The sequence below is a fragment of the Azospirillum sp. B506 genome (assembly GCF_000333595.1).
GTDB lineage: Bacteria > Pseudomonadota > Alphaproteobacteria > Azospirillales > Azospirillaceae > Azospirillum.
The window spans coordinates 1-40,875 of record NZ_BADK01000616.1; the positions used below are offsets into that span (position 1 = coordinate 1).

35 protein-coding genes, 3 tRNA genes, 1 rRNA gene, 1 pseudogene and 1 other annotated feature are annotated in these 40,875 nt (G+C 66.9%); of the genes and pseudogenes, 24 read left to right on the forward strand and 16 right to left on the reverse strand.

Annotated elements, in window-relative coordinates; genetic code table 11:
* Positions 1-946, forward strand: a pseudogene (locus I71_RS40860) (methyl-accepting chemotaxis protein); the annotation flags it as partial.
* 104 nt (positions 947-1,050) lie between these two features.
* Here the strand turns inward: I71_RS40860 and mgtE are convergent.
* Positions 1,051-2,502, reverse strand: coding sequence for a magnesium transporter (mgtE, locus tag I71_RS18265; protein ID WP_042696270.1), 1,452 nt, complete (start codon positions 2,500-2,502; stop codon positions 1,051-1,053).
* Positions 2,503-2,860: 358 nt separating this feature from the next.
* Between mgtE and I71_RS18270 the strand changes: the two genes are divergently transcribed.
* Positions 2,861-3,163, forward strand: coding sequence for an STAS domain-containing protein (locus I71_RS18270; protein ID WP_042696271.1), 303 nt, complete (start codon positions 2,861-2,863; stop codon positions 3,161-3,163).
* 80 nt (positions 3,164-3,243) lie between these two features.
* Here I71_RS18270 and I71_RS18275 read toward each other — a convergent pair whose 3' ends face one another.
* Together I71_RS18275 and I71_RS18280 are read right to left on the reverse strand one after the other, a co-directional pair.
* Positions 3,244-3,564, reverse strand: coding sequence for a hypothetical protein (locus I71_RS18275; RefSeq protein WP_042696272.1), 321 nt, complete (start codon positions 3,562-3,564; stop codon positions 3,244-3,246).
* Positions 3,565-4,013: 449 nt separating this feature from the next.
* Positions 4,014-4,098: transfer RNA gene (locus I71_RS18280), tRNA-Leu, on the reverse strand.
* Positions 4,099-4,271: 173 nt separating this feature from the next.
* Here I71_RS18280 and lipB point away from each other — a divergent pair.
* Positions 4,272-4,982, forward strand: a complete 711-nt coding sequence (gene lipB / locus I71_RS18285) for a lipoyl(octanoyl) transferase LipB (protein WP_042696273.1) — start codon at positions 4,272-4,274, stop codon at positions 4,980-4,982.
* Here lipB and I71_RS18290 read toward each other — a convergent pair.
* From I71_RS18290 to I71_RS18310, 5 genes are all read right to left on the reverse strand, one after another.
* The gene (locus I71_RS18290; RefSeq protein ID WP_042696274.1) at positions 4,979-5,491 is read right to left on the reverse strand and encodes a hypothetical protein; all 513 of its coding nucleotides are present in this window, start codon (positions 5,489-5,491) and stop codon (positions 4,979-4,981) included. The genes lipB and I71_RS18290 overlap by 4 nt on opposite strands.
* Entirely contained in the window at positions 5,478-6,353 is an 876-nt protein-coding gene (locus tag I71_RS18295; protein WP_042696275.1) for a hypothetical protein, read from the reverse strand. The genes I71_RS18290 and I71_RS18295 overlap by 14 nt, the downstream gene beginning before the upstream one ends.
* A 74-nt stretch (positions 6,354-6,427) precedes the next feature.
* Positions 6,428-6,718: an acylphosphatase gene (locus I71_RS18300; protein WP_042696276.1), complete on the reverse strand. Its 291-nt coding sequence runs from the start codon at positions 6,716-6,718 to the stop codon at positions 6,428-6,430.
* Complete coding sequence (locus tag I71_RS18305) at positions 6,715-8,484, reverse strand: long-chain fatty acid--CoA ligase (protein ID WP_042696277.1); 1,770 nt, start codon at positions 8,482-8,484, stop codon at positions 6,715-6,717. The genes I71_RS18300 and I71_RS18305 overlap by 4 nt, the downstream gene beginning before the upstream one ends.
* A 178-nt stretch (positions 8,485-8,662) precedes the next feature.
* Positions 8,663-9,772, reverse strand: coding sequence for a serine hydrolase (locus I71_RS18310; protein ID WP_049976185.1), 1,110 nt, complete (start codon positions 9,770-9,772; stop codon positions 8,663-8,665).
* A gap of 183 nt (positions 9,773-9,955) precedes the next feature.
* On the opposite strand from I71_RS18310, the gene I71_RS18315 reads away from it, so the two are divergent.
* A complete protein-coding gene (locus I71_RS18315) occupies positions 9,956-10,807 on the forward strand; it encodes a hypothetical protein (RefSeq protein ID WP_042696278.1) in 852 nt (283 codons plus the stop codon).
* A 33-nt stretch (positions 10,808-10,840) separates the two neighbouring features.
* Here the strand turns inward: I71_RS18315 and I71_RS18320 are convergent, their stop codons facing one another.
* The 5 genes from I71_RS18320 to I71_RS18340 form a co-directional block, all read right to left on the reverse strand.
* Entirely contained in the window at positions 10,841-11,728 is an 888-nt protein-coding gene (locus I71_RS18320; RefSeq protein WP_042696279.1) for an FkbM family methyltransferase, read from the reverse strand.
* Positions 11,729-11,782: 54 nt separating this feature from the next.
* A complete protein-coding gene (locus I71_RS18325; protein WP_042696280.1) occupies positions 11,783-13,336 on the reverse strand; it encodes a SpoVR family protein in 1,554 nt (517 codons plus the stop codon).
* 50 nt (positions 13,337-13,386) lie between these two features.
* Complete coding sequence (locus I71_RS18330; protein ID WP_042696281.1) at positions 13,387-14,679, reverse strand: YeaH/YhbH family protein; 1,293 nt, start codon at positions 14,677-14,679, stop codon at positions 13,387-13,389.
* A gap of 127 nt (positions 14,680-14,806) precedes the next feature.
* Positions 14,807-16,753 (reverse strand): PrkA family serine protein kinase, encoded by a 1,947-nt coding sequence (locus I71_RS18335; protein ID WP_042696282.1) that lies wholly within the window; start codon positions 16,751-16,753, stop codon positions 14,807-14,809.
* Positions 16,754-17,627: 874 nt separating this feature from the next.
* A complete protein-coding gene (locus tag I71_RS18340) occupies positions 17,628-18,026 on the reverse strand; it encodes a response regulator (RefSeq protein WP_042696283.1) in 399 nt (132 codons plus the stop codon).
* 256 nt (positions 18,027-18,282) lie between these two features.
* On the opposite strand from I71_RS18340, the gene I71_RS18345 reads away from it, so the two are divergent.
* A complete protein-coding gene (locus I71_RS18345; RefSeq protein WP_042696300.1) occupies positions 18,283-19,134 on the forward strand; it encodes a DUF4743 domain-containing protein in 852 nt (283 codons plus the stop codon).
* 114 nt (positions 19,135-19,248) lie between these two features.
* Here I71_RS18345 and I71_RS18350 read toward each other — a convergent pair whose 3' ends face one another.
* Entirely contained in the window at positions 19,249-19,788 is a 540-nt protein-coding gene (locus I71_RS18350) for a cytochrome c family protein (RefSeq protein ID WP_042696284.1), read from the reverse strand.
* A 345-nt stretch (positions 19,789-20,133) separates the two neighbouring features.
* On the opposite strand from I71_RS18350, the gene I71_RS18355 reads away from it, so the two are divergent.
* From I71_RS18355 to I71_RS18365, 3 genes are all read left to right on the forward strand, one after another.
* Positions 20,134-20,943 carry a 3-deoxy-manno-octulosonate cytidylyltransferase gene (locus I71_RS18355; protein ID WP_083897239.1) on the forward strand — a complete coding sequence of 270 codons (810 nt, stop codon included), beginning with the start codon at positions 20,134-20,136 and terminating at the stop codon, positions 20,941-20,943.
* Positions 20,944-20,993: 50 nt separating this feature from the next.
* Positions 20,994-21,860, forward strand: coding sequence for a prephenate dehydratase (locus I71_RS18360; RefSeq protein ID WP_042696285.1), 867 nt, complete (start codon positions 20,994-20,996; stop codon positions 21,858-21,860).
* A gap of 238 nt (positions 21,861-22,098) precedes the next feature.
* Positions 22,099-22,407, forward strand: coding sequence for a hypothetical protein (locus I71_RS18365; RefSeq protein ID WP_042696286.1), 309 nt, complete (start codon positions 22,099-22,101; stop codon positions 22,405-22,407).
* A 30-nt stretch (positions 22,408-22,437) separates the two neighbouring features.
* Here the strand turns inward: I71_RS18365 and nudC are convergent, their stop codons facing one another.
* The gene (gene nudC / locus I71_RS18370) at positions 22,438-23,343 is read right to left on the reverse strand and encodes an NAD(+) diphosphatase (RefSeq protein ID WP_042696302.1); all 906 of its coding nucleotides are present in this window, start codon (positions 23,341-23,343) and stop codon (positions 22,438-22,440) included.
* A 176-nt stretch (positions 23,344-23,519) separates the two neighbouring features.
* Between nudC and hisN the strand changes: the two genes are divergently transcribed.
* The 10 genes from hisN (at position 23,520) to rpmB (ending at position 35,145) form a co-directional block, all read left to right on the forward strand.
* Complete coding sequence (gene hisN / locus I71_RS18375) at positions 23,520-24,302, forward strand: histidinol-phosphatase (protein WP_042696287.1); 783 nt, start codon at positions 23,520-23,522, stop codon at positions 24,300-24,302.
* A gap of 10 nt (positions 24,303-24,312) precedes the next feature.
* The gene (locus I71_RS18380) at positions 24,313-24,825 is read left to right on the forward strand and encodes a hypothetical protein (protein WP_042696288.1); all 513 of its coding nucleotides are present in this window, start codon (positions 24,313-24,315) and stop codon (positions 24,823-24,825) included.
* Positions 24,826-24,917: 92 nt separating this feature from the next.
* Entirely contained in the window at positions 24,918-26,780 is a 1,863-nt protein-coding gene (locus I71_RS18385; protein ID WP_042696289.1) for an extracellular solute-binding protein, read from the forward strand.
* 74 nt (positions 26,781-26,854) lie between these two features.
* A complete protein-coding gene (locus I71_RS18390) occupies positions 26,855-28,723 on the forward strand; it encodes an extracellular solute-binding protein (RefSeq protein ID WP_042696290.1) in 1,869 nt (622 codons plus the stop codon).
* A 58-nt stretch (positions 28,724-28,781) separates the two neighbouring features.
* Positions 28,782-29,894: a microcin C ABC transporter permease YejB gene (locus tag I71_RS18395; protein WP_042696291.1), complete on the forward strand. Its 1,113-nt coding sequence runs from the start codon at positions 28,782-28,784 to the stop codon at positions 29,892-29,894.
* On the forward strand, positions 29,894-30,976 hold the full coding sequence (locus tag I71_RS18400) for an ABC transporter permease (RefSeq protein ID WP_042696292.1): 1,083 nt from the start codon (positions 29,894-29,896) through the stop codon (positions 30,974-30,976). The genes I71_RS18395 and I71_RS18400 overlap by 1 nt, the downstream gene beginning before the upstream one ends.
* Positions 30,977-31,001: 25 nt before the next feature.
* Positions 31,002-32,642, forward strand: coding sequence for an ABC transporter ATP-binding protein (locus tag I71_RS18405; RefSeq protein ID WP_085940749.1), 1,641 nt, complete (start codon positions 31,002-31,004; stop codon positions 32,640-32,642).
* Between the two features lie 68 nt (positions 32,643-32,710).
* The gene (gene meaB / locus I71_RS18410; protein WP_042696293.1) at positions 32,711-33,721 is read left to right on the forward strand and encodes a methylmalonyl Co-A mutase-associated GTPase MeaB; all 1,011 of its coding nucleotides are present in this window, start codon (positions 32,711-32,713) and stop codon (positions 33,719-33,721) included.
* A gap of 213 nt (positions 33,722-33,934) precedes the next feature.
* Complete coding sequence (locus I71_RS18415; protein ID WP_042696294.1) at positions 33,935-34,615, forward strand: hypothetical protein; 681 nt, start codon at positions 33,935-33,937, stop codon at positions 34,613-34,615.
* Between the two features lie 230 nt (positions 34,616-34,845).
* A complete protein-coding gene (rpmB, locus tag I71_RS18420) occupies positions 34,846-35,145 on the forward strand; it encodes a 50S ribosomal protein L28 (protein ID WP_042696295.1) in 300 nt (99 codons plus the stop codon).
* Positions 35,146-35,387: 242 nt separating this feature from the next.
* Here the strand turns inward: rpmB and I71_RS18425 are convergent, their stop codons facing one another.
* Positions 35,388-35,978: a regulatory protein RecX gene (locus tag I71_RS18425; RefSeq protein WP_042696296.1), complete on the reverse strand. Its 591-nt coding sequence runs from the start codon at positions 35,976-35,978 to the stop codon at positions 35,388-35,390.
* 122 nt (positions 35,979-36,100) lie between these two features.
* Between I71_RS18425 and I71_RS18430 the strand changes: the two genes are divergently transcribed.
* The 6 genes from I71_RS18430 to I71_RS18455 all read left to right on the forward strand — a co-directional run.
* Positions 36,101-36,904 carry an ABC transporter permease gene (locus I71_RS18430; protein ID WP_042696297.1) on the forward strand — a complete coding sequence of 268 codons (804 nt, stop codon included), beginning with the start codon at positions 36,101-36,103 and terminating at the stop codon, positions 36,902-36,904.
* A 123-nt stretch (positions 36,905-37,027) separates the two neighbouring features.
* On the forward strand, positions 37,028-38,200 hold the full coding sequence (locus I71_RS18435) for an aspartate aminotransferase family protein (RefSeq protein ID WP_042696304.1): 1,173 nt from the start codon (positions 37,028-37,030) through the stop codon (positions 38,198-38,200).
* Entirely contained in the window at positions 38,197-39,138 is a 942-nt protein-coding gene (gene argF / locus I71_RS18440) for an ornithine carbamoyltransferase (RefSeq protein WP_042696298.1), read from the forward strand. The genes I71_RS18435 and argF overlap by 4 nt, the downstream gene beginning before the upstream one ends.
* A gap of 174 nt (positions 39,139-39,312) precedes the next feature.
* Positions 39,313-39,962 (forward strand) — a sequence feature (16S ribosomal RNA rRNA prediction is too short).
* Between the two features lie 126 nt (positions 39,963-40,088).
* Positions 40,089-40,165, forward strand: a tRNA-Ile gene (locus I71_RS18445).
* A gap of 27 nt (positions 40,166-40,192) precedes the next feature.
* Positions 40,193-40,268: transfer RNA gene (locus tag I71_RS18450), tRNA-Ala, on the forward strand.
* 291 nt (positions 40,269-40,559) lie between these two features.
* Positions 40,560-40,875, forward strand: a 23S ribosomal RNA gene (locus I71_RS18455); the annotation flags it as partial.

The window sequence follows — 40,875 nt, forward strand, 5'->3', positions numbered from 1 at the left end:
CGACGTCAATCCCGGCGATTCGCTGTGCCTTGTCGAGGCGACCGACTTCGTCCGCCAGACGGAGGAGGATCTCGCCGCCTATCTGCGCGGCAAGCCGCGCCCCCTCGGCGTCATCCTGAACGACTGCATCCTGCGCCGGCTGAACAACCCGGACCAGCTGTCGCGGGTCCATGCCTTCGACGGTCTGGCCGCCGCCGGCTTTTCCACCTTCGGCGAGCTGCTGGGCATCAGCATCAACCAGACCCTGTCGGCGCTGATGTTCTTCGAGGTTCCGCCCGGTACCGCCTTCTCCGACGACATGGTCGACCGCTTCCCGGTGCATTACGCCCGGTTCCAGAGCTATTTCATCGCCACCCGCTACAACCGACTGGATCTGCTCAGCCGCATCCGCAACAGCGTGATCGAGCGGATGCACAGCTATCTCGACGCGCTGGTGACGCTGACCGGCAGCGTGCAGGAGACCGCCAGCTATGCCGCGCGAATCGGCGGCTCGATGTCGGCGATCGAAGCGACGCTGAACCGCCACGCCGGCCTGTTCGACGGCCATGCCGACCGCAAGGAGGCGCTGGTGCGCGAGTTCAACCAGCTTTCCACCGTGGTGAAGAGCATCGAGAAGGTGCTGTCGGTGATCGACGGCATCGCCAGCCAGACCAATCTGCTGGCGCTGAACGCGACCATCGAGGCAGCCCGCGCCGGCGAAGCGGGCAAGGGCTTCGCCGTGGTGGCGTCGGAAGTGCGCAAGCTGGCCAACGACACCAAGCAGACGCTGGGCGACACCCGCCACGCCATCGACCGGGTGGTGGCCTCGGTCCGCTCGGTCGGCGACCAGCTCGACGACACCAGCGCCCGCATGGACGAGGCCGCCACCGCCTCGCAGGAGCTGCGGGCCGACATCCACGCGGTGATCGACGAGGTGGAGGGCGCGCAAAAGGCCATCGAAGGCCGCCTGTCCGACATGAACGGGCATGCCCGGCGGATGGAGGACATCAACCGCTACATCGCCTTCCTGAAGCAGCTCGATCGCGCCGGGTGAGGGAGTTCGCCCCCTCCCTACAGCAGAAACACCGACGCCAGCCCGAGAAAGGCCAGGAACCCGACGACGTCGGTCACCGTCGTCAGGAAGACGGCGCTCGACACCGCCGGATCGACCCCCAGCTTTTCCAGGCCAAGCGGGATCAGCGCTCCGCTCAGCCCCGCCACCACCAGATTGATGATCATGGCGAGCCCGATGACGACGCCGATCAGCGGGCCGTACCAGACCAGCGCGATCAGCCCGACCATCACGGCGAAGATGCCGCCGTTGATCAGCCCGACCAGCAGTTCCTTCCCCACCACGCGCAGGGCGTTGGCCGACGACAGGTCATGCGTCGCCAGCGCGCGCACCACCACGGCCAGCGTCTGGGTGCCGGCATTGCCGCCCATCGAGGCGACGATCGGCATCAGCACCGCCAGCGCCACGATCTGCTCGATGGTGCCCTCGAACAGCGAGATCACCCCCGACGCCAGGAAGGCGGTGCCGAGGTTGACGGTCAGCCAGCCGACCCGGCTGCGGGCAATGTCGGCGATGCCGCTGAACACGCCGCTGTCGCCCGACCCGCTCAGCTTGCGCAGGTCGTCGTCGGCCTCCTCGTCGATGATGCGGACGACGTCGTCGACGGTGATGACGCCGATCAGCCGGCCGGCGGCGTCGATGACGGGGGCGGAGACCAGGGCATATTGCCGGAACAGGTTCGCCACCTCCTCGCGCTCCATGGTGGCGGGGATGGCGTCGACCTCGCCGGTCACCAGATCGGCGATGCGCACGGCCCGGCGCTGGCGCAGCAGGCGCGACAGCGGCACCGCGCCCACCACCCGGTGCATCGGGTCGACGATGAAGAGGTCGTAGAAATCCTCCGGCAGCGTGTCGGTCGCCGCGCGGATGAAGTCGATGGTCTTGCCGACCGTCCAGAATTCCGGCACCGCGACCAGCTCGCGCTGCATCATGCGGCCGGCGCTGTCCTCGTCGTAGGTCAGGTTCTCCTGCACCAGCGCGCGTTCGGCGTCGGGAAGCTTCGCCAGGATCTGCGCCCGCGTTTCCGCATCCAGATCCTCGATCAGTTCCACCGCGTCGTCGGTGTCGAGGTCGGCGACGGCGTCGGCCAGCTCCTGCGGCTCGAACCGCCCGATCAGCGATTCGCGCAGGTCCGGGTTCAGGTAGGACAGCACCTCGCCGTCCAGTTCGGCGGGAAGCAGGTCGATCAGGTCGGCGCGCTCGGCCGGCTCCGCCTGTTCGATCAGGTCGGCGATGTCGGCGGCATGCAGTCCATCCAGCCGCGCCAGCACGGCATCGCGTTCGCGGGCGCGCAGCAGGGCGACGATCTCTTCGACGAACTCCGGCTCGACGCCGTAGGGGCGTTCGTCCTCCGCCTCGTGACCCGGATGGGCCGGATTGCCGCGGACGCTGCCGGGGGCATGGGCGACGCTGTCCGGCTGCAGATCCGGCGTACGGGGATCGGTGTGCATCCCGGCACCCTCCCTTCGACGATGCAGTCCCCGATTGCCGAACCGGACCTGATGTCCGCCGGAGCGCCGGCGGCATGGGACGGGCGGAACGGCTCCGCGAGATCGGGCGGTGGCCGGCGGCGTTCGGGGTTGCGGGTTGTGGAAAGCTTCCGGCCGATTCAGGCGCACGGGACCGGTGCAGGCGGAGGCGTCCCCGACATAGAGGCGCCGTTGCGGTTTGTCCAGTCCGGTTCGGCACCGACCCCCGGAACCGGCCGCATTGGCCACCGGAACCTTGCACCGCCGCGACCCTTCATGGTCCCATGGAGCCGCGCGGAATCGCTGGCGCACATCGAGGGGAGAGGGGCCGGACGCATCGATGGACTATGCCTTCACCACCGTCGGCGGTTGCGACGGCATCCTGCTGTCCGGGCGCTGCACCTACGAGGATGGCGACCGCTTCCATGCCATGCTGCGCGGCTGGGACTTCGCGGCCAGCCCGGTGGTTCCGCTCGACCTGCGGTTCGTCACCTTCATCGATTCCGCCGCCATCGGGATGCTGTTCATGCTGGCCAACCGCTGCCGGGAGTCCGGCGGCCATGTCGTGGCCAGCGGTGCCACCGCCCATATCGTCCGCGCGCTGCGCCGCGCCACGCTGGACCGCTACATCGAGTTCCGCTGAAGACGCCAACGCCACGGAAAAGACGGCGGGCGGTGCCACACCCTTGCACCGCCCGCCGTCACGACTGCCCTGGAAACCGATCAGGTCGGGTTCGGAACCGCGGAAGCCCCATCGACGCCGAGCTTGGCGCGGGCCAGGCTGTTCAGCGCCTCGGTATCGGCGAAGACATAGCCCTTCTCGATCAGCTTCGACGTGTAGTGCTTGTTGTAGAGAAATGCGGCGATGATGCCGGAAATGCCGCCGGTGAAGAAGGCCAGCACCGTCAGAAGAAGGCCCATCCCCCAATCGCCGCGGAACAGGGCGGGAAAGCCGCCGAAGAACAGGGTGGTCCAGCTGAACCCGACCAGCCCCTTCTTGGTAAGGCCCGTCTGCGGGTGCTTCATCATCACGACAGTTGCCATCAAATCCCCCATGAAATCAGTGGCAGGAATGGTTTGTCACGACACCACCAACCCCGCCATTCTCAGCGCAGGATATTACCCCTTTCGACAGGCGGCAAGAGCAGGCCTTTAGAAATCCGACGCGATTGTTCTCCCGCCGCATCACTCAAGCCCCGATATCTTTCTTATATTATCGAAGGCGATAGCAAATACTGAAGCATCCCAAGAACGCCCCATATCGGCGCCCGCATCCGGCATTCGATGTCCAGGTTCCAAAGCGGCGCCTTCCAGGCGATCCACGAAAGACGATGCCGGCCGAAAATCGCCGCCCCGTCGCAGGGGCCTTCCGGATGCGGCACGCCAAGATGCGGATACCTGAGCCCGGATACGAAAAAGCCCGCTCGGTCTTGCGACCTGCGGGCCTTTCGTCTTTCCCGTATCCCCGGGATGGTCCCATCTGCATGGGAGAGTGGTGCGGTCGAGAAGACTCGAACTTCCACGGGTTGCCCCACAGCGACCTCAACGCTGCGCGTCTACCAATTCCGCCACGACCGCATCAGGCTGGTAGTTCCCGACGTCCGCTTGCGCGCCTCATCGGGTGGAGCGGGTAGATATCAGCTTCCCGACGGGCGATCAAGCGCTACAATCATCATCTGCGAAGAAAAATTCGGATCGGCCCTCCGGCCGCTCCGCCGCACCGTTGCCGACACCCTTAGAGACCCCATCGAATGACCCTTCCGACCAGCCTCTCAGCCAGTCAGCCAGTCAGCCAGTCCATCGAGTGGCGCATCTCCGACGAGCCGGTGCCCTACCCCGACGCCATCGCCGAGATGGAGGCGCGCGTCGAGGCGATCCGCGCCGGCACCGCGCCGGAGATGGTCTGGCTGCTGGAACATCCACCGCTCTACACCGCCGGCACCAGCGCGCACGACGAAGACCTGCTGGACGCCGACCGCTTCCCGGTCTACCGCAGCGGGCGCGGCGGCCAGTACACCTATCATGGGCCGGGCCAGCGCGTTGCCTACGTCATGCTGGACCTGAAGGCGCGCGGCGCCGACATCCGCGGCTTTGTCCGCGACCTGGAGGAGTGGATCATCCGCACGCTCGCCTCCTTCAACATCAAGGGCGAGCGGCGCGAGGGCCGCGTCGGCATCTGGGTCGACAAGCAGCCCTATGGCGGCCTGAAGGGGCAGGAGGACAAGATCGCCGCCATCGGCGTGCGGGTGCGCCGCTGGGTCAGCTTCCACGGCATCGCCCTGAATGTCGAGCCGGACCTGTCCCATTTCGGCGGCATCGTCCCCTGCGGCATCGCCGAACATGGCGTCACCTCCATCGTGGCGCTCGGCCAGCTGGTGACGATGGAGGACGTCGATTCCGCGCTGATCGCGGCATGGCCTGAGGTGTTCGGCGGCCCGATGCGGGGCGGGGAGGACGTCTAATATTTCTTGAAGCCGCCGGCGGCCGGGGTGTTGGCCTGACTGCCGGCCGGGTTCACGCGCGGATCCTGGTTGTCCACCGACTGCACGGTGCAATTGGTCGAATCGCCGTTGCGGAACAGGTAGATCTTCTTGCGGTCCGCCTTCTTGCCGGGATCGTGCAGATTCAGCCCATGACCGAAGGCAACGCCCAGCACCTCGCCCTTGTAGAAGGCGCGGAACCGCATCGGCTCGATCTCGTTGAAGCGCAGGGCGGCGCAGTCCTTGCTCAATTCCTTCTCGAAACTGCCGGCCTTGCGCCAGTCCTCCTTGGAATGGATGGTCATCCATTGCGAGGGCAGCGCATACTGCACAATGGGCGGCGCGACGGGCAGACTGCTCCCCGGCTGCGGCGGCGCCTGATGGCCTGGCTCCGTCCGCTCCAGGGCACCGGCCAGCGCCGGTGCGGCCCCCAACAGCATCAGCCCGCACAGCCAGGCGGCAGCCGGACGGCGCAGGTCAAATCCGCACATCGAACCCACCGTCCTTATGATCGCCAACCGGCTTCTCCGCCACCGGCACAGGTTTGGCGGCTGGCGGCGCCCCAACAGCCGTCTCCGCCAGCCGGCATCCGAGCGACAGCGACAGGTCCATCCTCCCGCCATCGGCCGGTGCCGCCAGAGGCGTGAGAGTCACCGTCCCTTCCACTCCCTGCGGCGGCGCGGTCATCGCCGCGGCCAGCGCGTCCATGACCCGGCCCAGATCGTCGATGGCGACCCGGTCGGTTTCAACCGTCACCCCCCTGCCCGGCCGGATCGCCGAGCGAAGGACGCCGAGCATGGCGGCGAGACCCTCGCCCGTCTCCTCCGCCGGCACACGCGACAGCAGCAAAACCGCGTCGTCCAGCCGCACCTCCACCCCTCCGCCGGCATGGGCGAGAGCGAGGCCGATCCCGTTCAGCTCGACCGCTGCATCCTGCCGGGCGTCCCCCGCCAGCGGCCGCAGCTCGCCGGCCAACCCATCCAGCGCTGCGACAGCGGCCCGGCGCTCCTTGTCGCCGAAGCGGGTGACCAGCGCAGACTCCACCGTTGCGGCATCGCCCCCGTCCATCCCGAAGGCGACCAGCAGCCGGCCCAGATCGCGCGCCAATGCGTGGATCGCCGGTTCGAGCCGGTCGGCAAGATCGGGGTCGCACGGCCTGGCCGGCGCATCCTCCGCCGCATCCGGCCCCAGGCTCAGGCGGACCGCCGGATCGCGCTTCGGGACAGCCGGAGCCTTCCCCGCCGGGGCAGCCCCCGGTGGGCGCGCAGATTTGCCCTTCGCCTCCGCCGCCTTGGCGAAGACACCGGCGAGCATGGCCTTCATTCCGGCCACATCCGACTTGCTGGCGGTCATCCCGGCTGTCGTCCCTTAACCGCATCCACCACAAGCATGCCGCCGTCATGGTTAGCGGATGGCTAACGCGGCACTCACACCGTCGGCCGCTGCCCGAACCCCGCCAGGCCCGGATCCTGCTCCGGTTCGGACACCAATTCGCGGACGATGGCCGAGGGCGGGCCGCGGCGGCAGGCCGCCACCATACGGTCGACCGCATCGGCCGGGCCGGCGAACAGGGCCTCCACCGTGCCGTCCGTTCGGTTGCGCACCCAGCCGGTCAGGCCGAGCGCGCCTGCCGTCTCCACGGTCCAGCCGCGATACCACACCCCCTGCACCTTGCCCTGGATGCGGACACGCACCGCCTTGCGGTCGACCGCGCTCATGCGGCGCCGCCTTTCGCGGCGGCATCCTGCGCGCTCCGGGCGCGCTTGCCCTGCTCCTCGTCCATCAGCGCCTTGCGCGACAGTTTCCCGATCATGGTCTTGGGCAGCTCCTGGCGGAATTCCACGAATTTCGGCATCTCGATGGGCGACAGCTTGTCCTTCAGGAAGGCGACCAGCTCCTCGGCGCTCAGGTCCTGGCCGTCGTCCAGCCGGACATAGGCCTTCACCGTCTGGCCGCGATACTCGTCCGGCACGCCGGCCACCACGCATTCGGCGACGGCGGGGTGCAGATAGATCGCCTCCTCCACATTGCGGGGATAGACGTTGAAGCCGCTGCACAGGATCATGTCCTTGATGCGGTCGACGATGGTGGTGTAGCCGTCCCCGTCCATCACCCCGACATCGCCGGTGTGCAGCCGGCCCTCGACCAGCGTCTGCGCCGTCTCGGCCGGGCGGCGCCAATAGCCCTTCATCACCTGCGGCCCGCGGATGCAGACCTCGCCCTTTTCGCCGGGCGGCAGCACGCGGCGCGGCTCCTCCAGGCTGACGATCTCGACGATTGTGCCGGGCAGTGGCAGGCCGATGGACCCCTTCCTGTCCGACTGCAGCACCGCCGGGTTCACCGTGGCGACCGGCGAGCATTCCGACAGGCCGTATCCCTCCACCAGCGTGCAGCCGGTGGTGCGCTCGAATGCCTCCTTCACCTCCAGCGGCAGCGGCGCCCCGCCCGACATGCAGAAGCGGATGGAGGACAGATCGTAGTCCTTCAGATGTTTATGGTGGTTGATCGCCGTGTAGATGGTCGGCACGGCGGGGAACAGGGTGATGCGTTCCTTCTGCAAGGTGCGCATCACCTGCTCCAGCTCGAAGCGCGGCAGCAGGACGATCTCCGCCCCCAGATGCAGGCCGAAATTCATCACCGCGGTCATGGCGAAGACATGGAACAGCGGCAGCACGCCCAGCATGCGTTCCTGGCCGTCGCTCCCGTCTGCGCCGCCCTCTCCCGGCTTGCGCTCCTTCGCCGCATACCAGGTCGCGCACTGGATGGTGTTGGCGTAGAGGTTGGCGTGGGTCAGCATCGCGCCCTTCGGCACGCCGGTGGTGCCGCCGGTGTATTGCAGGACCGCGACATCCTCGCGCGCGTCGAGGACGACCGGGGTCGGTCGGCCGTCGTTGGCAATGAGCCGCGCGAAGGGGATATGGCGGTCGTCGCGCGGGATCGCCGCGATCTCCGCCTTCTTGGCGATGGGGAACAGCCAGTTTTTCGGAAAAGGCAGGATGTCGGCCATGCGGCAGATCACCAGCCGCTTCAGCCCGGACTCATCCAGCATCCGCGCCATCTTGCCGTACAGCAGCGTCAGGTCCAGCGTGACCATCAGCTCGATGTCGCTGTCACCGATCTGGTGGGCCAGTTCGCGTTCGGCATAGAGCGGGTTGAAGTTCACCACCGTACCGCCGGCCTTCAGGATGGCGAAGAAGGCGATGACGTAATAGGGCGTGTTGGGCAGGAACAGCCCGACCCGCGTCCCCTTCCCCACCCCGATGGCCTGGAAGCCGCGGGCAGCGCGGTCGACCAGCCGCCCCAGCTCGCGGTAGCTGGTGCGCTTGCCAAGGAAATTCAGGCAGGGCCGGTCGCCATGGCGGGCGACCGCCCCCTCCAGCAGGTCGGTCAACGGCCGGACCGGGATCGGCATCGCCCAGTCCACCGTCGGCGGGTACGAGGCAAGCCATGGATAATCGGGCAGCTTGCGGGCGGCGTCTCCCATCGCGCGGTTCCTCCCCTGACTTTTGTTCCCGGATGCCGGTTGCGCCCGGCACCGATTCCCCCGAGCCTATGCGAAGAAGCCGGGAGCCGGGGAGCGGTGATTTGCCCCCTGGAGAGGAGATGGGATCGCCGCCATCCTGAACAAGCAGGAGCTGTGGGGAACGCTGTCCGGTGCCGTCCTATCGCCCGCCACGCAGGCGGTGCAGCACCTCCACCGCCATCCATTCGGCGAGGTTGCCGTCCTCGCCATCGAGGAAGACGGCGACCGAAACGGGGACCGGCCCCGGCGCGTGATAGGCGGCCGGCGTCACCCCCGGACCGCCGCCGGTGTGGCCCCAATAGGGGCCGGCCGCCGGGTCCAGCTCCACCATCAGGCCCAGCCCATAGGAGGGCTCGACCCAAGGCCGCCCGCCCATCGGCCCGCCGACCGGCAGGCCGTCCCGCATCCGCCGCAGCAGCGCGCCCGGCAGATACGCCTCGGTCAGCCCATGGATGAACCGGCAGGCATCGGCGACCGTCATCGCCACCACCCCGTGCGACACCCAGCCGGGGTGATAGGCGGTATGCACCGGCGCCGCGCCGAAGGTCGGGCTCGACCCGAAGAACAACCCGTCCAAGTCGGCGCGGTCGCGCAGAAGCGAGGCACTGGACAGGCCGAGCGGTCCGAACACCTCGCGCTCCAGAACCTCCGCCAGCGGGGCGCCGCCCGCCCGCTCCAGCAGCCGGCCGACCAGCAGATAGCCGATGTTGGAATAGGCGAAGCTGCCGACCGGCGATCCAAGGCCCTCGGCGACGCCGCAACGGGCCAGATACTCGTCGCCACTCCAGGGATCCGCTCCGGCGGAGACCGCGGCATGGTAATCGGGCCGACCGCCATAGTCGGGCAGCCCGGCGCGGTGGGTGAGGATCTGCGCCACGGTGACCGATCCCGGCCGTCCGGCCAGTTCCGGCAGCCAGCGCTCCGCCGGACCGTCCAGTTCGACCAGTCCGCGCGCGGCAAGCCGCAGCAAAGCCGCGGCAAGGATCGTCTTGGTCAGGCTGTAGACCAGGGCGCGCCGATCGGCGGGATCGGCCGTCGCCCCGTTGCGCGCAGGCCGGCGCGGCAGCACCAGCGTGCGCACCGGCTCCGCATCGGCCCCCTGGCCGCGGATGAAGGCGACGAGGGCGGTCCTGGCCGGGGCGGGGCCCGTGCTGTCCTCGGCCAGCAGGCCGGCCAGCGCGGCGGTCAGCAGATCCAATCCGGTTTCCGTACCCGCCTTCCTGTCATCGTGCTTGTCCTTGCCCGTCATCCGCCCACTCCCGCGACCCGCCCTGTTTGCCAGCACAGATAAGAAGGCAGTCACAAGGCAAAGGGAATTCGGGTCCGCTCCTACTGGGGCGCTCCGCAGGTCCGCCGTTAACCACAGCTGGCGGCTGTTGCAGGCTCGCGACCTGCGCTATCATTGGCGAACCGCCCCCTGGAGGGACGCGCCATGGCCGTGATGGATGCCGACCAGCGCCGGAAACTGGAAGACCAGCTGCTCCGCAAGGCGGAAGAGGCGCTGAGGGCGTTGCGCCGGGAGGCGGAAACCGGCGATCCGGCCCACGTCGATTCACTGGCGGAAGGGTTGGCAGGGCTGCTGAAGACCCGTGAATTCCCCAGCCTGCGCGCCGCCGAGTTCCGCGAACTGACCCGCATCATCCAGCGCGGCGCCTACCAGCGCAGCGTCGATTCGCTGCTGGTCCAGGCCGAACGCCGGGGCCATCGCGGCGACGAAAAGGGCCGAAACGCCCTGCTGACCCAGGCCAAGGACCATTTCGCCAAGGCCCTGCGCTTCGGTGCCGACGACGAATTCCGCCACGGGGTCGAGCGGCGCGTGCAGGCGACGCTGATGACCAGCAAGGACGGGGTGGACGACCGCACCAAGCAGGCGGCGAAACGAAAGCTCGACCAGCACGATGTCGGCGCCAAGCCGCCGAACGGGATCGAGCACCGCCGTGCCATCCGCTACATCGATCCGGCCCTGGCGGTGGAGGTGGAGGGCCGGCGCTGCACGACGATCAACTGGTCGACCCGCGGCCTGCTGGTCGATCTGCCGCCGGAGGAGTTCGCCCATGCCGTCGGCGGCAAGCTGCGGCTGGAGTTGCATTGCCCGGAATTGGCCGCAATGACCGGCCCGGGCAAAGCCGGCCATCGCGTCGGCGGCCGGCAGACCGCCCATGTCGTGCGCCTCGACAGGGAGCGCCGCGGAGTGGCCCTGTCCTTTCCCGACATCAGCACCGTGATGCTGGACCTGATCCATGCCATGAAGGAGGCCGGCATCAAGCCCGAACCGGAGCGCTGACCGCAGCGACGCCCTCATCCCTGCCTGGCGCCGTCAGCCGGCGAGGAAGCGGCCGTTATGGCCGCGACGCAGCGGATGCTCGTCCGGATCGGCGACCGGCAGCAGGCCGTTGATCCGCGCACCGGCCTCCGCCGGCAGGCAGAACAGGTTGATCCCCAGCCCCAGCCCCCGGATCTCCGTTCCGTCATCGACGAAGCCATGGCCGAAGATCGGTTCCGACCGGCCGGCGAAGTTCGCCGGATTGTGGAAGGCCGGCAGATACCAGTAGCAGGCATAGCCCAGCTCGCCGAGCAGGCGGATCAGCGCGGCCGATTTGTCGGGGCGGTCGTTTTCCACATAGAGGACCGGACGGTCGCGGGCGATCAGGCCACGGGCACCCTCCAGCACCTCCGACTCCATCCCCTCGACATCGATCTTGATCAGGCGGATTCGGCCCGCTCCGTCGCGGGCCAGCCCATCCAGGCGGCGAACCGGCACCGGCCGGTCACCTGGCAGCGCATCGAGCGACAACGCACCGTAATTGCCATCCTCGTCCATCGGCACGGCGGCCAGATGCAGCAGCCCGTCGGCCGCCCCGGCGGCGGCCAGCTGCCCCTCGGCCCAATCCAGCCCGTTCAGCGCAAGATTTCCGCAGAGCAGCCGGTGGTTGGCGTCGATCGGCTCCAACGCCAGCACCCGACCGGTGGGGCCGACCAGCCGGGCCAGCGCCACCGTGTGGGCACCGATGTTGGCGCCGACATCGATCACCCGGTCGCCCGTCCGCACGCATTGGCGGAACAGCGCGACCTCCTGCTCGAAATATTCACCGTAATAGCCGAGCGAACGGCCGACGACATTGTCGGTCCGCCGGTACATCATCAGGCCGTGCCGTGCTTTCACCAGCCCGACCGGCCCGGCTCCGCCCAACAGATCCTCCGCCATCGTCCCCCTCCCGCATTGCCACGGGCGGAAGTGTAGCGGAGCCGGTCCCGTCCGTCACACCACGCCGATCCCGCTGGGGGCGGTGACGGCGTGTTCCTTCAGGATGGCTTCGGAAATCGCCGACACCTCGATCAGCTGCACCTCGTAGCCCCACAGGTTGGCGATGTGGCGCAGCACCGCCTTGGCGTCGCTTTCGTCCAGCAGCACGCCGTTGGTGACGCGGTGCTGCAGGATCAGCTTGCGGTCGCCGGCAAGATCGACGTCGACGATCTGGATGTCCGGTTCCAGATAGCCCAGGTCGTACTGGCGGGCCAGCTTCTTGCGGATGTCGCGGTAGCCGCGCTCGTTGTGGATGTGATCCACCAGCAGATAGGGGTCCTCGGCGTCGTCGCGCACGCTGAACAGCTTCAGCTTCCGCATCAGATGCGGGCTGAGATACTGGAGGATGAAGCTCTCGTCGCGGAAGTTGGCCCAGGCCTCGCGCACCGCCGCCATGCCGTCGCCGCGGCCGGCGAGGTCGGGGAACCACTGACGGTCCTCATCGGTCGGCTTTTCGGCGATGCGGGCGATGTCCTGCATCATCGCGAAGCCGACCGCATAGGGGTTCAGGCCGGAGTAGCGCTTGTCGTCGAATTCCGGCTGGAACACGACGGAGGTGTGAGAATGCAGGAACTCCAGGAAGGCGCCTTCGCTGATCTGGCCGGTCTCGTGCAGGCGGCTCATGATCTGGTAATGGACGTAGGTGGCGCAGCCCTCGTTCATCACCTTGGTCTGCTTCTGCGGATAGAAATACTGCGAGATGTGGCGGACGATGCGCAGAAGCTCGCGCTGCCAATGCTCCAGCCGCGGCGCCTTCTTCTCCAGGAAATAGAGAATGTTCTCTTCCGGCAGGCCAAGCAGCTTCTTGCGTTCGGACACCGACTTGGCCGGGCGCGGGCCGGCCGCGGTCTTGGGCACGGTGCGCCACAGGTCGTTGAAGGTCTGGTCCTGATATTCCTGCCGCTCGCGCTCGCGCCGCTGCTCGGTCCGCAGATCGGAGCGTTTCTTCGGGTACTTGTGGACGCCCTGGCTCATCAGCGCATGGGCGGCGTCCAGCACCCGCTCCACCGCGGCATGGCCGTAGCGTTCCTCGCAATGGGCGATGTAGGTCTTGGCGAATTCCAGATAGTCCAGGATGCCCTGGGCATCGGTCCATTGCTGGAACAGCTGGTTGTTCTTGAAGAAATGGTTGTGGCCGAAGGCGGCGTGGGCGATCACCAGCGTCTGCATCGTCATGGTGTTCTCTTCCATGATGTAGCTGATGCAGGGGCTGGAGTTGATGACGATCTCGTAGGCAAGGCCACGATAGCCCTTGCGGTACATCATTTCGTCGCGGGCGAAATGCTTGCCGAAGGACCAGTGCTTGTACATCAGCGGCATGCCGATGGACGAATAGGCGTCGAGCATCTGCTCGGCGGTGATGACCTCGATCTGGTTGGGATAGACGTCGAGGCCCATCTCCTTCAGCGCGATGTGTTCGACGGCGTCATAGACGCGCTTGATCTTGTCGTAATCCCATTCGACGCCGTCATACAGCAGCGCGTCGGGCTTGGTGATCACAGCGGTCATTCCGATCTCCCCCTGCCGCCCCCAAGGGGCGGTGTTTATCGCCTTGCCCCTTACGCCCCCGCCTTCTCGCGGGCGAACAGCTCGCGGAAGACCGGGAAGATCTCCCGGCGGGAGCGGACGCGGCGCATCGCCAGCGGCCGTTCCGGGCTCTGCACCTGCTTGTAGGTGCGCCACAGCTCGGTCTCGCGGCCCAGCGCCGACAGGCCCATATTGTGCTCCGCCGCCACCTCGATGTAGGCGAAATACTGGCACATCGGCAGGATGACGTCGCGCAGCAGGGTCGCCGACTTGGCATTGTCCGACGACATGTTGTCGCCGTCCGACGCCTGGGCGGCGTAGATGTTCCATTCGCTGTCGGGATAGCGCTCCTGCACGACCTTCTGCATCTCCTCCAGAGCGGTGGACACCACGGTGCCGCCGGTCTCGGTGGAGTAGAAGAAGGTTTCCTCATCCACCTCCTTGGCCTCGTGGGTGTGGCGGATGAAGACGATGTCGACCGAGCGGTAGCGCCGCCGCAGGAACAGGTACAGCAGCATGAAGAAGCGCTTGGCCAGATCCTTCATGTGCTCGGTCATCGAGCCGGAGACGTCCATCAGGCAGAACATCACCGCCTGGGCGATCGGCTTCGGCACCGATTCGAATCGGTTGTAACGGACGTCGATCGGGTCGATGAACGGGATCCGGCGGGAGCGCAGGACGATGTGTTCCAGCTGTTCGCGCAGCGCCTGGATCTGTGTCGCGTCCTCGCCGGCCTCCTCGGCCTCGCGCAGCATCTCCTCCAGTTCGCGGATCTCGTCGCGCTTCGGGCGTTTCAGCGCGATGCGGCGCGACAGGCTGTTCCGCATGGTGCGGACGAGGTTGAGGTTGGCGGGCGATCCCGACACCGAATAGCCGGCCCGCGTCAGCGTGTGCGATTCCGACTGCTTGACCTTCTGCTTCACCAGATCGGGAAGCTCCAGATCCTCCAGGAAGATGTCGAGGAACTCGTCGCGCGACAGGACGAAGCGGAACTCGTCCTCGCCCTCGCCATCGGCGCTCCCCTCGCTGCCGCGGCCGCCACCGCCGCCGTCCGGGCGCTGGATGGTGTCGCCTTCCACATATTCCTTGTTGCCGGGCACGACATAGTCGCGCACCCCGCCCTGGGACGCGCGATGGAAGGACGGTTCGCGCACGCCACCTGCGGCGATCGTCACCTTCTCGCCATTCTCGATATCCTGGATGCCCCGTTTGCCGGAAGCGTCGCGGACCGCCTTGACCACCTGTTCCTTGGCACGGCGCAGGAAGCGCTGGCGGTTGGCCAGGCTCTTGCCCTGCGGGTTCAGGCGACGGTCGATGATGTTCATCAAGGGGCTGGCCCTCCCACCCGTTTCGTCACGCGGCCTTCACACTCTGACAGCTTTCTATGACAGTGGGGTTGCCGCGGGACGTTGCAACGCCCCGCCCCGCGGCAATTCCGCGCCTGTCAGCGCATCAGCCCGCCTGCTTCACCCGCATGTACCACTCGACCAGCCGACGGACCTGCCGCTCGGTGTAGCCACGGGTCATCATGCGCGAGACGAACTCGGTGTGCTTCTTCTCGGTCTCGCCGTCCTTCTTCGAGCCGAAGCTGATCACCGGCAGCAGATCCTCGACCTGGCTGAACATCCGCTTCTCGATGACCTCGCGGATCTTCTCGTAGGAGGTCCAGGACGGGTTGCGGCCGGCATTTGCCGCCCGCGCCCGCAGGGCGAACTTGACCACCTCGTTGCGGAAGTCCTTCGGGTTGGCGATGCCCGCCGGCTTCTCGATCTTGGTCAGCTCCTGGTTCAGCAGCTCGCGGTTCATCAGCTGGCCGGTGTCGGGATCCTTGAAGTCCTGATCCTCGATCCAGGCATCGGCATAATCGACATAGCGGTCGAACAGGTTCTGGCCATAGTCGGAGTAGGATTCCAGATAGGCCTTCTGGATCTCGTTGCCGATGAACTCGGCATAGCGCGGGGCGAGTTCGGCCTTGATGAACTCGACGTATTTCTTCTCCGTCTCCTCCGGGAATTGTTCGCGCTTGATCGCCTGTTCCAGCACATACATCAGATGCACGGGGTCAGCCGAGATCTCGGTCGAATCGTAGTTGAAGGTCGAGGCGAGCACCTTGAAGGCGAAGCGGGTGGAGATGCCGCCCATGCCCTCGTCGACGCCGGCCTGGTCCTTGTACTCCTGCATCGACTTGGCCTTGGGATCGGTCTCCTTGACGCTCTCGCCGTCATAGACCCGCATCTTGCTGTAGAAGCTGCTGTTGGGATGCTCGCGCAGGCGCGACAGCACCGAGAAGCGGGCCAGCATCTCCAGCGTCGCCGGGGCGCAGGGCGCGGTCGCCAGATCGGAGCCGTTGACCAGCTTCTCGTAGATCTTCTGCTCCTCCGCCACCCGCAGGCAGTAGGGGACCTTGATCACGCAGATGCGGTCGATGAAGGCCTCGTTGTTCTTGTTGTTCTTGAAGGTCTGCCACTCCGCCTCGTTGGAGTGGGCCAGGATCACGCCCTGGAAGGGGATGGCGCCGATATTCTCGGACCCGACATAGTTGCCCTCCTGCGTCGCGGTCAGCAGCGGGTGCAGCATCTTGATCGGCGCCTTGAACATCTCGACGAATTCGAGCATGCCCTGGGTCGCCCGGTTCAGGCCGCCGGAGAAGCTGTAGGCGTCGGGGTCGTTCTGGCTGTAGATCTCCAGCTTGCGGATGTCGACCTTGCCGACCAGCGAGGAGATGTCCTGGTTGTTCTCGTCGCCCGGCTCGGTCTTGGTGACGCCGATCTGGCGCAGCTTGCTGGGGTGCAGCTTCACCACCTTGAAGCGGTTGATGTCGCCGCCGAACTCGTCGAGGCGCTTGACCGCCCAGGGGCTCATCAGCCCGGTCAGGCGGCGCTTCGGGATGCCGAAGCGCTCCTCAAGCTCGTCGCCGATCTCGTCCGGGTTGAACAGGCCGAGCGGACTTTCGAAGGTCGGGCTGATCTCCTTGCCGGCCTTCAGGACATAGATCGGGCATTTCTCCACCAGCGACTTCAACCGTTCGGCCAGCGACGACTTGCCGCCGCCGACCGGACCCAGCAGGTAGAGGATCTGCTTGCGCTCTTCCAAGCCCTGCGCGGCGTGGCGGAAGAAGCCGACGATCCGTTCGATCGTCTCCTCCATGCCGTAGAATTCGGAAAAGGCGGGATAGACCTTGATGGTCCGGTTCATGAAGATGCGGCCCAGCCGCGGGTCGCGGGCCGTGTCGACCACCTCCGGTTCGCCGATGGCGGCCAGGATGCGTTCGGAGGCCGAGGCGTAGGCCATCGGGTCGTCGCGGCACAGCTGGAGATAGTCCATCAGGGACATCTCGGTCTCGCGGCGGGTCTCGTAATTCTGCGTGTAGCGCGTGAACAGTTCGTCGGCCGGGAACATTCGTCGCTCCGTCTTATCTGGTCCGATGCGCCGGGGCGCCGCCGGTGGCTGCGGCGGCAGGCCGCGGCGCATGCCGCGATCCAAGGGGCACTCCAGGGAAGGCGCGGCCCTCAAGGGGTGCGCAGCCTTCCCGCTCAGCGGTAGAAGCCAGCGGTCTGGTGTAAGGAACGGTCCTGTGAAGGCCGGGAGCCGTCCGTCCTGCGACGCGGCAACCCCCGAACGAGTCATTTTTGTATGTAATGCTCCACCTGGAGCTTTCCAGGCACTCAGGCTCCATAGCCGGAAAGCCCGCCATGGAGCCGGCCTTGAAGCCGGTATCGGCCTTAGGACCTAGGTCCCATGGCTGGTATGGGTGCGGCGAGCGCACCGGCGCAACCCGCGCGCGTAATGACCGCGCGTCCGGAAGGTTCGGCGAAATGCGTTTGACGGTTTCGGCGGAAGACGGCGTGGAACCGGCGGCAGTCGTCGTTGCCCGTCCAGTCGGGGAGAATTGCCCAGTGCGATGCGACCCATCCGGGTTCGATCGGGCGCTCCTTGTCACGCCATCGGCCTCCTCAAGCAGACGCGCCGCCTCGACCAAGCACGGCGCAGGGATTTACCGTCGATGCTGAACTCCAAACCTTAACAATATCCGACAAGAGGCGTTGCGGTCTGCCGCAGTGTCGGCCATAGGGCCACAACACCTCCTCCAAGACTTCCTCCACATCATGTTGCGTCCCAATGGACCCGCTCAACAAGGCGGAAATTGGGTGAGGATGCGGCGCCGACGCGGCACGGTGGAGGGTTACCGCTCGATTGCCGAATTGTTTCAATGGCTTGGCAAGCTTGCCACGGGGGTGGAAATTTTAAGCCCGGGGCCGCGGCCGACGCTTCCTCAGGCCGGCTGTCCGGCTCTCGCCCCGATGACCAGGGCCTCGCGCAGGCTGGCGGGGGTCACCGGCTTGACCAGGACGGCGTCGGCGCCGCTGTCGTGCGCGCGGGCTTCGCGGTCGCCATCGACGCGGCCGCTCATGAACACGACCGGCAGAGCGCGCTGACGCGAGTCGCCGCTGCCACGCAACGCCTGGACGAAACCGAAACCGTCCATCGGCTGCATTTCCACATCGCACAGGACGAGGTCGGGGGAATGGGCGGCGACGGCGGCGAGGCCCGACTCGCCGTCGGCCGCCTGATGCACCGCCTTGACGCCCAGGGTGCCGAGCATCTTTGCCAGCACCATGCGGGTGAAGGACTCGTCCTCCACCACCAGGACAGACAGGTCGCCGAACGGCATCTCCCTCTCGCTTGCCGCAGCGCCCTCAACCGACCGGTCAGCCACCACGCCCCGCCCTTTCGCTTGAGCGACCCCAGGCGGACTGGCGCCTCAGGTCATTTCGTGACCCGACCTGTGTACGATGGCAACCAAAGCCGCGCAAGATGTCCAAAAACATGAGGGTGCGCACTGCCCTGGCCCGTGCCCCGGCCCGTGCCCTGGCCATGCCCTGGATGAGCGGTTGCACCCGCTCCCCACACCCGCTTAGATGGCCGGCATGAGCTTCCTCGATCATATCCGCGCGTGCAACGCGCACGACCTGTCCGGCTTCCGCCCGTTCGAGCTGGACGGCCACACCGTGGGCTGGGTGCGCCATGCCCTGGCCGAGGCGCTGCCCGGCGTCGATCCCGGCTTCGTCGTCAGCGCCGACCGGCTGACCATCGCGCCCGAGATCCGGGATTTCGAAGCGCGCTCCACCCTGCTCGACCATGCCGCCGCCTATCTGGTGGAACAGGGCACGGTCAAGGCGCTGCGCGGCGAATATTACCCGATCCTGCCGCGCTGGGGGGCGGAGCCGCTGGCCCGGCTGGACCGCGCCGCGGTGGGCGCCTTCGGGATCGAGGCCTATGGCCTGCACATCAACGGCTTCGTCCGCGATGAGGCCGGCGGACTTCTGCTGTGGATCGGCCGCCGCGCCCACGACCGCGAGGTCGCGCCGGGCCAGCTCGACAACCTGATCGCCGGCGGCCAGCCCATCGGCCTGACGCTGGCCGAGAATCTGGAGAAGGAAGCCGCGGAAGAGGCCGGGTTCGACGCCGCGACCGCAAGGCGGGCCGTGCCGGTCGGTGCCATCAGCTATACGATGGAGACCCCGGCCGGTCTGAAGCGCGACCGGTTGTTCGTCTACGACCTGGAGCTTCCGCCCGGCGTCACCCCGGTGAACACCGACGGCGAGGTGGAGTCCTTTGAACTCTGGCCGCTGGACAAGGTGGCGGAGTCGGTGCGCGGCACCGGCGACTGGAAGTTCAACGTGACCCTCGTGGTGACCGATTTCCTGATCCGCCACGGCTGGCTGACCCCGGAAAACGACCCCGACTATCTGGAGATCGCCCGCGGCCTGCGGCGATAAGCCCGGCCCTCAGGCAAACAAGGACTCCGGCCAAACAAAAGGCCCCGCCCTCTTGCGAGAGCGGGGCCGTTTTCTTCCGGCCGCGGCGGCGCCCGGTACCTTCTGGCCTCAGCGTTACTGCGGCAGCGGCTGCGGGCTGTCGGCCAGCGAGCGCAGATAGGCGATGACGGCTGCGCGGTCGTCGTCCTTCTTCAGGCCGGCGAAGGTCATCTTGGTGCCCGGAGCATAGGCCTTCGGGTCGTAGAGGAACTTGTTCAGCTCGTCATAGGTCCAGCTGCCGCCGGTCTTGACCAGCGCGTCGGAATAACCGAAGCCCTGCATGTGGCCCTTCGGACCGCCGACGACGCCGTAGAGGTTCGGGCCGACCTTGGCGGCAGCGCCCTTGTCGAAGCTGTGGCAGGCGGCACAGGCCTTGGCGACCTTCTGGCCGGCGTCCGGGCTGGCGGCGGCGAGCAGCGGCGCGATCGGCGCCGGACCGGTGGGAGCGGCCCCCTTGTCGGCGGGCGCGCTGGCCCCCTCGGGCGTCGCGACGACATAGACACTCTTTTCGAGCGGCTTCGAATGAACCAGCACCTTGGACGCGAATCCCGCCAGCATCGCGATCAGCCCGGCCAGCAGCACGGCGCCGAAAATCTTGTTCCACTCCATGCTCATTGATGAGCCCCTTTGTTCCCTGATTTCAGTACACTCGGCGTTTCTCCCGCCCGCGGCTGAACGCGCCGCGGCTACCATAGCCCGCGGTCCGAAGCTTGTCATAGTCCGGCGGACCGCGAAAAAAGGTCGCATACAAATTTGTCGCAGTCACCAACCACTTAATTTGCTTGCGCATTACGCTGCATCGCAAAACAGCCTGCATCCCGCCATGCCGGCCCCACGCATGCCCACCACACGGCCCGCCATGCAGCCACTTGACGCCGCCCCGGCGTCCGTGGTTCACCCGCGCCAGTTCAGCGCCCCGAAGCTGTGATCTACCGGACCCTCCACGGGAGTTTTCGAGCCATGCCGACCGCCGCCCCCGCCAGCCCGTCCACCGCTTCCCTTGGCAAGCACCTTGGCGGCCGCCCCGCCAATCCGGTCGTGGTGATCCCGGCGCGCATGGCCTCCGTCCGGCTGCCCGGCAAGCCGCTGGCCGACATCCTCGGTGCGCCGATGATCGTCCATGTGCTGCGCCGCGCCATGGAGGCGGAGATCGGCCCGGTGGTGGTGGCCTGCGCCGAGCCGGAGATCGCCCGCGCGGTCGAGGCGGCCGGCGGCACCGCCGTGCTGACACGGCCCGACCATCCCTCGGGCTCCGACCGCATCTTCGAGGCTCTGCAGCTGATCGACCCGGAGGGACGCCACGACGCGGTGGTGAATGTCCAGGGCGACCTGCCGACCATCGAGCCGGAGAGCGTGCGCGCCGCCTTCGCCCCGCTGACCGATCCGGAGGTCGACATCGCCACGCTGGTGGCCGAGATCACGCGGGAAGAGGAGCGGACCAACCCGAACGTGGTGAAGGCGGTGCTGGAGCTGCCCGCCGGCGCCAGCCAGGGCCGCGCGCTCTATTTCACCCGCGCCACCGCGCCGACCGGCGACGGACCGCTCTATCACCACATCGGCCTCTATGCCTACCGCCGGGCGGCGCTGGAGCGCTTCGTGTCGCTGCCGCCCTCGGTGCTGGAGCAGCGGGAGCGGCTGGAACAGCTTCGCGCCCTGTCCAACGGCATGCGCATCGACGCGGCGGTCGTTGACGCGGTTCCTCTGGGTGTCGATACTCCCGCCGACCTGGAGCGCGCCTGCGCCCTTCTCGCCGGCCGCAAGGCCGGCTGAAACCCGCCATATCAGCTTCTTATTCGAGATCCGCCGGGGGAACACCGCTCATGGGCACGTCCAACATCATCGCCTTCCAGGGCTTCCCCGGCGCCTATTCGGATCTGGCCTGCCGCAACGCGCGGCCGACCATGACGACGATGCCCTGCGCCACCTTCGAGGATGCCTTCTCCGCCGTGCGCGAAGGCCGGGCCTCGCTGGCGATGATCCCGGTGGAGAACTCCATCGCCGGCCGCGTCGCCGACAACCACAATCTGCTGCCCGAAGGCGGCCTCCACATCATCGGCGAGCATTTCCAGCGGGTGAACCACCAGCTGCTGGCACCGAAGGGCGCCACGCTGGACAGCATCCAGACCGTGCGCAGCCACATCCAGGCCCTGTCGCAGTGCCAGACCGCCATCCGCAGCCTTGGCCTGCAGGCGATCAACCATGCCGACACGGCGGGGGCCGCGAAGGAGATCGCGGCGATGAACGACCCGCGCCATGCCGCCATCGCCTCTTCTCTCGCCGCCGAGATCTACGGCCTCGACATCCTGAAGAGCGGGATCGAGGATGCCAGCCACAACACCACCCGCTTCCTGATCCTGGCGCGCGAGCCGAAGCTGCCGGCGGTGGGGTCCTGCAAGACGATCACCACCTTCGTCTTCCGCGTCCGCAGCGTGCCGGCCGCGCTCTACAAGGCGCTGGGCGGCTTCGCCACCAACGGCATCAACATGACCAAGTTGGAAAGCTACATGGTCGGCGGCCACTTCACCCAGACGCAGTTCTATGCCGACGTCGAAGGCCATCCGGACGAACGCCCGCTGCGCCTCGCCCTGGAAGAACTGGACTTCTTCGCCCGCGAGGTGAAGATCCTGGGCGTCTATCCGGCCAACCCCTTCCGCTATCAGGAAAGCCAGCGCATCGGCGAGGACTGATCTGCTCCCGCAACGCCGCAAGTCTTTTCGCAGCCGCCGCAAGTCGCGCGTCATTCCGCCGCAGTGACGCGACTTAGCCTTGGCCGCGACCGGCCGGCGCTGGGCAAGATTAGGGAAAATTGTTATACAGAAAAGGCCGGCAAAGACCGGCTCCACAACTTTTCAACAATGACAAATACCACGGCGGCTGACGGGTGAGACCCCGCCGACGGCCATGGCGCCACGGATGGAGGTTGCCATGCTCACGATGGAAGATTGCTTGGGATTGGCCAATCTGGAGGCGGAGGAGGTGGCGCAGATCGCCGCCCATGAACATCTGCCCTTCATGACCGCGCTGGAAAAGGGCGCCTCGCTTCTGCAGGAGCCGTGGGGCGATGCCGCCGTCCGCCAGATGGTGTGGGACAATCTGTGCCGCGCCAGTTGCCACCGTCCGGACGAGGCGGCCTGCCTGATGGCGCTCTACAACGACACCTGCACCCGCCACCCCAACCCCTTCGACCGCCGCCGCTCGCCCACGCGCATGGCGGGACCGCAGCGTCGGCATTGAGGGAGGACGTTCAGGACAGCAGCCGCCCCCTCACCCCTCCGCCATCCATTCCCGGATCAGGCGGTGGGCGATCGAATCGGAACGGGCGAGGCGGAAGGTCTCGTCCGGCGTGTGGCTGCGCAGGAACGCACGGTCGAACCAGCCGGCGCTTTCCAGTTCGTCGTTGCCGGTATCGATGTCGAAGCTGGTGGCCTGCGCAGTGAAACCCAGCATCAGGGAGGACGGGAAGGGCCAGGGCTGCGACGAGCGGTAGCGGATGTCGGTCACCGTCAGCCCGACCTCCTCGAACACCTCGCGGGCGACGGTATCCTCCAGGCTCTCGCCCGGCTCGACGAAGCCGGCCAGCACCGAATGCATGCCGGGCGGAAAGCGGCTCTGCCGGCCGAGGACCGCCCGGTCGCCGCCGTCATGGACGAGCATGATGACGGCCGGATCGGTGCGCGGGAAATGGTGGGTGGCGCAGGCGGGATTGGTGCAAATCCGCACATGCCCGGCTTCCGCCGCCGCCGCCGGGGAACCGCAGACGCCGCAGAAACGATGGCGGGCGTTCCACCACACCATGCCGCGGGCATAGGCGCACAGCGCCGCCTCGCCTTCCGGCATCAGCGGACCGGTGGCGCGCAGATCCTCGAACCGGCCCTGGCCGCGCAGGGCGGGCAGCGCGTCCGGATCCTCCACCATCGACAGGTCGACGGTGAAGACCGGCGTTCCGTCCATCAGACCGAGAAAGATCGGCACCGCGTCCAACCCCTCCGTCGGCAGCAGGACGGCACGCGGCGCGTCCTCCGGTCCGGCGACGAAGCTCTTGGTCTGCCAGACCGGCAGGACGCGGGACGCGGGGGCGAGCCAGGCCTCCGTCAGCCAATCCTCGTCCTTGCGGCGGAGGGAGGCGCGGTCGAGCGGCGTGGCGGCGTAGATGTTGGGTCGGTTCGTCATGGCCAAACGAGGCTGCCACAGGACGCGCCGGGCGGAAAGCCCTCCCGGCGGATGGGCTGCCCGGCGCAAACCGGGACCTCTCTTCAAGCGGCAGCGGGTGCCTTTCGGGTTTTCGCAACGGGCGGGCACCGTTAGGATGCGGCACCCGATTTCGACAGAAGCCTCAAGGAGCGACCATGACCGAACCCTGCCCCGCCCCGATGGTGGCGCTCGCCCAGCGGTTGGCCGACTCCAGCGGCAGCGTGGTCCGCCGCTATTTCCGCACCCCCGTCGCCATCGACGACAAGGCCGACGCCTCGCCGGTCACCGTCGCCGACCGCGAGGCGGAGCACGTCATCCGCACCATCATCGAAAGCCAGCGCCCCGACGACGGCATCTACGGCGAGGAGCATGGCACCAAGAATCTCGACGCCGAATGGGTGTGGGTGATCGACCCCATCGACGGCACCAAGTCCTTCATCACCGGCCGGCCGATCTTCGGCACGCTGATCGCCCTGCTGCACCATGGCCGCCCGGTGCTGGGCATCATCGACCAGCCCATCGTCGGCGACCGCTGGATCGGCGTCGAAGGGCGGCCGACCACCCATAACGGCCAGCCGGTGCGCGTCCGCCCCTGCCCCGGCGGTCTGCCTGCCGCCATGTTCGGCACCACCTCGCCCGACCTGTTCCCCGGCAGCGACTACGAGGCCTATCGCCGCGTCGCCGCCAAGGTGAAGACGGCGTCCTATGGCGGCGACTGCTACAGCTACGGCCTGCTGGCGTCCGGCTATTATGACCTCGTCGTCGAGTCGGGGCTGAAGCTGTACGATTTCGCCGCCCTGGTGCCGGTGGTGACCGGCGCCGGCGGTCTGATGACGGATTGGGAGGGCAAGCCGCTCGACGCCAACTCCACCGGCCGGGTGATCGCCGCCGGCGACCCGCAGACCCACCGGGACGCCATGACAGTGCTGGCCGGCTGAGGGACCCGACATGACCGCCATCCCCCCTCCCGCCCGTTCCGTTTTCGAAACCTCCCCTGAAAAGCTGCGGCCCTTCCTGGAGGGGCTGGCGGCGCGGGTGTCGGGCGGGTCGAACTGGATGGTGCGCAAGAAGACCGTCTGCGACCTGTTGCTGGGGCTCGACGCCTTCTTCGCCCTGCCGGCGGCCGAACGCAGCGCCCTGATGGCCGACGGCGGCGCCTCCCCCGACCTCGCCGAGGCCGAGGGCAAGGCCGAAGGCGGGCCGGAGGATTTCCGCAAGGTTTTGCCGCTCTATGTCGGCGCCATCCTGGAGGGGATGCGGGAGACGGTCATTGCGTCCCCGGAACAGGCGGCCATCTATCTGCTGTCGATCCATCCCGAGCATCAGGCGGCGGCGGAGGCCTGGATGCTGGCCGACCCACGCAACGGAAAGTCGGTGCGCAAGCTGATGCGGACCGACCGCCGCTATCGCCAGTTGATGGACCGCATGGCCGACCATTGGCGCACAGCGCGAAGCGCCTGACCCCGAACCCGAATTGCGCCCGGAATTGCGCTTGACCGGGGCGCGGGCGTGGCAATCTAACCAGAACGTCCGCTCCCCACACAGGACCGCCGATGCGTCGCTTTCTCGCCGTTGCCGCCACGATCCTGACCCTGTCCACGCCAGCGTGCCTTGCGCAGGCCCAGGTGGCGAACCAGGCGGCCACCCGGACCGTCACCGCGCTGAAACAGTTCGGGGAGCCGCAGTTCAAGCCCGGCTTCACCCATTTCCCCCACGTCAATCCCGATGCACCGAAGGGTGGATCGGTCGGGCTGGCCGAATCGCAGCCGGGCACCTACGACAGCCTGAACACGCTGATCCTGCGCGGGGTGCGGCCGCGCACGCTGGGGCTGATCTCCGACACGCTGATGGTCGGCTCCGGCTGGGAACTCGACGCCGCCTACGCCCATCTGGCGGAGAGCGTCGAGGTGCCGGACGATTATGGCTGGGCGATCTTCACGCTGCGCCAGGGCGCCCATTGGCATGACGGCACGCCGATCACCAGCGCCGACGTGGTCTTCACCTGGGACGCCATCCAGGCCCATGGCGCCCCCTTCATCAAATCCTTCCTCGACCGCACCGCCAAGGTGGAGGCGCTGGACGACCGCCGCTTCAAGATCACCCTGACCGGCACGGGCGAGATCAAGCCGATCATCGACTTCGCCACGACCTTCTCGCCGCAGCCCAAGCATTGGTGGACCTCGAACGGCCGCGATATCTCCAAGACGACGCTGGAGCCGGTGCTGGGCAGCGGTCCCTACCGGATCAGGACGGTCGATGCCGGGCGCTCCATCACCTATGAGCGGGTGGCGGACTGGTGGGCGAAGGATCTGCCGACCGCCCGCGGCCTCTACAATTTCGACATCGTGAAGGACGATTTCTACCGCGACGACGACGTGATGTTCGAGGCGTTCAAGGCCGGCGCCTACGACTTCCGCGGCGAGTACCGGGCGCAGCGCTGGACCACCGGCTACGATTTCCCGGCCATCAAGGACGGCCGGGTCAAGACGCTGGAGGTGCCGAGCGAGCTGCCGCTGGGCGCCCAGGGCTTCCGCCTGAACACCCGCCGCGACAAGTTCGCCGACCCGCGCGTGCGCGAGGCGCTGGCCCTGCTGTTCGATTTCGACTGGATCCAGAAGAACATCCTGTACGGCCAGTACAAGCGAACGCTCAGCAACTTCCCCAACTCCGACTTCGGTGCCAAGGGACCGCCAAGCCCGGCGGAGCTGGCCTTGCTGGAGCCGTACAAGGCGCAGCTGCCGGAGCGGTTGCTGGCCCAGCCCTTCAGCCTGCCGACCACCGACGGCAGCGGCAACAACCGCGCCCAGGTGCGCGAGGCGACCCGCCTGTTCAAGGAGGCCGGCTGGGAGGTCCGCAACGGCAAGCTGACCAACGGGAAGACCGGCGAGGTGATGGCGATCGAGTTCCTCGACGGCACCGGCGCGCTGACCCGCGTCACCCAGCCCTATGTCGAGACCTTGCGCCGGGTCGGCATCGACGCCGGCATTCGCCTCGTCGACACCGCCCAGTATCAGGCGCGGCTGGACGAGTTCGATTTCGATGCCACCGTCATCAATCTCGCCTTCTTCACCCCGCCGGGCACCGAGCTGCGCAGCTATTTCGGCTCCGCCGCCGCCGGTCTGAAGGGGTCGGCCAACTATTCCGGCATCCATGACCCGGTGGCCGACGCGCTGATCGAAAAGGCGCTGGCGGCAAAGGATCTCGACTCGGTGCAGGCCGCCACCCGCGCGCTCGACCGTGTGCTGCTGTGGGGCTTCTATATGGTGCCGCAATGGCACAACCCGGAAAGCTGGATCGCCCACAAGGCGTGGCTGGCCCATCCCGCGGTCTGGCCGAAATACGACCAGGATTATCGCAGCACCAATTTCCCGGCGACCTGGTGGGTCGATCCGGCTGGCAAGGCGGCGCAGCCTTGATGACGCCCCATTGCGACGCTAACTCCATCGGACTGAACGCTTTTCGGGAAAACAGGCAAGGGAGGGGGTCGGGCATGACGGGTCGGATGCGGTGGCTGGGCACCGGTATGGCGGCGGCGGTGATGATGGCGGCAGCGTTTCTACCGGCATCCCCGGCCGCGGCTCAGGACCAGGGCAAGACCGGGGGCAGCCACGCCCTGGCCCTGCACGGCAAGCCGAAATACGGGCCGGACTTCCAGCATCTCGACTATGTCAATCCCGACGCCCCGAAGGGCGGCGAGGTCAAGATGATGGCCTTCGGCAGCTTCGACAATCTCAACCCCTTCATCCTGCGCGGACAGGCCGCCGCCGGCTCAGGGCTGGTGTTCCAGACCTTGACAACGGGCAACGGCGACGAAACGGGCACTGAATACGGTCTGATCGCAGAAAGCATCGAGGTCGCTCCGGATCGCAGCTGGGTCGCCTTCACCTTGCGGCAGGAGGCCCGCTTCCACGACGGCCAGCCGATAACGGCGGACGACGTGATCTGGAGCTTCGACACGCTGAAGGAGAAGGGCCACCCGATCTACCGCACCTACTACGCCGACGTGACCAAGGCGGAGAAGACCGGCGAGCGGATGGTCAAATTCTCGTTCCGGAATAGCAATAACCCCGAACTTCCGGTCATCATGGGCCAGTTGCCGGTGCTGCCCAAGCATGCCTTCGCCAACCGCGATTTCGCCACCACGACGCTGGAGCCGCTGATCGGCAGCGGCCCCTACAAGGTGGCCGACATGCAGCCCGGCCGCGCCATCACCTACGAGCGCGTGAAGGATTGGTGGGCGAAGGATCTGCCGATCAACCGAGGCCGCTACAATTTCGACCGCATCCGCTACGACTATTACCGCGACCTCGACGTTGCCTTCGAGGCGTTCAAGGCCGGTGCCTATGATTTCCGGCAGGAGAATATTTCGAAGAACTGGACCACCGGCTATAATGTGCCTGCGGTGCAGAACGGTCAGATCATGAAGGAAGAGTTGAAGAATGAGGATCCGCAGGGCATGCAGGCCTTCGTCTTCAACATCCGGCGCCCGATCTTCCAGGACCGTCGCGTGCGCGAAGCGCTGAATTACCTGTTCGACTATGAATGGACCCAGACGAACCTGTTCTACGGCCTGTACCAGCGGACCAAGAGCTACTTCGCCAACACCGAACTGGCCTCCAGCGGCCTGCCCTCGCCGGAGGAGTTGAAGCTGCTGGAGCCGTTGCGCGGCCAGATCCCGGACGAGGTGTTCACCAAGCCCTTCGAACCGCCGAAAACCGATGGCAGCGGCAACATCCGCAACAATCTGCGCACCGCGCTGGGCCTGCTGAAGGAGGCCGGCTGGGAGCTGAAGAACGGCAAGCTGGTCAATGCGCAGGGCCAGCCCTTCCGCTTCGAGATCCTGCTGGTGCAGGCCGATTTGGAGCGCGTCGTGCAGCCCTTCCTGCGCAACCTGGAGCGTGCCGGTATCGAAGCGCAAATCCGCGTGGTCGACAGTGCCCAGTACCAGAATCGCAGCGACAATTTCGACTACGATATGATTACCGAGCGCTTCCTCCAATCGTTGTCACCCGGCAACGAACAGCGCGATTATTGGGAATCGTCGCGCGCCGATCTGCCGGGCAGCCAGAATGCCATTGGCATCAAGAACCCGGCGATCGACAAGCTGGTGGAGACGCTGATCGCAGCCCCAGACCGCGAGGCGCTGATCACCGCCACCCGGGCGCTGGACCGCGTGCTGCTGTGGAACTGGTACGTCATTCCGCATTGGTACGACAACGTCTACCGCGTCGCCTATTGGAACCGTTTCTCCCATCCGGCGGTTGCCCAGAAATATGGCCTGGGCTTTCTCGACAACTGGTGGGTCGATGCGGACAAGAACGCCAAGCTGGCCAACAGCCCACGCCGCACGGGACCCTGATATAAAGCTGAACTGAACTGCGTCACCTTGAGGATTGGGGAGGGTCGGGACACCCGCGATGCTGGCCTACATCATCCGCCGCCTGTTGCTGATCATCCCCACCCTGTTCGGGATCATGGTGATCAATTTCCTGATCGTGCAGATCGCCCCCGGCGGCCCGATCGAGCAGATGATCGCCCGTGTCCAGGGCACGGCGGTGGAGGCGACATCGCGCATCGGCGGCAGCGCCGGCGGCGACGCCAACGCCGCCGCCCAGCGCCAGAACCAGACCGGCGGCGACAGCGGCGGCAAGTATCGCGGTGCCCAGGGGCTGGACCCTGCCTTCATCAAGCAGCTGGAGAAGGAGTTCGGCTTCGACAAGCCGCTGCACGAACGCTTCATCCACATGATGTCGAACTACATCGTGTTCGATTTCGGCACCAGCTACTTCCGCGACCGCCGCGTCGTCGATCTGGTGCTGGAGAAGATGCCGGTGTCGATATCGCTCGGCATCTGGACGACGCTGATCGTCTATCTGGTCTCCATCCCGCTCGGTATCGCCAAGGCGGTGCGCGACGGCCAGCCCTTCGACGTCTGGACCTCCGGCGTGGTCATCGTCGGCTACGCCATTCCCAGCTTCCTGTTCGCCGTGCTGCTGATCGTCGTCTTCGCCGGCGGCCGCTATCTCGACTGGTTCCCCCTGCGCGGGCTGGTGTCGGACAATTGGGGCGGCCTGCCCTGGTACCGCCAAGTGCTCGACTATTTCTGGCACATGGCGCTGCCGGTGCTGTCGATGGTGATCGGCGGCTTCGCCGGCCTGACCATGCTGACCAAGAACTCCTTCCTGGAGGAGATCGGCAAGCAGTACGTCATCACCGCCAGGGCCAAGGGCCTGACCGAGAACCGCGTGCTGTACGGCCATGTCTTCCGCAACGCCATGCTGATCGTCATCGCCGGCTTCCCCGGCGCCTTCATCGGCATCCTGTTCACCGGCGCCATGCTGATCGAGGTGATCTTCTCGCTCGACGGTCTGGGGCTGCTCGGCTTCGAGGCGGCGATCAACCGCGACTATCCGGTGATGTTCGGCACGCTCTATTTCTTCACGCTGCTGGGGCTGATCATGAATCTGGTCGGCGACATCACCTATGTGATGGTCGATCCCCGCATCGATTTCGAATCGCGGAGGGTGTGATGACTCCGCTGACCCGGCGCCGGCTGGCCAATTTCAAGGCGAACCGCCGCGGCTTCTGGTCCTTCTGGATCTTCCTGGTGCTGTTCACCGTCTCGCTGGGGGCGGAGTTCATCGCCAACGACAAGCCGCTGCTGATCGAATACGAGAACCACTATTACTGGCCGGTCTTCCACACCTATCCGGAGACCACCTTCGGCGGCGAATTCGAGACCGAGACCGATTACCGCGACCCCTATGTCCGCGACCTGATCCAGGCCAAGGGCTGGATGGTCTGGCCGCCGATCCCCTACAGCTACCGCACCATCAACTACAATCTGCCGGTCCCGGCTCCCGCCCCGCCGTCGGCCGACAACTGGCTCGGCACCGACGACCAGGGGCGCGACGTGGTGGCGCGGCTGATCTACGGCTTCCGCATCTCGGTGCTGTTCGGTCTGGTGCTGACCGCCTTCTCCTCGGTCATCGGCGTCGCGGCCGGCGCGGTCCAGGGCTATTTCGGTGGGCTGACCGACCTCTTGTTCCAGCGCTTCATCGAGATCTGGCAGGGGCTTCCCACCCTGTTCCTGCTGATCATCCTGGCCAGCGTGGTGACGCCGACCTTCTGGTGGCTGCTGGGGCTGCTGCTGCTGTTCTCCTGGACCGCGCTCGTGCATGTGGTGCGGGCGGAGTTCCTGCGGGCGCGCAACCTCGATTACGTGCGCGCCGCCAAGGCGCTGGGCGCCGGCGACGTCACCATCATGCTGCGCCATGTGCTGCCCAACGCCATGGTGGCGACGCTGACCTTCATGCCCTTCATCCTGAACGGCTCGATCACCACCCTGACCGCGCTGGACTTCCTGGGATTCGGCCTGCCGCCCGGCTCGCCGTCGCTGGGCGAGCTGCTGGCCCAGGGCAAGGCCAACCTCCAGGCGCCGTGGCTGGGCCTGACCGCCTTCTTCGTGCTGGCGATCATGCTGAGCCTGCTGATCTTCATCGGCGAGGCGGTGCGCGACGCCTTCGACCCGCGCAAGACCATCGCCCAGATGTCCACCGCGCTACCCGGCGAAGCCGCTGCGGCGACGGCGCGCAAGGAAGCGGCGGAATGACGATGACGACCGTGAAGAACCCGACATGAGCCCGATGCCCCCCAATCCCGACCTGCTGTCCGTGCGGGGCCTGCGCGTCGATTTCCGCTCCGGTGCCGGTGCGACCCAGGCCGTCAAGGGCGTGTCCTTCGACATCCAGAAGGGCGAGACGCTGGCGCTGGTCGGCGAATCCGGCTCCGGCAAATCGGTCACGGCGCTGTCGATCCTGCAGCTGCTGCCCTACCCGATGGCGCACCACCCCGCCGGCTCGATCCGCTTCCGCGACACCGAGCTTCTGGGTGCCGACGAGCGGACGCTGCGGCAGGTGCGCGGCAACCGCATCGCCATGATCTTCCAGGAGCCGATGACCTCGCTGAACCCGCTGCACAGCATCGAGCGGCAGATCAACGAGACCCTGGTCCTGCACAAGCGCCTGTCGTCCGGCGCCGCCCGCGCCCGCACGCTGGAGCTGCTGCGCCTCGTCGGCCTGCCCGACCCGGAAAGGCGGCTGACCGCCTACCCGCACGAGCTGTCGGGCGGCCAGCGCCAGCGCGTGATGATCGCCATGGCGCTTGCCAACGAGCCAGACCTGCTGATCGCCGACGAGCCGACGACAGCGCTGGACGTCACCATCCAGGCGCAGATCCTGGCGCTGCTGAAGGATCTGCAAAGCCGATTCGGCATGGCGCTGCTGCTGATCACCCATGATCTGGGCGTGGTGCGCAAGATGGCCGACCGCGTCTGCGTGATGAACCAGGGCGAGATCGTCGAGCAGGCCAAGGTCGACGACCTGTTCATCCGCCCGCGCCACCCCTACACCCGGAAGCTGCTGTCGGCCGAGCCGCGCGGCAACCCGCTGTCGCCGCCCGACGATGCCGCCGAGGTGATGGCCGCCGACCGGCTGAAGGTTCATTTCCCGATCAAGAAGGGCCTGCTGCGCCGCACCGTCGGCCACATCAAGGCGGTGGACGGCGTCGATGTCGCGGTCCGCCGCGGCCACACGGTGGGCGTCGTCGGCGAATCGGGATCGGGCAAGACGACGCTTGGCCTGGCGCTGCTGCGGCTGCACGCCAGCGAGGGCGCCATCCGCTTCGACGGCACCGACATCCAGGGCTGGCAGCCGAAGCGTCTGCGGGGCTTGCGCCGCGAGATGCAGATCGTCTTCCAGGACCCCTATGGCAGCCTGTCGCCCCGCCTGTCGGTCGGCCAGATCATCGGCGAGGGCCTGGGCATCCACGGCATCGGTGACCGGGCGGAGCGCGAGGCGATGGTCGCCCGCGCGCTGGAGGAGGTCGGCCTGCCGCCCGAGGCGCGCAACCGCTACCCGCACGAGTTCTCCGGCGGCCAGCGCCAGCGTATCGCCATCGCCCGCGCCCTGGTGCTGAAGCCGAAATTCGTCGTGCTGGACGAGCCGACCTCGGCGCTCGACATGTCGGTTCAGGCGCAGATCGTCGACCTGCTGCGCGACATCCAGGCCCGCCACAACCTCGCCTACCTGTTCATCAGCCACGACCTGCGGGTGGTGCGGGCGCTGTCCAGCCACGTCATGGTGATGAAGGACGGCAAGGTGGTCGAGCAGGGGCCGACCCAGCGCATCTTCGAGGAGCCGCGCGAGGCGTACACCCGCGCCCTGCTCGCCGCCGCGCTGAACCTGGAGGCGGTGGAGTCGCCGGCGGTGCGGACGTGAGTGGGCTTTATCCGAATCCGCTCCGCGGGTAGGGTAGCCGTCCCCTCGCACAAGCCGATACCGCCGCCATGACCGACACCGCCCCGCAAGACGCTGCCTGCCTCGCAACCCAACTTGCAGGGGCCGTCCGGTCGGGGGACCGGCGGGCACTGGCCCGCGCGATCACGCTGATCGAATCGACGCGCGCCGACCATCGCGCCACCGCCGACGCGCTGCTGGCGGCGCTGCTGCCCTACACCGGCAACTCGGTGCGACTCGGCATCTCCGGCGTGCCGGGGGTGGGCAAATCGACCTTCATCGAAGCCTTCGGGCTGCATGTCATCGGGCTGGGGCACAAGGTCGCGGTGCTGGCGGTCGATCCGTCGTCGCAGCGCACCGGCGGCTCGATCCTCGGCGACAAGACCCGCATGGTCGATCTGTCGCGCGAGGCGGACGCCTTCATCCGCCCCTCGCCCGCCGGCGCCACTCTGGGCGGGGTGGCGCGGCGCACGCGCGAGGCGATGCTGATCTGCGAGGCCGCCGGCTTCGACGTGATCGTGGTGGAGACGGTCGGTGTCGGCCAGTCGGAAACCGCGGTCGCCGACATGGTCGACCTGTTCATGCTGCTGCTGCTGCCGGCCGGCGGCGACGAACTGCAGGGCATCAAGAAGGGCATCGTCGAGCTGGCCGACCTCGTGGTCGTCAACAAGGCCGACGGCGACCTCGCCGCCACCGCCCGCCACACGGTGGCGGATTACCGCCACGCCCTGGCCCTGCTGCGCCACGGCGACTGGCGGGTGCCGGTGCTCAGCTGCTCCGCCTTCAAGAAGATCGGCATCGACACGGTGTGGGACACAATCGGCGAGCACAAGGCGCTGACCGAGGCCAACGGCGCCCGCGCCACCCGCCGGGCGGAGCAGGCCCGCGCCTGGCTGTGGAGCGAAATCCGCGAGACGCTGATCGACCGCTTCCGCGCCCATCCCGCCGTGCGGGCCGATCTGGCGCGACTCGAGGCGGAGGTCACCGCCGGAACCACCATCCCGACGGCGGCGGCCCACACCCTTCTCGGCCGCTTCCTCAACCGGACGGACAGCGCATAACCCGTTCAGCTTATGTTGCACCGCAACAAATCCGTTGCACCGCACCAACCGTAGGGCTATTCTGCACCGGGCGGGAAAGGGGCGATGTGCGCCGATTCGACTTTGTCGATTCGCCTCCGTCGCTTGGGCCGGGGTGCCCGCGGTCTCCTGGGGTTACGCCGGAGCGGCCTTTCCGTTTCCGCCAATATGCCTTGCTCTACGGGAGACAACGCCATGACCGTTCAGCCGACCCCCGCCAATGTCCTGACCCTGTTCAAGACCAACGCCCAGACCACCGCTGCCAAGTCCGCCCGCGTCGCCACGCTGGTGCAGGACGGTTACCGCCGTTGGTTCGACGGCGTGACCGCCTCGGTCACCGACGCCAGCCGTCTGGCCGCCGGGCTGGGCAAGGCCCGCAACGCCGCCGATCTGGCCGCCCTGCAGCGCGACTGGCTGTCCACCACCCAGGCCCGCGTGACCGAGAGCGTGCAGGGTTTCCTGGACGTCTCCAGCAAGATCGCCGCCGAAATCGCCGCCCTGCCGACTCCGGCTGCCGACATCGCGCCGGTTGCCGCCCCGGTGGCCGCTCCGGCTCCGCAGGCCGAAGCACCGAAGCCCGCGCCGGTGACGGTCGCCGCCCCGAAGGTCGAGGCCGCCCCCGTCGTCGACGCTCCGGAGACCGTTCCGGCCCCGGTTCCGGCCGCCGCTGCCGAGATCGCCCCGATCGCCGCTCCAGTTGCCGACTCGGTCGAGGTTCCGGTGAAGGAACTGGTCGAGACGGTGAAAGCCGAGACGGCAGCCCCCGCCGCGGCAATCGCTGCCGAGGCAAAGGCCGTGGCCAAGCCGGCGCCGCGCCGCGCCGCCAAGCCGGTTGCCGCCAAGCCGGCGTCGAAGACCTCCCCGACCGTGAACTGACACCGGTCGTCACAAGATTGGCGCGGCCCGTCTCTTCGTCAGATCGGACAGGCGGCCGCGCTTCGACTCTCCACAATCCCGCGGCGACTCGGCTTTTTACGGTTTCATCGCGGATCCCGGCTTGAAGACAGGCTTGACGACGGCGCTTTTGTTCGACTATATAGCGGCCTCCTTCGGGCGGCAGGCCGTCCGTTACCGGGTTTCATTTGCTAAAATAAAGGATCAGTCCGATGGCACGTCGGTGCTCCGTGACCGGCAAGGGCACGCAGTTTGGCAACAACGTCAGCCACGCCAACAACAAGAATCGCCGCCGCTTCCAGCCGAACCTCCAGGAAACGTCGCTGCTGAGCGACAGCCTGGGGCAGCTGGTGCGTCTGCGCCTCTCGGTGAACGCGATCCGCTCGATCGAGCACAAGGGCGGCCTCGACGCCTTCCTGCTCGACGCGAAGGACGCCGTGCTGAGCCTCGACGCCCGTCGCATCAAGCGCCGGATCGCCAAGGCCCAGGAGAAGCAGCAGGTTGCGGCCTGATCGCTTCCCGGCATCTGGGGCGCGTTTGGTGTGCTGACGCGGGGCGCTTGCCGCTCCGCTGAAGAAGTTTAGGACGCGTACAGGACGATTCCGACTCCCGGTAAGAGAGCGGCGCGCGACATCCGAAAGGGTGCCGCGCGTTTCGTCGTTTCAGGGCCTGTCGCTTTAGGGGGTGAACGATGGAACATCTCCGAAAAGATGTTCCATGACGTTCCATTGTTCGCGCTCCATCGGCCGACGCCCTACTCCCCCAGCAGCGCGTCCGGGTCCTCGGCATCCACCACCCGCCGGGCGATCTCATAGCCGAAACCGGCCCGCCCCAGCGCCGCCATGTCCTTCTCTCGCTGCGCCGCGCGCTGGTCGGGCCGGCGGTACGGACCCAGCCGCCGCCGCTTCGCCAGGGCCAGCGCCGCCGTCAGATCGAGATCCGGCCCGACATCCTCGCGCAGGCTGTCCAACGCCTTGTCGGCCTCGTCGCGGCCGATGCCCTTGCCGGCCAGCTTCTGGGCGATCAGCCGGGTGGAGGCGCCGCGGCGGTGCAGGCTTTCGCTGCGCATGCGGGCATAGGTCTCGTCGTTCAGCAGGCCGCTGCGGACATAGCGGGCCAGCAGTTCGTCGATCCAGCGGGCGCCCTCTTCGCGGTCGGTGCCGTGGGCCTTGGCCGACAGGTCGACCTTGCGCATCAGCACCCGGCGCAGGTTGGCCGTTGAGCTGGCGAAGCGCTCCAGGTAATGCAGCGCCGCATTCTCCAGATACTGCGGCGTGACCGGCTTCGGCGGCTTTCCTGCCGGCGACCGGGCGGGGGGAACGGAACGCTTGTCGTCGGTGTTCATGGCAGTCCCTTCGGCGGCGGCGGTTGCCCGACGGGCAGGCCCCACGTACAGTCCGTGGCCTTGTACCGGCCGGTTCGCAACAGGCAGCCCGACAGGCAGCCCAACAGGCAGTTTGTGACGCGATGACCCTTCCCCTTCCTCCCATGCCGCGCAATGTCGGTTCCGTCAACTGGATCGGCCTGTGGACGCTCTACGCACGCGAGGTACGGCGCTTCATCAAGGTGCACCAGCAGACCGTCTGGGCGCCGGTGGTGACGACGCTGCTCTATTACGCGGTGTTCGCCCTGTCGCTGGGGGCGGCGGTGCGGATGGTCGGCCCGACGCCTTACCTGGAATTCCTGGCACCGGGCCTGATCATGATGGCGATGGTGCAGAATGCCTTCGCCAACACCTCCTCCTCCGTGGTGATCGCCAAGGTCCAGGGCAACATCGTCGACATCCTGATGCCGCCGCTGTCGCCGATGGAACTGGTCAGCGGCTTCGTCTTCGGCGGCATCACCCGTGGCGTCGTCGTCGGTCTGGTGACCGGCCTCGCCATCTGGGCGGTGATCCCGCTGCACATGCCGCACCCCGGCTTCGTCCTGTTCCATGCGGTGATGGCGTCGATGCTGCTGTCACTGCTGGGGCTGGTCGGCGGCGTCTGGTCGGAGAAGTTCGACAACATCGCCGCCGTCACCAACTTCGTGGTGACGCCGCTGTCCTTCCTGTCCGGCACCTTCTATTCGGTCGACACGCTGCCGCCGGTCTTCTGGTGGGTCGCCCATTTCGATCCGTTCTTCTACATGATCGACGGCTTCCGATACGGCTTCATCGGGGTGGCCGACGGGGCGCGCTGGCTGGGGGTCGCCGTGATGCTGGCGGTGAATGCCGGACTTTGGTGGCTGGCATGGCGCATGTTCAAGACGGGCTACAAGCTGAAGGCGTGAAGACTCTGCAATCGCCGCGCTTTTTCGCCCCTGTCCGTTGACAGAACCCATCAATCCCCGGATATTTGCCGTTCCCGGCGGTCAGGCATGGCCGCCGGATTTTCCATTTTGGAGACCAAAGCCGTGATCCCCGTCGTTATGCCCACATACGCCCGCGCCGATGTCGTGTTCGAGCGCGGTGAAGGTCCGTATCTGTACGCGACCGACGGGCGACGATTCCTGGATTTCGCCGCCGGCGTCGCGGTGAACGCCCTGGGTCACGCGCATCCCTATCTGGTCGAGAAGCTGACCGAGCAGGCGAAGAAGCTGTGGCACACCTCCAACCTGTTCCGGGTCGCCGGGCAGGAGAGCCTTGGCAAGCGCCTGACCGAGGTGACCTTCGCCGACACCGTGTTCTTCACCAACTCCGGTGCCGAGGCCTGGGAATGCGGCGCCAAGGCCGTCCGCAAGTACCATTATGACAGCGGCAACCCGCAGAAGAACCGCATCATCACCTTCGAGCAGGCCTTCCACGGCCGCACGCTGGGCGCCATCTCGGCCGCCAAGCAGGAGAAGCTGATTCACGGCTTCGACCCGCTGCTGGACGGCTTCGATCAGGTGCCGTTCGGCGACCTCGACGCCGTGCGCGCCGCGATCACGCCGCAGACCGGCGGCATCTGCGTCGAGCCGATCCAGGGTGAGGGCGGCATCCGCGCCGGCTCGGTGGAGTTCCTGCGCGGCCTGCGCACCCTGTGCGACGAGCATGGCCTGCTGCTGTTCCTGGACGAGATCCAGTGCGGCATGGGCCGCACCGGCAAGCTGTTCGCCCATGAATGGGCCGGCATCACCCCGGACGTCATGTGCGTCGCCAAGGGCATCGGCGGCGGCTTCCCGCTCGGCGCCTGCCTTGCGACCGAGCGTGCGGCGTCGGGCATGACGGCCGGCACCCATGGCTCGACCTATGGCGGCAACCCGCTGGCGACCGCCGTCGGCAACGCCGTGCTGGACGTCATGCTGGCGCCGGGCTTCCTGGACGAGGTGCAGACGATCTCGGCCTACGCACGCGGCCGCCTGGAGGAGCTGATCGCCAGGCATCCGTCGCTGTTCCTGGAGCTGCGCGGCCAGGGCCTGATGCTGGGCCTCAAGCTGGGCCAGCCGGTGGGCGAGGTGGTGGCGAAGCTGCGCGCCAACGGCCTGCTGGCGGTTCCGGCCGGCGACAATGTGGTGCGGCTGCTGCCGCCGCTGAACATCGGCGAAGCCGAAGTGAATGAAGCCGTCGCGATCCTCGACCGGACGGCGCAGGAGTGCGTGGGATGAGCGGCGACAATAGCAGCGTTCGGCATTTTCTCGACATCGACCGGATGGACGGCGCCACCCTGCGCCGCCTGCTCGACCATGCCGTCCGCATCAAGGCCGACCTGAAGAAGGACCGGCTGGCCCATTCCACCCTGCTGGCCGGCCGCTCGCTGGCCCTGATCTTCGAGAAGCCCTCGACCCGCACCCGCGTGTCGTTCGAGGTCGGCATGCAGCAGTTCGGCGGCAAGGTCGTGGTGCTGAAGCCCGACGACATGCAGCTCGGCCGCGGCGAGACCATCGGCGACACCGCCCGCGTGCTGTCGCGCTTCGTCGATGCGGTGATGGTCCGCACCACCGGCGAGGAGCGGGTGCATGAGCTGGCGGCCCATGCCAGCATCCCGATCATCAACGGCCTGACCGACCAGACCCACCCCTGCCAGATCATGGCCGACCTGATGACCTTCGAGGAGCATCGCGGTCCGATCGGCGGCCGGACCATCGCCTGGATCGGCGACTGCAACAACGTCGCGGTCAGCTGGGCCCATGCCGCCGTCCGCTTCGGCTTCGAGCTGCGTCTGGCCTGCCCGACCGTCTACGGCCCGTCGCCGGAGTTGCTGGCCTGGGCGGAGCGCGAGGGCAACGGCCGTCTGGTCGTCACCGACAGCCCGGAAGAGGCGGTGCGCGGGGCCGAATGCGTCATCACCGACGCCTGGGCCTCCATGCACAACACCGACGTGGACGAGCGTGCGGCGATCCTCGCCCCCTATCAGGTGAACGAGGCGCTGATGGCGCATGCGCATCCCGAGGCGCTGTTCATGCACTGCCTGCCGGCCCACCGGAACGAGGAAGTGACCGACGGCGTGATCGACGGCCGCCATTCGGTGGTCTGGGACGAGGCGGAAAACCGCCTGCACGCCCAGAAGGCCATCCTCGGCTGGTGCATGGGCGTGCTGGACTGACGCTCGGCACCCGATACCGCCTGTCATGCTCCGATTTGGCCCTCTCCCACCCCGGGGGAGGGCCAAACTCGCATGGGTGCCCTGCCGGTCTTGATTCGGCCCCTCCGCACCCCGATCTTCGGCCCTACGCCTGCATCACCGGTCTCTGTCTTAAGGCGCATTAAGCATTCCGCCTGGGGAGTACGGCCGCAAGGTTAAAACTCAAAGGAATTGACGGGGGCCCGCACAAGCGGTGGAGCATGTGGTTTAATTCGAAGCAACGCGCAGAACCTTACCAACCCTTGACATGTCCACTATGGGCTTCAGAGATGAGGTCCTTCGGTTCGGCCGGGTGGAACACAGGTGCTGCATGGCTGTCGTCAGCTCGTGTCGTGAGATGTTGGGTTAAGTCCCGCAACGAGCGCAACCCCTACCGTCAGTTGCCATCATTCAGTTGGGCACTCTGGTGGAACCGCCGGTGACAAGCCGGAGGAAGGCGGGGATGACGTCAAGTCCTCATGGCCCTTATGGGTTGGGCTACACACGTGCTACAATGGCGGTGACAGTGGGAAGCGAAGTCGCGAGATGGAGCCAATCCCCAAAAGCCGTCTCAGTTCGGATTGCACTCTGCAACTCGAGTGCATGAAGTTGGAATCGCTAGTAATCGCGGATCAGCACGCCGCGGTGAATACGTTCCCGGGCCTTGTACACACCGCCCGTCACACCATGGGAGTTGGCTTTACCCGAAGGTGGTGCGCTAACCCGCAAGGGAGGCAGCCAACCACGGTAAGGTCAGCGACTGGGGTGAAGTCGTAACAAGGTAGCCGTAGGGGAACCTGCGGCTGGATCACCTCCTTTCTAAGGAAGCCGACCTCGACGGTCCGGCACCTTCAAGTCCAGCGGACATCTCTGCCGCCGCCGGCGCATCCCTTCTCACGGTTCTCGACGTGCTCCCATGATGGGGCACGGACGGGCTAGTAGCTCAGTTGGTTAGAGCGCGCGCTTGATAAGCGTGAGGTCGGAGGTTCAAATCCTCCCTGGCCCACCATGTTTAGCGATCGTGCGTTTGCCGATCGGGGGCATAGCTCAGTTGGGAGAGCGCCTGCTTTGCAAGCAGGAGGTCGTCGGTTCGATCCCGTCTGCCTCCACCAGTTTCCTGGTGTTGAGCGTGGAAGATCGGCCGCCCGATTTTGAGGACCGTTGGAAGGAACCACAACACGGCAACGTGAACAGCAACGAGCGCGCAGCGCTCGTTGCTGTGTCCCGCAAGGGACGGGATCATGGACAAGTGAAGATGAAGTGCAAGTGACCGAGGACGCTCCTCGGCCGGGCCACAAGCCTGGCTGGGAGTAGCATCGAACGGCGGAAACAGTTGGCCCTGTCGGTCAACTCGCGAGCAGGCTTGTTCCTGCGCGTGGCGCAAGTGTTTTCGTTGGAGTTGAGATCAAGCGTCTGAAGGGCATCTGGTGGATGCCTTGGCACTGAGAGGCGATGAAGGACGTAGCACGTTGCGATAAGCTTCGGGGAGCCGCGAGCAGGCTTTGATCCGAGGATTTCCGAATGGGGAAACCCACCGCTTCGGCGGTATCCCGTACTGAATTCATAGGTACGGGAAGCGAACCCGGCGAACTGAAACATCTAAGTAGCCGGAGGAAAGGACATCAACCGAGACTCCGCTAGTAGTGGCGAGCGAACGCGGACCAGGCCAGTGATTGCTTCTACATAACCGGAACCGTCTGGAAAGTCGGGCCATAGCGG

Bases quoted from the DNA above. Each gene is read 5' to 3' on its own strand.
- I71_RS18400 (WP_042696292.1), top strand. From the start codon at position 29,894: ATGACTCCGCTGACCCGGCGCCGGCTGGCCAATTTCAAGGCGAACCGC.
- I71_RS18290 (WP_042696274.1), bottom strand. From the start codon at position 5,491: ATGTGCGGATTTGACCTGCGCCGTCCGGCTGCCGCCTGGCTGTGCGGG.
- hisN (WP_042696287.1), top strand. From the start codon at position 23,520: ATGACCGAACCCTGCCCCGCCCCGATGGTGGCGCTCGCCCAGCGGTTG.
- nudC (WP_042696302.1), bottom strand. From the start codon at position 23,343: ATGACGAACCGACCCAACATCTACGCCGCCACGCCGCTCGACCGCGCC.
- I71_RS18360 (WP_042696285.1), top strand. From the start codon at position 20,994: ATGGGCACGTCCAACATCATCGCCTTCCAGGGCTTCCCCGGCGCCTAT.
- I71_RS18395 (WP_042696291.1), top strand. From the start codon at position 28,782: ATGCTGGCCTACATCATCCGCCGCCTGTTGCTGATCATCCCCACCCTG.
- I71_RS18350 (WP_042696284.1), bottom strand. From the start codon at position 19,788: ATGAGCATGGAGTGGAACAAGATTTTCGGCGCCGTGCTGCTGGCCGGG.
- I71_RS18335 (WP_042696282.1), bottom strand. From the start codon at position 16,753: ATGTTCCCGGCCGACGAACTGTTCACGCGCTACACGCAGAATTACGAG.
- I71_RS18365 (WP_042696286.1), top strand. From the start codon at position 22,099: ATGCTCACGATGGAAGATTGCTTGGGATTGGCCAATCTGGAGGCGGAG.
- I71_RS18390 (WP_042696290.1), top strand. From the start codon at position 26,855: ATGACGGGTCGGATGCGGTGGCTGGGCACCGGTATGGCGGCGGCGGTG.
- I71_RS18300 (WP_042696276.1), bottom strand. From the start codon at position 6,718: ATGAGCGCGGTCGACCGCAAGGCGGTGCGTGTCCGCATCCAGGGCAAG.
- I71_RS18330 (WP_042696281.1), bottom strand. From the start codon at position 14,679: ATGAACATCATCGACCGTCGCCTGAACCCGCAGGGCAAGAGCCTGGCC.
- I71_RS18430 (WP_042696297.1), top strand. From the start codon at position 36,101: ATGACCCTTCCCCTTCCTCCCATGCCGCGCAATGTCGGTTCCGTCAAC.
- I71_RS18305 (WP_042696277.1), bottom strand. From the start codon at position 8,484: ATGGGAGACGCCGCCCGCAAGCTGCCCGATTATCCATGGCTTGCCTCG.
- I71_RS18380 (WP_042696288.1), top strand. From the start codon at position 24,313: ATGACCGCCATCCCCCCTCCCGCCCGTTCCGTTTTCGAAACCTCCCCT.
- I71_RS18320 (WP_042696279.1), bottom strand. From the start codon at position 11,728: ATGGCGGAGGATCTGTTGGGCGGAGCCGGGCCGGTCGGGCTGGTGAAA.
- I71_RS18295 (WP_042696275.1), bottom strand. From the start codon at position 6,353: ATGACCGCCAGCAAGTCGGATGTGGCCGGAATGAAGGCCATGCTCGCC.
- I71_RS18340 (WP_042696283.1), bottom strand. From the start codon at position 18,026: ATGCCGTTCGGCGACCTGTCTGTCCTGGTGGTGGAGGACGAGTCCTTC.
- mgtE (WP_042696270.1), bottom strand. From the start codon at position 2,502: ATGCACACCGATCCCCGTACGCCGGATCTGCAGCCGGACAGCGTCGCC.
- I71_RS18385 (WP_042696289.1), top strand. From the start codon at position 24,918: ATGCGTCGCTTTCTCGCCGTTGCCGCCACGATCCTGACCCTGTCCACG.
- I71_RS18405 (WP_085940749.1), top strand. From the start codon at position 31,002: ATGAGCCCGATGCCCCCCAATCCCGACCTGCTGTCCGTGCGGGGCCTG.
- meaB (WP_042696293.1), top strand. From the start codon at position 32,711: ATGACCGACACCGCCCCGCAAGACGCTGCCTGCCTCGCAACCCAACTT.
- I71_RS18325 (WP_042696280.1), bottom strand. From the start codon at position 13,336: ATGACCGCTGTGATCACCAAGCCCGACGCGCTGCTGTATGACGGCGTC.
- I71_RS18315 (WP_042696278.1), top strand. From the start codon at position 9,956: ATGGCCGTGATGGATGCCGACCAGCGCCGGAAACTGGAAGACCAGCTG.
- I71_RS18345 (WP_042696300.1), top strand. From the start codon at position 18,283: ATGAGCTTCCTCGATCATATCCGCGCGTGCAACGCGCACGACCTGTCC.
- argF (WP_042696298.1), top strand. From the start codon at position 38,197: ATGAGCGGCGACAATAGCAGCGTTCGGCATTTTCTCGACATCGACCGG.
- I71_RS18355 (WP_083897239.1), top strand. From the start codon at position 20,134: ATGCCGACCGCCGCCCCCGCCAGCCCGTCCACCGCTTCCCTTGGCAAG.
- rpmB (WP_042696295.1), top strand. From the start codon at position 34,846: ATGGCACGTCGGTGCTCCGTGACCGGCAAGGGCACGCAGTTTGGCAAC.
- I71_RS18275 (WP_042696272.1), bottom strand. From the start codon at position 3,564: ATGGCAACTGTCGTGATGATGAAGCACCCGCAGACGGGCCTTACCAAG.
- I71_RS18415 (WP_042696294.1), top strand. From the start codon at position 33,935: ATGACCGTTCAGCCGACCCCCGCCAATGTCCTGACCCTGTTCAAGACC.
- I71_RS18425 (WP_042696296.1), bottom strand. From the start codon at position 35,978: ATGAACACCGACGACAAGCGTTCCGTTCCCCCCGCCCGGTCGCCGGCA.
- lipB (WP_042696273.1), top strand. From the start codon at position 4,272: ATGACCCTTCCGACCAGCCTCTCAGCCAGTCAGCCAGTCAGCCAGTCC.
- I71_RS18270 (WP_042696271.1), top strand. From the start codon at position 2,861: ATGGACTATGCCTTCACCACCGTCGGCGGTTGCGACGGCATCCTGCTG.
- I71_RS18310 (WP_049976185.1), bottom strand. From the start codon at position 9,772: ATGACGGGCAAGGACAAGCACGATGACAGGAAGGCGGGTACGGAAACC.